This is a genomic window from Methylosinus sporium (genome assembly GCF_003113265.1).
Classification (GTDB): Bacteria; Pseudomonadota; Alphaproteobacteria; order Rhizobiales; family Beijerinckiaceae; genus Methylosinus; species Methylosinus sporium.
The window spans coordinates 1-55398 of record NZ_PUIV01000005.1 but is presented as its reverse complement, the minus strand read 5'-3'; the positions used below and the strand labels follow the sequence as shown (position 1 = coordinate 55398).

51 protein-coding genes, 1 tRNA gene and 2 pseudogenes (1 of these 54 only partly in view) are annotated in these 55398 nt (G+C 65.8%); 28 read left to right on the top strand and 26 right to left on the bottom strand.

From position 1 onward, the window contains the following. Positions 1-564, bottom strand: the 5' portion of a protein-coding gene (locus tag C5689_RS05290; RefSeq protein WP_108916231.1) for a histone deacetylase family protein. The gene continues 369 nt to the left of window position 1, outside the view; only the first 564 of its 933 coding nucleotides appear in the window; the start codon lies at positions 562-564; the stop codon falls past the left edge of the window. A gap of 241 nt (positions 565-805) precedes the next feature. On the opposite strand from C5689_RS05290, the gene C5689_RS05285 reads away from it, so the two are divergent. Continuing rightward, positions 806-1420: a L,D-transpeptidase gene (locus C5689_RS05285; protein WP_108916230.1), complete on the top strand. Its 615-nt coding sequence runs from the start codon at positions 806-808 to the stop codon at positions 1418-1420. Between the two features lie 44 nt (positions 1421-1464). Here C5689_RS05285 and ribB read toward each other — a convergent pair whose 3' ends face one another. After that, entirely contained in the window at positions 1465-2547 is a 1083-nt protein-coding gene (gene ribB / locus C5689_RS05280; protein WP_108916229.1) for a 3,4-dihydroxy-2-butanone-4-phosphate synthase, read from the bottom strand. 279 nt (positions 2548-2826) lie between these two features. On the opposite strand from ribB, the gene C5689_RS05270 reads away from it, so the two are divergent. Then, positions 2827-4083 (top strand): Hsp70 family protein, encoded by a 1257-nt coding sequence (locus tag C5689_RS05270; RefSeq protein WP_108916227.1) that lies wholly within the window; start codon positions 2827-2829, stop codon positions 4081-4083. 7 nt (positions 4084-4090) lie between these two features. Here C5689_RS05270 and C5689_RS05265 read toward each other — a convergent pair whose 3' ends face one another. Both C5689_RS05265 and C5689_RS05260 read right to left on the bottom strand, forming a co-directional pair. After that, on the bottom strand, positions 4091-5443 hold the full coding sequence (locus tag C5689_RS05265) for an ATP-binding protein (RefSeq protein ID WP_108916226.1): 1353 nt from the start codon (positions 5441-5443) through the stop codon (positions 4091-4093). Continuing rightward, positions 5440-6102 (bottom strand): response regulator transcription factor, encoded by a 663-nt coding sequence (locus C5689_RS05260; RefSeq protein ID WP_108916225.1) that lies wholly within the window; start codon positions 6100-6102, stop codon positions 5440-5442. The genes C5689_RS05265 and C5689_RS05260 overlap by 4 nt, the downstream gene beginning before the upstream one ends. Before the next feature lie 132 nt (positions 6103-6234). Here C5689_RS05260 and C5689_RS05255 point away from each other — a divergent pair, with 132 nt between their 5' ends. From C5689_RS05255 to C5689_RS05245, 3 genes are read left to right on the top strand one after another with little or no spacing between them, the layout of a single operon-like run. Beyond that, the gene (locus C5689_RS05255; RefSeq protein WP_108916224.1) at positions 6235-7359 is read left to right on the top strand and encodes an efflux RND transporter periplasmic adaptor subunit; all 1125 of its coding nucleotides are present in this window, start codon (positions 6235-6237) and stop codon (positions 7357-7359) included. Positions 7360-7371: 12 nt separating this feature from the next. After that, positions 7372-10512: an efflux RND transporter permease subunit gene (locus tag C5689_RS05250; protein ID WP_108916223.1), complete on the top strand. Its 3141-nt coding sequence runs from the start codon at positions 7372-7374 to the stop codon at positions 10510-10512. Then, positions 10509-11834 carry a TolC family protein gene (locus C5689_RS05245; protein WP_108916222.1) on the top strand — a complete coding sequence of 442 codons (1326 nt, stop codon included), beginning with the start codon at positions 10509-10511 and terminating at the stop codon, positions 11832-11834. The genes C5689_RS05250 and C5689_RS05245 overlap by 4 nt, the downstream gene beginning before the upstream one ends. 46 nt (positions 11835-11880) lie before the next feature. Here C5689_RS05245 and C5689_RS05240 read toward each other — a convergent pair whose 3' ends face one another. From C5689_RS05240 to C5689_RS05220, 5 genes are all read right to left on the bottom strand, one after another. Next, positions 11881-13494: a L,D-transpeptidase family protein gene (locus C5689_RS05240; RefSeq protein WP_108916221.1), complete on the bottom strand. Its 1614-nt coding sequence runs from the start codon at positions 13492-13494 to the stop codon at positions 11881-11883. Positions 13495-14074: 580 nt separating this feature from the next. Continuing rightward, positions 14075-14680 (bottom strand): TPM domain-containing protein, encoded by a 606-nt coding sequence (locus tag C5689_RS05235; protein WP_064034061.1) that lies wholly within the window; start codon positions 14678-14680, stop codon positions 14075-14077. Further along, positions 14680-15465 carry a TPM domain-containing protein gene (locus C5689_RS05230; RefSeq protein ID WP_167398685.1) on the bottom strand — a complete coding sequence of 262 codons (786 nt, stop codon included), beginning with the start codon at positions 15463-15465 and terminating at the stop codon, positions 14680-14682. The genes C5689_RS05235 and C5689_RS05230 overlap by 1 nt, the downstream gene beginning before the upstream one ends. 94 nt (positions 15466-15559) lie before the next feature. Then, positions 15560-16156: a LemA family protein gene (locus tag C5689_RS05225; RefSeq protein ID WP_108916219.1), complete on the bottom strand. Its 597-nt coding sequence runs from the start codon at positions 16154-16156 to the stop codon at positions 15560-15562. A 121-nt stretch (positions 16157-16277) separates the two neighbouring features. Next, positions 16278-17651: a lysozyme inhibitor LprI family protein gene (locus tag C5689_RS05220; RefSeq protein ID WP_108916218.1), complete on the bottom strand. Its 1374-nt coding sequence runs from the start codon at positions 17649-17651 to the stop codon at positions 16278-16280. Positions 17652-17816: 165 nt separating this feature from the next. Between C5689_RS05220 and C5689_RS05215 the strand changes: the two genes are divergently transcribed. The 5 genes from C5689_RS05215 to C5689_RS05195 all read left to right on the top strand — a co-directional run bounded on the left by C5689_RS05215 (position 17817) and on the right by C5689_RS05195 (position 22107). Further along, the gene (locus tag C5689_RS05215; protein ID WP_108916349.1) at positions 17817-19199 is read left to right on the top strand and encodes a M20/M25/M40 family metallo-hydrolase; all 1383 of its coding nucleotides are present in this window, start codon (positions 17817-17819) and stop codon (positions 19197-19199) included. A 92-nt stretch (positions 19200-19291) separates the two neighbouring features. Beyond that, positions 19292-20032 carry an N-acetylmuramoyl-L-alanine amidase gene (locus C5689_RS05210; protein ID WP_108916217.1) on the top strand — a complete coding sequence of 247 codons (741 nt, stop codon included), beginning with the start codon at positions 19292-19294 and terminating at the stop codon, positions 20030-20032. Further along, on the top strand, positions 20029-20958 hold the full coding sequence (locus C5689_RS05205) for an SDR family NAD(P)-dependent oxidoreductase (RefSeq protein ID WP_108916216.1): 930 nt from the start codon (positions 20029-20031) through the stop codon (positions 20956-20958). The genes C5689_RS05210 and C5689_RS05205 overlap by 4 nt, the downstream gene beginning before the upstream one ends. Positions 20959-21128: 170 nt before the next feature. After that, on the top strand, positions 21129-21356 hold the full coding sequence (locus C5689_RS05200; RefSeq protein ID WP_108916215.1) for a helix-turn-helix domain-containing protein: 228 nt from the start codon (positions 21129-21131) through the stop codon (positions 21354-21356). Continuing rightward, positions 21349-22107 (top strand): hypothetical protein, encoded by a 759-nt coding sequence (locus C5689_RS05195; RefSeq protein WP_206605353.1) that lies wholly within the window; start codon positions 21349-21351, stop codon positions 22105-22107. The genes C5689_RS05200 and C5689_RS05195 overlap by 8 nt, the downstream gene beginning before the upstream one ends. Here the strand turns inward: C5689_RS05195 and C5689_RS05190 are convergent. Continuing rightward, complete coding sequence (locus C5689_RS05190) at positions 22078-23019, bottom strand: Dam family site-specific DNA-(adenine-N6)-methyltransferase (RefSeq protein WP_206605352.1); 942 nt, start codon at positions 23017-23019, stop codon at positions 22078-22080. The genes C5689_RS05195 and C5689_RS05190 overlap by 30 nt on opposite strands. A gap of 107 nt (positions 23020-23126) precedes the next feature. Here C5689_RS05190 and ispG point away from each other — a divergent pair, with 107 nt between their 5' ends. Next, positions 23127-24419 (top strand): flavodoxin-dependent (E)-4-hydroxy-3-methylbut-2-enyl-diphosphate synthase, encoded by a 1293-nt coding sequence (gene ispG / locus C5689_RS05185; protein WP_108916213.1) that lies wholly within the window; start codon positions 23127-23129, stop codon positions 24417-24419. Here the strand turns inward: ispG and C5689_RS05180 are convergent, their stop codons facing one another. Then, entirely contained in the window at positions 24420-25250 is an 831-nt protein-coding gene (locus C5689_RS05180) for a uracil-DNA glycosylase (RefSeq protein WP_108916212.1), read from the bottom strand. Positions 25251-25568: 318 nt separating this feature from the next. Between C5689_RS05180 and C5689_RS05175 the strand changes: the two genes are divergently transcribed. Then, positions 25569-25874, top strand: a complete 306-nt coding sequence (locus tag C5689_RS05175; RefSeq protein ID WP_108916211.1) for a hypothetical protein — start codon at positions 25569-25571, stop codon at positions 25872-25874. On the opposite strand, the gene C5689_RS05170 is transcribed toward C5689_RS05175, so the two are convergent. The 3 genes and pseudogenes from C5689_RS05170 to C5689_RS05160 form a co-directional block, all read right to left on the bottom strand. Then, on the bottom strand, positions 25860-26087 hold the full coding sequence (locus tag C5689_RS05170; protein WP_108916210.1) for a YbdD/YjiX family protein: 228 nt from the start codon (positions 26085-26087) through the stop codon (positions 25860-25862). The two genes, C5689_RS05175 and C5689_RS05170, sit on opposite strands and share 15 nt — an antisense overlap. After that, positions 26053-28146: pseudogene (locus C5689_RS05165) on the bottom strand (carbon starvation CstA family protein). Before C5689_RS05165 ends, C5689_RS05170 begins: the two are co-directional and overlap by 35 nt. A 169-nt stretch (positions 28147-28315) precedes the next feature. Further along, positions 28316-29692 (bottom strand): PQQ-dependent sugar dehydrogenase, encoded by a 1377-nt coding sequence (locus C5689_RS05160; protein ID WP_108916209.1) that lies wholly within the window; start codon positions 29690-29692, stop codon positions 28316-28318. A 168-nt stretch (positions 29693-29860) separates the two neighbouring features. On the opposite strand from C5689_RS05160, the gene fae reads away from it, so the two are divergent. Further along, a complete protein-coding gene (gene fae / locus C5689_RS05155) occupies positions 29861-30400 on the top strand; it encodes a formaldehyde-activating enzyme (protein ID WP_108916208.1) in 540 nt (179 codons plus the stop codon). Between the two features lie 135 nt (positions 30401-30535). Then, positions 30536-30925 (top strand): HU family DNA-binding protein, encoded by a 390-nt coding sequence (locus C5689_RS05150; protein WP_018264162.1) that lies wholly within the window; start codon positions 30536-30538, stop codon positions 30923-30925. Positions 30926-31024: 99 nt separating this feature from the next. Here the strand turns inward: C5689_RS05150 and C5689_RS05145 are convergent, their stop codons facing one another. Next, a complete protein-coding gene (locus C5689_RS05145) occupies positions 31025-33340 on the bottom strand; it encodes a transporter substrate-binding protein (protein ID WP_108916207.1) in 2316 nt (771 codons plus the stop codon). 203 nt (positions 33341-33543) lie between these two features. Between C5689_RS05145 and C5689_RS05140 the strand changes: the two genes are divergently transcribed. Beyond that, the gene (locus C5689_RS05140) at positions 33544-34812 is read left to right on the top strand and encodes an alpha/beta hydrolase (protein ID WP_108916206.1); all 1269 of its coding nucleotides are present in this window, start codon (positions 33544-33546) and stop codon (positions 34810-34812) included. Between the two features lie 18 nt (positions 34813-34830). Here the strand turns inward: C5689_RS05140 and C5689_RS05135 are convergent, their stop codons facing one another. After that, positions 34831-35523: an SDR family oxidoreductase gene (locus C5689_RS05135; protein WP_108916205.1), complete on the bottom strand. Its 693-nt coding sequence runs from the start codon at positions 35521-35523 to the stop codon at positions 34831-34833. A 128-nt stretch (positions 35524-35651) separates the two neighbouring features. On the opposite strand from C5689_RS05135, the gene C5689_RS05130 reads away from it, so the two are divergent. Next, positions 35652-36827: a YjgN family protein gene (locus tag C5689_RS05130; protein ID WP_108916204.1), complete on the top strand. Its 1176-nt coding sequence runs from the start codon at positions 35652-35654 to the stop codon at positions 36825-36827. 1 nt (position 36828) lies between these two features. After that, positions 36829-37944: a M48 family metallopeptidase gene (locus C5689_RS05125; RefSeq protein ID WP_108916203.1), complete on the top strand. Its 1116-nt coding sequence runs from the start codon at positions 36829-36831 to the stop codon at positions 37942-37944. Here the strand turns inward: C5689_RS05125 and C5689_RS05120 are convergent. After that, complete coding sequence (locus C5689_RS05120; RefSeq protein WP_108916202.1) at positions 37922-38707, bottom strand: DUF72 domain-containing protein; 786 nt, start codon at positions 38705-38707, stop codon at positions 37922-37924. The two genes, C5689_RS05125 and C5689_RS05120, sit on opposite strands and share 23 nt — an antisense overlap. Positions 38708-38750: 43 nt before the next feature. Further along, positions 38751-39905, bottom strand: a complete 1155-nt coding sequence (locus C5689_RS05115) for a GNAT family N-acetyltransferase (protein ID WP_244594595.1) — start codon at positions 39903-39905, stop codon at positions 38751-38753. Between the two features lie 434 nt (positions 39906-40339). On the opposite strand from C5689_RS05115, the gene dxs reads away from it, so the two are divergent. Further along, positions 40340-42271, top strand: coding sequence for a 1-deoxy-D-xylulose-5-phosphate synthase (gene dxs / locus C5689_RS05110; protein ID WP_108916201.1), 1932 nt, complete (start codon positions 40340-40342; stop codon positions 42269-42271). A 203-nt stretch (positions 42272-42474) separates the two neighbouring features. On the opposite strand, the gene C5689_RS05105 is transcribed toward dxs, so the two are convergent. Beyond that, positions 42475-42948 (bottom strand): hypothetical protein, encoded by a 474-nt coding sequence (locus C5689_RS05105; RefSeq protein ID WP_108916200.1) that lies wholly within the window; start codon positions 42946-42948, stop codon positions 42475-42477. Between the two features lie 158 nt (positions 42949-43106). On the opposite strand from C5689_RS05105, the gene C5689_RS05100 reads away from it, so the two are divergent. Then, complete coding sequence (locus tag C5689_RS05100; RefSeq protein ID WP_108916199.1) at positions 43107-44282, top strand: lytic murein transglycosylase; 1176 nt, start codon at positions 43107-43109, stop codon at positions 44280-44282. Between the two features lie 4 nt (positions 44283-44286). Here the strand turns inward: C5689_RS05100 and C5689_RS05095 are convergent, their stop codons facing one another. The 4 genes from C5689_RS05095 to C5689_RS05085 form a co-directional block, all read right to left on the bottom strand. Continuing rightward, positions 44287-44919 carry an FMN-binding negative transcriptional regulator gene (locus tag C5689_RS05095; protein ID WP_108916198.1) on the bottom strand — a complete coding sequence of 211 codons (633 nt, stop codon included), beginning with the start codon at positions 44917-44919 and terminating at the stop codon, positions 44287-44289. 49 nt (positions 44920-44968) lie between these two features. Continuing rightward, the gene (locus C5689_RS05090) at positions 44969-45130 is read right to left on the bottom strand and encodes a hypothetical protein (protein WP_244594594.1); all 162 of its coding nucleotides are present in this window, start codon (positions 45128-45130) and stop codon (positions 44969-44971) included. Positions 45131-45164: 34 nt separating this feature from the next. Further along, the gene (locus C5689_RS18130; RefSeq protein ID WP_146188323.1) at positions 45165-45395 is read right to left on the bottom strand and encodes a hypothetical protein; all 231 of its coding nucleotides are present in this window, start codon (positions 45393-45395) and stop codon (positions 45165-45167) included. 82 nt (positions 45396-45477) lie between these two features. Then, positions 45478-46803, bottom strand: a complete 1326-nt coding sequence (locus C5689_RS05085; RefSeq protein ID WP_108916196.1) for a dihydroorotase — start codon at positions 46801-46803, stop codon at positions 45478-45480. Between the two features lie 183 nt (positions 46804-46986). Between C5689_RS05085 and ygfZ the strand changes: the two genes are divergently transcribed. Beyond that, on the top strand, positions 46987-47829 hold the full coding sequence (gene ygfZ, locus C5689_RS05080; RefSeq protein WP_108916195.1) for a CAF17-like 4Fe-4S cluster assembly/insertion protein YgfZ: 843 nt from the start codon (positions 46987-46989) through the stop codon (positions 47827-47829). 95 nt (positions 47830-47924) lie between these two features. Here the strand turns inward: ygfZ and C5689_RS05075 are convergent, their stop codons facing one another. Then, positions 47925-48536 carry a hypothetical protein gene (locus C5689_RS05075; RefSeq protein WP_108916194.1) on the bottom strand — a complete coding sequence of 204 codons (612 nt, stop codon included), beginning with the start codon at positions 48534-48536 and terminating at the stop codon, positions 47925-47927. Between the two features lie 166 nt (positions 48537-48702). Between C5689_RS05075 and sppA the strand changes: the two genes are divergently transcribed. From sppA to C5689_RS05050, 5 genes are all read left to right on the top strand, one after another. Further along, positions 48703-49677 (top strand): signal peptide peptidase SppA, encoded by a 975-nt coding sequence (gene sppA, locus C5689_RS05070; RefSeq protein ID WP_108916193.1) that lies wholly within the window; start codon positions 48703-48705, stop codon positions 49675-49677. Between the two features lie 31 nt (positions 49678-49708). Continuing rightward, complete coding sequence (ihfB, locus tag C5689_RS05065) at positions 49709-50008, top strand: integration host factor subunit beta (RefSeq protein WP_483237932.1); 300 nt, start codon at positions 49709-49711, stop codon at positions 50006-50008. Positions 50009-50048: 40 nt separating this feature from the next. Continuing rightward, positions 50049-50399 carry a lipopolysaccharide assembly protein LapA domain-containing protein gene (locus C5689_RS05060; RefSeq protein WP_108916191.1) on the top strand — a complete coding sequence of 117 codons (351 nt, stop codon included), beginning with the start codon at positions 50049-50051 and terminating at the stop codon, positions 50397-50399. 126 nt (positions 50400-50525) lie between these two features. Beyond that, a tRNA-Thr gene (locus tag C5689_RS05055) sits at positions 50526-50601 on the top strand. 292 nt (positions 50602-50893) lie between these two features. Next, on the top strand, positions 50894-51991 hold the full coding sequence (locus tag C5689_RS05050; protein WP_108916190.1) for an aminotransferase class III-fold pyridoxal phosphate-dependent enzyme: 1098 nt from the start codon (positions 50894-50896) through the stop codon (positions 51989-51991). Positions 51992-52228: 237 nt separating this feature from the next. Here C5689_RS05050 and C5689_RS05045 read toward each other — a convergent pair whose 3' ends face one another. Further along, the gene (locus C5689_RS05045; RefSeq protein WP_108916189.1) at positions 52229-53152 is read right to left on the bottom strand and encodes a LysR family transcriptional regulator; all 924 of its coding nucleotides are present in this window, start codon (positions 53150-53152) and stop codon (positions 52229-52231) included. Positions 53153-53318: 166 nt separating this feature from the next. On the opposite strand from C5689_RS05045, the gene C5689_RS05040 reads away from it, so the two are divergent. The 3 genes and pseudogenes from C5689_RS05040 to C5689_RS05030 form a co-directional block, all read left to right on the top strand. Next, entirely contained in the window at positions 53319-53933 is a 615-nt protein-coding gene (locus tag C5689_RS05040) for an FMN-dependent NADH-azoreductase (protein ID WP_244594593.1), read from the top strand. 49 nt (positions 53934-53982) lie between these two features. After that, positions 53983-54390 carry a DoxX family protein gene (locus tag C5689_RS05035; protein WP_108916187.1) on the top strand — a complete coding sequence of 136 codons (408 nt, stop codon included), beginning with the start codon at positions 53983-53985 and terminating at the stop codon, positions 54388-54390. A gap of 119 nt (positions 54391-54509) precedes the next feature. Beyond that, positions 54510-54823, top strand: a pseudogene (locus C5689_RS05030) (LLM class flavin-dependent oxidoreductase); the annotation flags it as partial. 115 nt (positions 54824-54938) lie between these two features. Here the strand turns inward: C5689_RS05030 and C5689_RS05025 are convergent. Beyond that, on the bottom strand, positions 54939-55283 hold the full coding sequence (locus C5689_RS05025) for a phosphatase PAP2 family protein (protein WP_244594592.1): 345 nt from the start codon (positions 55281-55283) through the stop codon (positions 54939-54941). Positions 55284-55398: the final 115 nt, after the last annotated feature.

Below are 55398 nucleotides of genomic sequence, written 5' to 3'. Positions count from 1 at the left end.
CGCCTGATGGGTGGAACAGAACAGGACCTGCCGATCCGCCCAGAACGCTTCCTGCGTGCCATTGCCGTGATGCACGTCGAAATCGACGATGGCGACGCGCTCCGCCGCGCGGACGGCGATCGCATGGCGCGCGGCGATGGCGACATTGTTGAAGATGCAGAAGCCCATGGACGTCGTCGGCCCGGCGTGATGGCCGGGCGGTCGCACGCAGACGAAGGCCGTGTCCGCCGCCCCTGTCATCACCTCGTCCACGGCCGCCACAGCGCCGCCGGCCGCATGAAACGCCGCCACGAGCGAATCGGGACACATCAGAGTGTCGGGGTCGAGCGCGACGAGGCCCTCGCGCGGCGCGGCCTTCTCGATCGCCCGCAAATGGCTTTCGGGATGAATGCGCAGCAGCGCCTCGCGCGAGGCCGCGGGCGCGGCGAGACGAATGAGATGCTGGAAACGCTCGTCCTCGAGCGCGCGTTCTATGGCGCGCAGCCGGTCCGGCTGCTCGGGATGACCAGCGCCCATATTATGGGCGAGGCCGCTCTCATGTGCGACGAACAGGGTCCTCGTCATGGCCAGCCGCTCTCGACTCTCGCTAAAGGAAGTTGCCCTGCAAAAAAAGCCGGCGCCCTTTTAGCACGTCGCCGCCCCGGGCGGGCGCCGGAAAAATTCTCGAGAAGCGCCTTGCCTCCTCCGCCGCCGTTGCGCCGCGGCAACAGCTCGGGAATTATTCGTCGCCGACGTTTTCGTTCGGTAAGATTATGGTAAGCAAATTCCTAAATAGCTGTTTTGGGCGTTGAGAAAGGGCGCGTTCATGGATTCGAGGCACGGTTTCGTCGCAGTGGGTCTCGCTCTGGCGCTCGCCGGCTGCAATGCCGTCGGAGCGCCCCGGCTGCCCGATCCGCAGCTCAGCGGGCGCGACGCACAATTCATGGCTCTGGTGCCGACGGCGGACGTCGGCGCGGCCTATGAGCGTTATCTGGTCGATTTCAAAACGAGCGAGCCGCCGGGCTCCATCGTCGTGGATACGAAGAACAAGTTCCTCTATCTCGTGGAGCCGAACGGCAAGGCGGTCCGCTATGGCGTCGCCACCGGCCAGGAGGCCTATGGCTGGACCGGCCGCGCCGTCGTCGGCGGAATGCAGGAATGGCCGCGCTGGATTCCCCCCAAGGACATGCTGGAGCGCTGGCCGCATCTGCAGCCGACGGCCGACGCCGGCGGCCTGCCCGGCGGCCCGGACAATCCGCTCGGCGCCCGCGCTCTCTACCTGTTCGAGAACGGCAAGGATACGCTCTACCGCATTCACGGCACCAATGAGCCGGAGAAGATCGGCCAGAGCGTTTCCTCCGGCTGCATCCGAATGCGCGACATAGACGCGATCGACCTCTACGGCCGCGTCAAGATCGGCGCCAATGTCGTGGTGATCTGAGCGACTCCCTCTGCCCGCGAGCGGGGCGAGGGAGTCTGGATTCGCTAATCCAGCGGCTCCACCGCCACGATCTCGATCCCGAAGCCCGAGAGGCCCACATAGGTGCGCGGCTTGGCCTTGGAGGTGCGCAGGCGGATCGAGGTGACGCCCAAGTCCTTCAAAATCTGCGCGCCGAGGCCGACGTCGAGCCATTGCGCCGTGCGCGCCTCCTCCGAATTGCTGCCGCCCGAGACGACTGGATTGACCGGAACGCCCGCCGCGCCGTCGCGCAGATACACCAGCACGCCGCGCCCCTCCGCCGCGAAACGCTCCATCGTGCGGCGGATAGCGTCCGCGCCGCCGAAGACGTCGGCGATGATGTCGGCGCGATGCAGCCGCGCCGGCACGCCCTTGCCGTCGCCGATCTGCCCGACGACGAAGGCGAAATGCTGCACCGGATCGAAGGCGCTGACATAGGCGTGGCAGGTCGCCTCGCCGGCGAAGGTCTTGACCGGAAAGGAGGCGACACGCTCCACCAGCTTCTCGCGCGCCTGGCGGTAGGCGATGAGATCGGCGGTGGAGACGAGCTTCAGCCCATGGGCGGCGGCGAAATCGACGATCTGCTTGCCGGCCATCACCGTGCCGTCGTCATTGGCCAGCTCGCAAATGACGCCCACCGGCGGCAGGCCGGCGAGACGGCAGAGATCGACGGCCGCCTCCGTATGGCCGGAGCGCATCAGCACGCCGCCGTCCTTGGCGATGAGCGGAAAGACATGGCCCGGCCGCACGAAATCATGCGGGCCGCGATTTCCATTGGCGAGCGCGCGCACCGTATTGCAGCGCTGCTCGGCCGAAATGCCGGTGGTCAATCCTTCGCGCGCGTCCACGCTGACGGTGAAGGCGGTGCCGAGCGGCGCGTCATTGGCGGCGACCATGGGCGCGAGATGCAGCCGTCGCGCCGCCTCGAGCGTCAGCGGCGCGCAGACGATGCCGCAGCAATGGCGGATGATGAAGGCCATTTTTTCGGGCGTGCAGAGCGAGGCGGCGACGATGAGGTCGCCTTCGTTCTCGCGGTCATCGTCATCGGTGACGACGACGATCTCGCCGCGCCCGATCGCCTCTATGGCCTCGGTGACGGAATGGGACAAGGGGGAGGCTCCGCTATGGCCGGCGCAAAGGCGGCCCGGCGCCCGTTTCTACTCCCCTGCGCGAAGGGATTCAAACCGTCCCGCGGGCGGCGCGAGGCGGCGGCCGGCATTTGCGAAATCCAGCAAAAAAATGCAGTTTGCCGCCGATTCGAACGGCCGCGCGGCGACGCGGCCCGCCGGACGCCCTGCCGCCTCTACGAAATGGCCGATGCGCGATGCGCGGCGCGGATTTTTCCGTCCGCGCCAAGGCCGGCCGACGAATGACATAAGGACAATCGCGTGCGCCTCGCTTGCGGAATCGATTTCGGCACCTCCAACTCCTCCGTCGGCTATATGGCCGGCGGCGAGCCGAGGCTCGTTCCGCTCGAGGGCGACAGCGTCTCGCTGCCGAGCGCGATCTTCTACCCCGCCTATGGCGGCAAGCTCGGCTTCGGCCGCGCCGCCATCTCGCTCTATATCGATCGCGAGAACGGCCGGCTGTTTCGCGCCATCAAGAGCATTTTGGGCGGCTCGCTGATCCACGAGACCACCGCCGCCGGCGGCAGGCGCGTCGCCTTCACCGCGATTTTGGGCAGCTTCCTGCGCCATTTGAAGGAGAAGACCGAGCTGAGCGCCGGCACCGCCATAGACAACGCCGTGCTCGGCCGCCCGGTCTTCTTTGTCGATGACGACGAGGCCGCCGATCGCATGGCGCAGGAGCAGCTCGCCGCCGCCGCCCGCGCGCAGGGATTCGCGGAGGTGCTCTTCCAATATGAGCCGATCGCCGCCGCGCTCGATTACGAGCGGCGCATCGAGCGGGAGGAGATCGCGCTGATCGCCGACATCGGCGGCGGCACCTCCGATTTCTCCATTGTGAAGGTCTCGCCGAAGAACAGGCGCAAGATCGACCGCAAGGACGACATTCTCGCCAATGCCGGCGTCCATGTCGGCGGAACCGATCTCGACTATCGGCTGAGCCTCAAGCAGGTCATGCCCTTGTTCGGCTATCAGACGCGGCAGAAGAAGCGCCCCGAGCTCGATCTGCCCAATGGCTATTTCCACGATCTCGCGCAATGGCATCGCATCGCCTTCCTCTACAACAACAAGAGCCTAGAGGAATTGAAGCAGCTGCGCGCCATCGCCGGCGAGCCGGAGAAGGTCGAGCGTTTCATCAAGGCCATAGACGATCGCGCCGGCCATCGCGTCGCCGGCGATGTGGAAGGGGCGAAAATCATCCTCTCCGAATCCGCGACGGCGATGATCGATCTCGCCTATGTGGACGAGGCGCTGATGATCGAAACGTCGCGCGCGCTGTTCGAGGAGACGATCGCCAATGAATGCCGCAAGCTCTCCGATTGCGTCGCGCGCTGCCTGAAGACGGCGGGCGTGAAAGCGGAAGAGGTCGATACGGTGTTCTTCACCGGCGGCAGCACCTTCATTCCGGCGATCGAGCGCGCCTGCCTCGTGCATACGCCGCAGGCCAAGATCGTGCGCGGCGATAAATTCGCCAGCGTCGGCGTCGGGCTGACGATCGATTCGGGATTGAAATTCGGCTGAGCGGCGCTCAGCCCGCCGCAGGAAATTCGGCGGCGCCGGATAAGTCCACCTCCACACGCAGCCCGCCGAGCGAAGAGCGCGAGAAGCGCATGTCCGCGCCATAGGCGTCGAGAACGTCCTGCACGATGGCGAGGCCGAGGCCGGCGCCGCCGGTCTCGTCGAGACGGCCGCCGCGACGGCGGATCAGCGCCTCGCTGCCCTCCGGCAGGCCCGGCCCGTCATCCTCGACGACGAAGCGGCCCGCCGAGGCCGAAACGCGAATGCGCGCGCGCGCATGGCGCGCCGCATTCTCCATGAGATTGCCGAGGATTTCCATCAGATCGACGCGATCGACGGCGACGCGCAGATCCGGCGCGATGCGCATGTCGAAACGCGCCTCCGTCCCCGCCGAGGCCAAAGTGCGCGCCAGCGCGTCCACCACTTCCGCGACCGGCGTCGGCGCGCCGCCCCGCGCGAGGCCGCGGCTCCTCGCCCGCGCCAGCTCGCGCGCGACATGGCGATGCATGGCGTCGCCGATGCGGTCGAGCGAGCGGGCGATCTCCGTCTCGCCCTTCTCGCGCAGCAGGCGGGCGTCGGCGGCGAGCGCGGTGAGCGGCGTCTTCAGCCCATGGGCGAGGTCGGCGGCGCGATTGCGCGCGCGCTCTATCTCCTTGTCGCGCTCGTCCAGCAGGCCGTTCACCTCGTCGATGAGCGGCTGCACCTCCGGCAGGGCCAGCGCATCGAGCCGGCGGCGGCGGCCCTTGGCGATCTCGCCCACCGCCGCGCCGAGCCCGGCCAGCGGCGCGAGGCCGAGCCCGACCTGAATCCAGGTGGCGAAAGTCAGCCCGACCGCGATGAGAAACAGCGCCGCCACGAGCTCCGTCGCGAAAGCGTCGCGGGCGCGGACGACGCCGGCCAGATCGAGCGCCACCAGCACGCGAATGCGGAGCGCCGACACGCCGCCGAGCGCGATGCAGCGCTGCCCGCCGAGCAGCGCATTGCCCCAGGGCCCGCGCAGGCGGTGATAATAAACCCGATCCGTGGCGGCGCAGCCGGCCGGAAACTCGAGCGCCTCTTCGCCGAGCGAGGCGGAACGCTCGACGTCGCGGCCGTCGTCGCTCGCCACCTGCCAATAGAAGCCGGAGCGAAAACGCGCGAATCGCGGGTCCGGCGTCGCCGTGATGACGCGCAGACGCCCGTCCGCATCGACGGCGAGATCGGAGACGAGCTGGCGGACGTAGGTTTCTATATCGTCGTCCATCGTGCGTTCGACGTGATGCTCGAACAAGAGCACCAGCACGAAGCCGGCCAGCGCCAGCGCGCCGGCGATGGCGGCCGCTCCGAAGAGGAACAGCCGCAGGCGCAGCGAGCGCGTTCTCATGCGTCGAGATCGGGCATCGAATAGCCGAAGCCGCGCTTGGTCTCGATCGCCTGTGCGCCGAGCTTCTTGCGCACGCGGCCGATCAGCACTTCCACGGCGTTGGAGCTCTGCTGGTCATGGCCATAGACATGCTCGGCGAGATCCGATTGCGGAACCACCTGCCCGCGCCGATGCAGAAGATAGGCGACAAGCCGATATTCGATCGCCGTGAGCTCGATCGGCGTTTCGTCCAGCCGGATCGTCATGCTGCGCTCGTCGAGCGAGAGCGCGCCATTGCGCGTCACCGAGGAGGCGTGGCCGGCCGAGCGGCGGATGATGGAGCGCAGCCGCGCCAGCAATTCCTCTGGCTGGAAAGGCTTGGGTAGATAATCATCGGCGCCCGCGTCTATGCCGGCGACGCGCTCGCTCCAGGAGCCGCGCGCGCTCAGGGCCAGGACGGGGGTGCGGCGGCCCTGCTCGCGCCAGCGCTCGAGCACGGCGAGCCCATCGAGGCCGGGCAGGCCGAGATCGAGAATGACGGCCGCGAAATTCTCGGTGTCGCCGAGAAACCAAGCCTCTTCGCCATTGGCGACGGCGTCGACGACATAGCCCGCCGCTTGCAGCGCCTTCGCCACATCGCGGGAAATGCGCTCGTCGTCTTCCACCAGCAAAATTCGCATGTGTCGAGGCTGCGATGCTATGATCCGCTCGAATATTGGTCGTCGCGTCAGCGTCGAGTTCGAGCTCGTCAGCTTTTCGTCAGCTTCGATAAGCGAAATTGCGCCCCGACGCAAAGACCGGTTCCAGGCGGAATGAAAAGACAAAAGTTTCAGCATCTTGTTCTCGCTGTCGGCCTCGCCGGCGCGCTTTTCGCGAGCGCGGCCGTCGCCGCGGACGAGATCGCCATTCCGCTGCGCGACCAGGATGTCCAGGCCGCGGGCATAGAGACCAAGCCGGTGGAAAAGAGCTCCGGCTCGGACGAGCTGGTCGCGCCGGGAGTCGTGGCGGTTCCGCCGCAACAATTGCGCATGGTGGCCGCTCCCGCCGCCGGCCTCGTCGAGACTATTCTGGTCTCGCCGGACGAGGAGGTGAAGGAGGGCGACCCCATCGCCACCTTGAAATCCTCCGAGCTGATCGAGGCGCAGCGCGCTTTCCTCCAGGCCGCCGCCGACGCCGCGCTGGCCACCGAGAAGCTGCGCCGCGACGAGCAGCTCTACAAGGAACGCATCATCGCCGAGCGCCGCCTGCTGGTGACGCGCGCCGAGGCGGCGCAGGCGCGCTCGCTGCTCGACGAGCGCGGCCAGCTGCTGGCGCTCGACGGCATGAGCGAGCAGGCGATCGAGACCTTGCGCAAGGAGCGCAAGCTCGGCGCGGCCCTCACCGTGCGCGCGCCCGTGTCCGGCGTCATCCTCGCCCGCCACGCCACTGTAGGCGACCGCGTGATGGCCGCCGCCCCGCTCGTCACAATAGCGCGGCTCAAGCCGATCTGGGTCAATCTGCAAATCCCGACCGGTCGCGCCGCCGCCCTGGACCGCACGGATAAGGTCGTGCTGCCGAGCCATGGCGTCGACGGCAAGCTCATCCGCATCGGCCGCACCGTCGATCCGGCGACGCAATCGGTCACTGCGGTCGCGGAATTCTCGCCCGGCAAATCCCCGATTCGACCGGGACAGGCGGTGCAGGCCATTTTGCGCATCAAAGGAACGGGCGGGACGCTCTGGCGCGTGCCGGCCGACGCCGTGGTCCATTATCGCGACAAAGACTGGGTGTTTCTGCGCTCTGCGGATGGTTTTCGCGCCGTGCCGGTCACCCTCGTCTCGGAGACGCCGCAATCCGCGTCGATTCAAGGGCCGCTCTCGGCCGCAGATCAAGTGGCGACGCGCGGAATGCTGACCCTGCTCGCCGAGCTGGCGGCCAAGGATCCGAGCGCTAAGTGAGCGAAAGGCGACATGCTCGATAAACTCATCAAAGCGGCGCTCGGCCAGAGGCTCCTCGTCTTTCTCGCGGCGATCGCTCTCGCGGTCTGGGGCGCGCACGCCTATTCCAAGCTGCCGATCGACGCTTTTCCCGATGTCGCGCCGGCGCAAGTGCTCGTCTCCATGCGCGCGCCGGGCCTGACGCCGGAAGAGCTGGAGAACCGCGTCACCGCGCCGATCGAGATCGCCGCGCGCGGCATTCCCAATCTCGTGCGTATGCGCTCGACAACGCGCTATTCGGTGGCGCTGCTCACTTTCGAATTCAGCGAAGGCACGGACATCTTCTGGGCGCGCACGCAAGTGAACGAGCGCCTCGCCTCGGTCGCCGACCAATTGCCGGCGGGCGCCTCGGGAGGCCTCGCGCCCATCGTCACGCCGCTCGCCGAAATGCTGATGTTCACCCTCGTCGGCGGCGGCCTCACGCCCACCGAGCAGCGCAGCCTCGTCGATTGGACCATTCGTCCCGCATTGCGCGGCCTGCCCGGCGTCGCCGACGTCAATGTGCTCGGCGGCTATGTGCGCACTTTCGAGGTCGCGCCCTCGCCGCCGGCCATGGCGGCGCGCGGCATCACGGTCAAGATGCTGAAGGACGCGCTCGAGGAGAACAACCGCAATGACGGCGCCGGCCGCGTGCGCGACGGCGAGGAGGCGCTGCTGGTGCGCGCCGAGGGACGGCTGCGCACGCTCGAGGACATACGATCCGTCGTCGTCGCCGCGCGGCCGACCGGAATCGTGCGCGTCGGCGATGTCGCCGAGGTGCGCAACGGCGCGCTCGCCCGCAATGGCGTCACCACGCGCAACGGCGAGGACGAGGCCGTCTGGGCGCTGGTGCTGGGCCTGCGCGGCGCCGACGCCAGCACCGTCGTCTCCGGCGTCAAGGCCAAGCTCGAGGAGCTGAAACCGCGCCTGCCGGAGGGCGTAAAGGTCGAGATTTTCTACGATCGCAGCGAGCTCATCTCCAAAGCCGTGTGGACCGTGCAGAAAGTGCTGATCGAGGCCATCGTCCTCGTCGTCATTCTGCTGTTCCTCTTCCTCGGCAATCTGCGCGCCGCGCTCGTCGTCTCGCTGATCCTGCCGCTCGCCGCCCTCTCCACTTTCGCCATCATGCGGCTCTACGGGCTCTCGGCCAATATCATGTCGCTCGGCGGCCTCGCCATCGCCATCGGCATATTGGTCGATTGCGCCGTCGTCGTCGTCGAGAATGTCGAGCATCGCCTCGCCGGAATGGAAAAGGCCGACCTGCAAGACCGCATTCGCATCACTTACGAATCGACGCGCGAGGTCGCCGGCCCGCTGGTTTCCGGCGCCGTCATCATCATCACCGTCTTCCTGCCGCTGCTCTCGCTCGAGGGGCTCGAGGGGCGGCTGTTCGCGCCGGTCGCGCTGACCATCGCCTTCGCCATGGGCTCGGCGCTCATTCTCTCGCTCACAGTGGTGCCGGCGCTGGCCGCCTCACTGCTGCGCGCCGGCGGCAGCGACGAGCCTTGGCTCGTGCGCAAAATCTCCGCCTTCTACGACCCGCTGCTCGAGCGCGCATTGCGGCGCCCGATGGTCGTCGGCGCCGCCGTGACTGTCGGCCTCGCTCTGGCGCTGCTGGCCTCCAATCACATCGGCCAGACCTTCATGCCAGTGATGGACGAAGGCACGCCGGTCATCACCGTGCGCAAGCATCCGACCATCAGCGTCGACATGACCGCCGAGACCGACATGCGCATCGAGCGCGCGCTGATGGCGCGCGTGCCGGAGATCAAGGGCGTGATGGCGCGAGCCGGCGCCGACGAGCTCGGCATCGATCCCGTCGGCCTCAATGAGACGGACATGTTCCTGACGCTCGCGCCGATGGACAAATGGCGCGAGCCGAACATGGCCTGGCTGCTCGGCGAGATGCGCCAGGTGCTCGACACTTTCCCCGGCATTTCCTACGCTTTCTCGCAGCCGATCGACATGCGCGTGCAGGAGATGATCATCGGCGCGCGCGGCGACGTCGTGGTGAAAGTGTTCGGCGACGACATCGACGAATTGAACCGCCTCGCGCGCGAGATTGCCGGGACCTTGCGCAAGATCGACGGCTCGCGCGACGTCTTCGCGCTGCAGAATGACGGAATGCGCTATCTCACCACGCGCATCGATCGTCTGGCCGCCGGCCGCTTCGGCCTCAACGCCAGCGAGATACAGGACGGCTTGCGCATATGGGTGGACGGCACGCAGGTCGGCCTCGTGCTCGAGGGCCCGGTGCGCACGCCGCTGGTCATTCGCGGCGATCCGGTCTCGCGCCGCTCGCCGGTGGATTTCGCCCGCGTGCCGGTCGTCTCCGCCGACGGCAAGGTGGTGGAGCTGTCGCAGCTCGCCGACATACGCGCCGAGAACGGCCCGATACAGGTGATCCGCGAAGAGGCGCGGCGCTACGCCACCGTGCTCTCCAATGTCACGGGACGCGATCTCGTCGGCTTCGTCGACGAGGCCAAGGCCGCCGTCGCCAAGGAAGTGCATACGCCGCCGGGCTATGAGCTGGTCTGGGGCGGGCAGTTCGAGAACCAGCAGCGCGCCTCGGCGCGGCTCGCCATCGTCGTGCCGCTGGCGCTGGGGCTCATCTTCCTTCTGCTCTATCTCACCTTCAATTCCCTGTCGCAGGCGGCGCTCGTCTTCTGCAACGTGCCTTTCGCGGCGATCGGCGGCGTCATCGGCCTGTGGCTCTCCGGCGAATTCCTCTCCGTGCCGGCTTCCGTCGGCTTCATCGCGCTCATCGGCATCGCCGTGCTCAATGGCGTAGTGTTGATCTCCTATATCAACAAGCTCGTCGCCGAGGGCCGCGCCATACCGGAGGCCGTGCGCGAAGGCGCGCGCCGCCGTATGCGCCCGGTTCTGCTCACCGCGACCATCGCCGCGCTCGGCCTCGCGCCCTTCCTCTTCGCCAAGGGCCCGGGCGCAGAAATCCAACGGCCGCTCGCCATCGTCGTCATCGGCGGCCTCGTCACCGCCACCGCGCTCACGCTGCTGCTCTTGCCCATTCTCTACGAACGCTTCGACTTCAAGCGCCTGCTGCGCCGACGCGCCGCGACGCGCCCCCCCGCCTCGGCGACGCCGGATTCTCGCTGGCGGATTCAGCGCCGATGACACGCTCTCTCGGCGGTCGTCCGCTCCTCCCGCTTCTGCTCGTCCTTCTCTCGGCCGCGAGCGCGGCCGCAGAGCCGAAGGCGCGCCTCTCGCCCCTGCCCGCCGGCGTCGAGGCGCCGCCGACGAAGCCGAAGCCGAAAGCAAAGCCGCCGGCAAAACCTTTCGGCCTGGTGCTGGCGCGCCATCTCGATCAGGCGCTCGGCATAGATGCGCAGAGCGCCGCGCTGGAAGCGCAACGCCGCGCCGTGGCCTCGCGCTATGCCCAGGCCAATTCCTTCACGCCCGGCTCGCCCTTCTTCGGCGGCTCTCGCCAGGAGCGGGTGAAGGGCAATGTGCAGGGCTATCGCGAATCCGAGCTCGAGATCGGAATGCCGATCTGGCTGCCGGGCGAACGCGAGGCCTATGAGCTCAATGTCACCGCCGGCGTCGCCGAGATCGTCGAGCGTCTGGCGCTGCGCCGGCTCGATGTCGCGGCGCTGGTGCGCGACGCCTGGTGGACGGCGCAACGCACGGCGAAAGACGCGGCCATCGCGCGCGATCGTCTGGCGACAGCGCGCGATATCGGCAATGACATGAAGCGGCGCGTCGAGCTCGGCGAAAACGCCGCGCAGGACGAATTGCTCGCGCGCAATGAGACGCTCGCCGCCGAGACGGAAGTGGCGCAGACCGACGCCGCCGCCAAGGCCGCGCGCGCCGCCTATGAGGTGCTGACCGACGGCGCCACGCCGGATGGAACGCTGGAGGCGCCATTGCCGGCGCGCCCGCCGGAGGATCATCCCGCGCTGCGCGCGCCGATCGCCGCGCTCGCCAAGGCGCAGGCGCAGATGCGGCTCATCGAGACGGGCTTCATCGACAATCCGGAGATCGCCATCTTCGGCCGCAATGAGCAAGGCACAGAGCCCGCCACCGAAGATCCGATCCGCTCCAATAATAATACAGTCGGCGTGCGCTTTCGCATTCCGCTGCCGACGCCCGGCCGCAACATTCCGCGCATCGCCGAGGCGCAGGCGGAATTCGATCGCGCCAACGCCGAATTCGGCCGCGCGCAAAGGTTCGTCGCCGCGGAGATCAACGCCGCCCGCGCAGCCGTCGCCGCGGCGCGACGCGCCGATGGCCTCGCCGCCAAGCGCCTTTCGGTCGCGACCGAACAATTCGATCTCGCGCGACGTTCCTTCCGGCTCGGCGAGATCAACGCTTTCGATCTCTATCGCGTGCGCCAATTGCAGCTCGACGCGCAGCGCGCGCGGGCGAGCGCGGCGATCGACCTCGGCGTCGCATTGTCGCGATTGAACCAAGCCTTCGGCTATGCGCCGACTCTGTGACGTCGAGGAAAGGCGAGCCTTCAGGGGCTCGCAACCCATATAATGCTTACCCCTCGAGCCCCAGCGCCTGCCGTACCTTGGCGGAATAGCCGTAGAGATCGCCGCGCAATTGCAGGCGGCCGTTCTCATCGACGAAAGCGGTGAAATATTCGATGTGGATCGGCAGCGGCCGCGCGAGATTTATGTAGCGCTCGCTGGAGCCGACGAGCTTGCGGACGCGCTCCTCCGGCCAGCCGCTGCCCGGCCCCAGCACCGCCTCGGCGAGGCGGAAGGGCTGATCGACGCGCACGCAGCCATGGCTCAAGGCGCGATGCGCCGAAGTGAACAGCCCATGATTGGGCGTGTCGTGCAGATAGACGGAGAAGTCGTTCGGGAACATGAATTTGATGCGCCCGAGCGCATTGGCTTCGCCCGGCTTCTGCCGCACGAAAGTCTGTCCCTTGCGGGTGATCACCTCATAGCCGCGCGCGGCGATAGCGCTAAGATCGCCGCCGAATTTGGGCAGCATCTCCTTCGTCAGAATCGAGGGCGGCACATTCCAATAGGGATTGACGATGATGAATTGCATCTTGTCCGAGAACACCGGCGTCGGCGTGCCCTCCTTGCCCACGATGACGCGGGCGCGATGCGCCACCTGCCCGTCGCGCACCACGGCGAGCTCGAAATCCGGAATATTCACCTCTATGCGGCTCTCGCCGAGCTCGCGCGGCAGCCAGCGCCAGCGCTCCATATTGGCGATGATCTCGGCCTCCACCTGCGCATTGGAGCGGCGCGGCGGCGCGCTCGGCGCCTGCGCGCGCGGATCGGCGTCACGCGCGAGCGAATGCGACGCCGCGGCGAAACGCCTGTCCAGCTCCGGCAGACCAGCGCTGCGCAGCTCGACCAGCTTGGCGCGCAGCGCGCGATAGCCCTCATGCGGCGGATTATAGTCTTGTAGACGATCGCCGGCGCGCGATCCCGCGGCGGCGATGGTCGCGAGCGCGGCGCCCGGCTCCAGCAGAGCGGGATGCGCGCTGATGAGCCGCGACAAGCGCCGCGGATCGACGCGCCCGCCGGACGCCTGAATCGCATAAGCGACGACCGCCTCCGACAAAGCGAATTCATCGGCGTCGCCGCCGAGCTTCGTCTCCGAAGGATAGGCGAGGCCACGCAGATCGAGACCATCGTCGCGCGCACGGCTCAGCCGCTCTATGGCCGCCGGCGCGGACGCGCGCCAGGAGTCGCCCTCGCGCCACAGCGGCGCATAGGCGCGCTGCGCATAAAAGGCGACGATCGCTTTGCGCCGCGCGCGCTGCTCCGAGCCGCGCGCCGCGCTCTCCCAGGCGTCGAGCGCGTCGGCGAAAGCGCGCTGCGCCTCGCCGATCAGCGCCTCGGCGACATCGAAACCGCCGGCCGCGGGCGGGAGAACGATCGAAACGGAATTGGCGATGGGAAGCAGCGCCGACGTCCGCGGCGGCGGGAAGAGCTCGGCCGGCGGCTCGCCGATTGGCGGCCGAGAAACCTCGAGCTGCCGAACCAGCGGCGGCGGCGCGACGGCCAGCGGCCCGCGAAAGGGCGCGCGCGGCGCGGCGTCTGCGCCATGCGCAACGACGAAGGACGAACCGAGCCCGACTGCGAACGCCAGAATGGACGCACGCGCGAAACTGCCGCGGAACACCATGCTCTCCTGCCTCACGCCACTGGCGGCGGACGCGCTTTTCGCGCGCCATCCGCTCTCGAACGATGCCGGCGCGCGCCGCTCGCGACTCGCGCCCTACGGATATTAACGTAAACGGGTTAATGCTTGGAATAAGCTTCCGCGCCCCGTGTCGCCATAGAGATTGCTTTTCCATTAACGACGCGACGGTGACGGAGTCGAGTTGCGGCTATCGCGGGCTCGTCTCGCAATTAGCTGGGCGCGACTTTTTGTAGCCGCCGCGCTTTCCGCCGAAAATACAATTCGGTTGCGCTATTCGCGCCATTCTGCCGCAGCTCCGCGCAATTGTCGGCGCCGCTGCGGCGGCGCAGTTTCATTCACGACGATGCGCACGACGATGCGGTTGCGTCATCGTCTTCGAAAAAAAATCGCACTGAGGGAGAATACGTCATGCACAGCAATGCGGAGGTCTTCAAAGCGCTGGCCGGCATCATCGGCGCGCTCGCCTTCTTCATCGTCGTCATTCACCAGCTCACCCGCCTGCTCGGCTGAGAGCCTTCTCCTCGCGCGACTTCCCGGAGCGCCCCCGGGCCTCCGGGACTTTTCAGATCACATAGATTCGGTCCGGCAGTTCCTCATGGCCGCCGGGCGGCACATGTTTCGACAAGAGCCGCGCGCATTCGCCGATCGCATCGACGAAGCCATCGGCGATGCGCCCCTCGCGCACGCGCGCGAGCAGAAGATCGAGCGCCGCGCGCCAATCCTCCTGCGGAATTTTCGCCGCTATCCCCTCGTCGGCGACGATGCGCGCATAGCGCTCGCCGAGCGAGACGAAGATCAGCACGCCGGTTCTGTCCCTGGTCGCCGAAACGCCGCGCGTGAAAAATTGCTCGATCGCCGCGCGATGGGCGCGCTCGCGCTTCACGAAGCGCGGCGTCAGCGCGAGCCGCAAGGGCGGCAGCGAGAACAGCAGCGCCGCGCCGATGAAGACGAGAATCTGAATGGCCAGAATGAGCCGCACGCCGAGCTCGGTGAAGAAGACGAGCGGCCAGGGCGCGATGAGCGCGATGAGCGCCGCCAGCAGCGGCGGCACATAGGCGTAATCGGAGGAGCGGCGCGCCAAGACGCAGACAATCTCCCCCGCCGTGCGCCGCTCGGCGGCGGCGATCGCCTCCGCTATGCGCTCTTTATCCGCATCTGAAATCGGCATCACCAATCCCCCGAGGCGCCGCCGCCGCCCGACGAGCCGCCGCCGCCTGAAAATCCGCCGCCATCGCCCCAAGAGGAGCCGCCGCCCCAGGAGGAGCCGCCGGACCAGCTGTCGTTCGACGGCGGAAAATAAACGATCGGCCCGCGCCCGCCGCGATAAATGCGCCGCCCGCCGCCGCGGGCGTTGGCCAGCATCGAGAAGAAGACGAACATGAAGAGCAGGAAGATGATGAAAGGCACGATCTCGTCGAAACCGGGCTCCTGATGCTCGGCGCGCACTTTCACGCGCTTTTCCCATTCGGCGGAATCGCCGCTCAGCACTTCGATGATGCCATCGACGCCGCGCTCGATTCCGGCGCCGAAATCGCCAGTCTTGAACTTGGGCGTCACCGCCGTGGCGATGATGACTTTGGAGAGCGCGTCGGTGAGCGTCCCCTCGAGGCCATAGCCGACCTCTATGCGCATCTTGCGCTCATTGGGCGCGATGAGGAACAGCACGCCATTATTGACCTTCGCCTCGCCGAGCTTCCAGAAGCGAAACAGGCCATTGGCGAAAGTCTCAATATCGGTGTCCTGCAGCGACGGCACTGTGGCGACGACGAGCTGAATGCCCGACTTCTCCTCCAGCTCTTTCGATTTCGTCTCGACCGCCTGCCGCGCCGCCGGCGGAATAATATGGGCGTCGTCGACGACGCGGCCGGTGAGCGCGGGAAAATCGAGCGCAGCGAAAGCGAGCGCCGGCAGGAGGAGAAAGACCAGCAGAGCGAGGCTTCGTGTCCCTCGCATCGTGGCGAAGACGCCGCGGCGACGCGAAGGCCACGAAGGAAGCGACGGCATGAGCGGCGATCTCCCGGCGTTGGAAGCGCGTTGAAAAAAGCTTTTAGAACTTCACCGTCGGCGCCTGCTCCGCGCCGGCGTTGGCGGTGAATTCGGCGAGCGGCTTGGTTCCGGCGAAGACGGTCTTGGCCCAGAGCAGCGTCGGGAAGGTGCGCAGCGAGGTGTTGAACTCCCGCGCCGCCTGAATGTAATCGCGCCGCGCCACATTGATGCGGTTCTCAGTGCCCTCGAGCTGCGACTGCAAGGCGAGGAAATTGGTGTTGGATTTCAAATCCGGATAGGCCTCGCTGACGGCGAGCAGTCGCCCCAGCGCGCCGGAGAGCTGCGCCTGCGCCTCCTGGAACTGCTTCAATTTTTCCGGATCGGTGAGCTGCGAGACATCGACCTTGGCCTGCGAGGCATGGGCGCGCGCCTCCGTCACCGCGGTGAGCACGTCCTTCTCATGCTTGGCGTAGCCCTGCACGGTGGCGACGAGATTGGGGATGAGATCGGCGCGGCGCTGATATTGCGCCTCCACCTCGGCCCATTTGGCCTTGGCTTCCTCCTCCTGCGTTGGAATCGTGTTGTAGCCGCAACCAGATAGCGAGAGAGCGAGGAAGAGAGCGGCCAGCAGAGACGGCCAGCGGAAGGAAAAATTCATCCGAAAGTCTCCTCATGACGTCATCCGCCCCACCGAACGGAGCGCGCCCATTACTTAGGCTGCACATGAGGGCTTGGGAAGTGCGGGCGACGCCGGAAGGGAGGGAGGCCGGTACGAAATTCTAACGCGGTTCCGTCGGCGCACCTGTCCAGCGACCAACGTTACGCCAACTCTCGTAGCGGGTGCGGGCAGGGAGCGGCCAAGAGGCGAGTGGCGGCTCGACCTGCGCCTTTTCTCGGTTGTGGCCGTTGTCACCAAGATCGTTAATAGCGAAGTAGAATCCGCCCCCGGCACGATCCCACACGGCGAGCGTGTCGCTCCCCTCGCAAGAGAAGTGGGCGCCTCCATGCCATACCGCGCCGCATCCCGAATACGCGACCGTTGTCGGGTCCATCGCCAAACCATAAAGTTCCGGTTGCGGCATGTCGAAGCTCCGCATTCCATAACCGCCGTTCGTCAGCCCCCACAGGGCGTCAGCCACGCTTTCCTTGTGGATCACCTTGAGACGCAATACCGCGGCAAAAAATTCCGCGTTACGCAGCGGCTCTATGACCTTCGGCTCCTTGCTCGCCGCGAGGCTGTTCATCGTCGAGCCGGGCGTGGGAAGAAACTGGATGACGCTCGTGGTCAAATCTCCCGTTTTCGAGCGCCACTGCCTGACCTCGCCGTTAGAGAATGGACGCGCGGGAGAGACGAAGGCGAAACCATCCGCATTGCGCGTCAACCAGGGGGCTGGATCATTGTCCGAGTAGTCCTCATTCGAGAACCAGCCGCAGATCTTTCCAAGCTCGAGACGTGAGACGGCGCCGGGCTGCCTGCTTTCCACAACATAAAATGTCGAACAAACATTGTAATCGGCAGCGCCCTCCTCCACCAGGACGGCGTCTGTCTGCCCGTCCTTATAACGGTCGTGAATTTTGAACGGCGAGTCGAGCCGTGGATCGGGAGGTTCTTTCAGCACTACCCGTCCGCGATGGGTGAGCGTGCGCAGGCCGTCTTTCGTTTTGCCCCAAGCAAGGGTTTCTGTTCCGAGTCTGAGACCAGCGGGCGGGACCTCTCCCGCCTCGGCGGCGGAGGCGGGCAGACGCCCTAGTCGTTTACTCGTCATCTCCTCGACACAGTACGTAAGACCTCCTGCGGCCTTCAGGCCGCAGGCATTACGTTCCGCGAGCCATCTTCGCTGCTCCCCCTGCATCTTGTCGTGCGCCGGCTTGTTTCCCTTTTCGCGCAGGGCTGTCAGCGCTGCGAAATAGTTGCGCGAGATCGCGTCGTCCTGCCATTTGATCTGCGGATCGGCGCAAATGGTCGTTTCGACGAGCGTCTCCGCCTTGGCGCAGTCCATGGCTCGGGCCGCCGTGGCCGACATCAGCAGCGCTGTTGCAACGAGCGAGAGGCGCGAAAAACTAGATCTCAAGAGAAAAACCCTTAAGCTGAGGGCTAGAGGCGATGAAACGAGCAAGGTCCCGGCGTGGGCGCCCGCGACAAGCGTGGGCATGACGCGCTCGTGGAGGAACTGTCAACCTGGATTCGGAGCCCCGAACGAGCAGCCGCCGCTCTTTTCATGACGCTCCATTCGCACTAGCTTCGAGACCAGCTTGCAGTTTTCATCGCGACTCGCGCCGTCCCGAAAATGCGCGCGACCCGCAGCGGAGCCCCTTTCATGTCGACGGAAACCGTTCTCCAATCCTTGGACGCCGATCTGCCCGCGGCCACGGATCGCCTCTTCGATTTTCTGCGCATCAAATCCATCTCCACCGATCCCGCTTTCGCTTCCGAATGCCGACGCGCCGCCGATTGGCTCGCCGGCCAGCTGCGCGAGCTCGGCTATGAGGCGAGCGTGCGCGACACGCCCGGGCATCCGATCGTCGTCGGCCACGCCAAGGCCAAGCGGCCGGACGCGCCGCATGTGCTGTTCTACGGCCATTATGACGTTCAGCCGCCGGACCCGCTCGATCTGTGGGTCAGCGATCCTTTCGATCCACGCCTCGTGCAAGGAGAGAAGGGCGAGGAGATCGTCGCCCGCGGCGCCTCGGACGACAAGGGCCAGCTGATGACCTTCCTCGAGGCCTGCCGCGCCTTTCAGCGCAATGGCGGCCTGCCCTGCCATATTACTTTCCTCTTCGAGGGCGAGGAGGAGACCGGCTCACCGTCCCTGCCGGATTTCTTCGCCGCCAATCGCGAGGAATTGTCCGAGCCGGCGCTGGCGCTCGTCTGCGACACCGGAATGTGGAACGCCAAGACGCCCGCCATCACCACAATGCTGCGCGGCCTGGCGCAAGAGGAGGTGATCCTCACCGCCGCCGATCGCGATCTGCATTCGGGCATATTCGGCGGGCCGGTCGTCAATCCGATCCATGTGCTGGCGAAGATCATCGGCGATCTCCATGACGCCGAAGGCCGCGTGACGCTGCCCGGTTTCTATGACGGCGTCGCCGAGCTGCCCGAGGAGATCGCCGCGCAATGGTGCGGGCTGGAGTTCGACGAGACGGCGTTTTTGAAGAGCGTCGGCGTCGCGCGCCCGGCCGGCGAGCGCGGGCGCAGCCTCATCGAGCAAGTATGGTCGCGCCCGACTTGCGACGTGAACGGAATCATCGGCGGCTATACCGGCCCTGGCGCCAAGACGGTGCTGCCGGCGCAAGCGAGCGCCAAAATCTCCTTCCGCCTCGTCGGGACGCAGGACCCGGAGAAAGTGTTGGAGTCGTTCCGCGCCTTCGTGCGCGATCGCCTGCCCGTCGATGTGCGCGCAAAATTCGTTCCCCATGGCGCCTCGCGCGCTCTGCAGCTGCCCTTCGGCTCGGAGGCGCTGTCGCGCGCGCGGCGCGCCTTGCAGGAGGAATGGGACAAGGAGGCGGCGCTGGTCGGCTGCGGCGGCTCCATCCCGATCGTCGGCGCCTTCAAGCGCGATCTCGGCATGGACACGCTGATGATCGGCTTCGCGCTCGAAGACGACCGCATTCATTCGCCCAATGAAAAATACGCCTATAGCTCGTTCAAGAAGGGCTCCCGCTCCTGGGCGCGCGTGCTCGCCGCTCTGGCGGCGTGAGCGGCGCGAAACGAAGCGGCCCGCGCATGGCGGCGCTGGTCGCGAGCGGCGGGTCGGGAGTATAGGAGGCCATAGGCCTCACCGGAATCGAAATGCTTTCACCCGACACGCCGCACGCCGCCGATTTCCGTCCCTCGCCCAATCATGGCGGGCGGCTGACGCCCGTCTCTTCGTTGATCCTGCATTATACGGGGATGCCGACGGCGGCCTCGGCGCTGGCGCTGCTCACCAGCGCCGAGGGGCAGGTCTCATCGCATTATTTCGTCGATGAGGACGGGACGATACTGCAGCTCGTGCCGGAGGCGCGCCGCGCCTGGCACGCCGGCCGCAGCTTCTGGGCCGGCGAGACGGACATGAATTCCGCCTCCATCGGCATAGAGATCGTCCATCCCGGCCATGACGATCCGCGCCCCTTCCCGGACCGCCAGATCGAGGCGGTGGCGGCGCTCTGCCGCGATATTTGCGCGCGCAACGCCATTCCCCCGCGGCGCGTGCTCGGCCATTCGGACATCGCCATCGGCCGCAAGATCGATCCCGGCGAGTTCTTCCCCTGGAAGGCGCTCGCGGAGCTCGGCGTCGGCCATTATGTGGAGCCCGCCGCCATCACAGGCGGCGCGACGCTGGAGACCGGCGCGCGCGGCGACGAGGTGAGGCGATTGCAGCAGGCGCTCGCCGATTACGGCTATAAGATCGACGTCACCGGCGATTACGACCAAGCCTGCGCCGGCGCAGTCGCCGCCTTTCAGCGGCATTTCCGCCCCGCCCTCGTCGACGGCCGCGCCGACGCCTCCACCATGGCGACCTTGCGCGCTTTGGCGGGAGCGGGCGGATGAGCGAGAAAAAATTCGTCGTCGTCACCGGCGTCTCCACCGGCATAGGCTATGCGCTGGTGGAAGCGCTGACGGCGCAGGGCTTTCATGTCTTCGGCAGCGTCCGCACGCCGGCCGACAGTGAGCGGCTGCAAGCGCGCTTCGGCGCGGCGAGCTTCACTTCGCTCCTCTTCGATGTGACCGACGCCGCCGCCGTCGCCGAGGCGGTGCGGGAGACCGAGCGGCGGCTCGGCGGCGCGGGCCTTGCCGGCCTCGTCAACAATGCCGGCGCGGCGTTTCCGGCGCCGCTGCTCTATCAGCCGATAGAGGAGGTCCGCCTTCAGATCGAGATCAATGTCATCGGCCAGATCGCCGTCACCCAGGCTTTCGCGCCTCTGCTCGGCGCGAGCCCGGCAAAGCGCAACGAGCCGCCTGGCCGCATCGTGAATATGAGCTCTGTGGCGGGCAGCCTCGCCTCGCCCTTTCTCGGCGCCTACGCCGCTTCCAAACATGCGCTCGAAGGCGCCTCCGACGCGCTGCGGCGCGAGCTGATGATTTTCGGCGTCGATGTGGTGGTCATAGAGCCGGGCGTGATCGCCACGCCAATATGGGACAAGGCCGAGAACGCCGATTTCGGCCGCTATGATTCCACCGTCTACGGCCCCTCCGCCCGCAGGCTGCAGAAATGGGCGGTGGAGAAGGGCCGGCTCGCCCCGCCGCCGGAGCGGGTCGCCGCCGCCGTGCTGCGCGCGCTGACCGAGAAGCGGCCCCCGGCGCGCATTCGCGTCGTGCCGAACTATCTATTGGATTGGCTGCTGCCGCGCCTGCTGCCGGCGCGGCTGGTGGACCGCATCCTCGCCAAGCGCATGGGGCTGCTGCCGCCGGCCGAGGCGTTCCACCCTCCCCTTCAGGGGGAGGGTCGGCCGGCGAAGCCGGACGGGGTGGGGTGAAGCTCGCGAGATTAGTGAGGCTCCCCTCCCTGAGTTGTCGGGCGAAGGCCACCTCCTGCGCAGGCTTCGGGAACCCATTTTCGGATGCGAGGCCGAGGCGACGCGCTACTGATAGTGTGTAGACTCAAAGTCGTCATCATTGACAATGGGCGCGAAAATCGATTCGCCCTATGCCCAGCAAACCTAAACCACTTCAAGAGATTGTCGCTGAGAACGTGCGCAGAGAGCGCACCTCGCTAGGGATTTCCCAAGAGGAATTTGCCGCTCGATGTGGTTATCACAGGACATATATTGGCGCCATCGAACGCGCGGAACGCAATATTACTCTTTCGACATTGGAGGCGCTGGCAGCAGCCCTGAAGCTCGACATCAAAGAGCTATTGGTACGTCATGACTAATTATGAAGGTGTCCAACGCACGCCAGAAAAGACATTGAAACCGGAACTTGTTGCGCTCTGCAAGAAAGTGACGGCAAAACGCGCGCGAACGGTAATTGATCACATATTGAAACATGGGATTATCACCAGCGAAGATTTGAGCGATACATACGGATATGATCATCCGCCGCGTGCAATCCGCGACGTTCGAGAAAACGGGATACCTTTGCTGACGACGCTGGTGAGAAGTTTCAAGACAGGAAGGCAGATCGGCGCGTACACTTTCGATGACATTTCGAGAATCAAGAACGGCCGCATAGGAGGCCGGAGGGCGTTCTCCAAGCAATTCAAGCGCGAGCTTATCGACCTATATGGCCCCCGCGACGCGATCACGACCGAGGTTCTCGACGAGCGCTATTTGCAAATCGACCATCGCGTTCCTTACGAGATCGGCGGTGACGGAAGCGACCTCGACCCCGACCAATTCATGTTGCTCGATGCTTCGTCGCAGCGATCAAAAAGCTGGTCATGCGAGCACTGCGAGAATTTTTTGTCGCTTCACGAGGAGGAAACCTGCAAAGCGTGCTTTTGGGCATCGCCGGAAGGATACGAGCATGTCGCGATGGAGCCAGTGCGACGTGTGGAAATTATATGGCGAAACGAAGAAATAGAACATTACGATCAGATAAAGTCCGCCGCCTCGAAAGAAGGCGTCTCAATTCCGCAATTGATCAAAAGCCGTCTACGAAAACAGGGAAGCTTGAAGGGGTAGCGGCTTGAATATGTCGACATGCGGAACATCGAGAGCCTTCGACACATAAAGGCTTTCGATGGTTTCGTCGTCTCTTCCACTGAGGGTCGCCTGGGATGATCGACCTGCATGTAGGGATAAATGCGCAGCGTTGATGCTCGGCGGCAAAGGATCGCCATAGCTACGCTCGCCGCTCTTTCCGTCATAAGAAAGGATATAGGAAACCCCACGCCGATTCAGGACATGAAGGGCCTCGACTAGAATTTCGCGCGACAATTGCGCGGCATAGCGCTTATCTGCGCCATAGGTTGTCCCCTGATAGGGCGGGTCCATGTATACGAGGTCACTCGCTGTCGCGGCGGCGAGGCAGGCTTGGAAGTCGCCTTTGAAAAGTCGAGTGCGGCCACGAAGCAGCTTGCTCACGGAGCAAACAGTCCGCCCCATTTTGTCGGGGTGCATACCCGTTCGGCGCTTGTCGACAGATTGAGAGAAATCTCCCTGCTTGTTGAAGCGCACAGCGTTCTTGACACAACGAGCAATGAGATAGAGCAGGCGAATCGGGTCACGGTCCTGATTGAATCGCGCCCGCACCTCGTTGAAGTGCGAGTCGTTTTTTCCGAACTGCTCGGTCCAAATGGCGCTGTATCGTTCGGCGACAAAAGACGGCCTATTTATAATAAGATCCCATAAATCAATTATTTCGCCGAAAACGTCGCCAATGACGAACTGTTTCGCCAGTCGGTGATGCGCGGCATAGAGCGTGACTGCGGCGGAGCCAGCAAACGGTTCGTACAAAGTATCGACCTGCTTCGGAAATACTTGACAAATTCTAGGCGCAAGGGCTCTCTTGCTTCCCTGATACGGGATTGGCTGCAGTGATAACGGTGTCATTACGGTCCCTTTGTCATCGATTCGAATGCTATGAAAAGTCATCGACAGTCGTCAAGAGAGCGCGCGCGCAGCCTCGATCGGTATGCTTGACGCGAGACGCGTTCCGGCCCACCAAGGGCCCAAATCCCATCGAGGGGACAAGACCGACGATGACCGACGAAATCGAGACCCGCCTTCCCGACCCCATCTCCGCCGAGCCGGCGCCGCGCCATAGGACGGCGGCGGTGACGATCGGCCGGGGGCCGCGCGCGGTGACGATCGGCGGCGGCGCCCCCATCGTCGTCCAGTCCATGACCAACACCGACACGGCCGATGTCGACTCCACCGTCGCGCAGATCGAATCGCTGGTCCGCGCCGGCTCGGAGCTGGTGCGCATCACCGTCGATCGCGACGAGGCCGCCGCCGCCGTGCCGCATATTCGCGATCGTCTCGCGCAGAAGAATATCGACGTCCCGCTGATCGGCGATTTTCACTACATCGGCCACAAGCTGCTCGCCGATCATCCGGCCTGCGGCGAGGCGCTCGAAAAATATCGCATCAATCCTGGCAATGTCGGCTTCAAGGAGAAGAAGGACCGCCAATTCGGCGCGATCGTCGAGCTGGCCATAAAGCATGGCAAGGCGGTGCGCATCGGCGCCAATTGGGGCTCGCTCGACCAGGAGATGCTGACGCATCTGATGGACATCAACGCCAATTCCGCGGCGCCGCTGGACACGCGCGCGGTGACGCGCGAGGCGCTGGCCCGCTCGGCGCTGATCTCGGCCGAGCGCGCCGAGGAGATCGGCCTCTCGCGCGACCGCATCGTCATCTCGGCCAAGGTCTCCGCCGTGCAGGACCTCATCGCCGTCTATCGCATGTTGGCGCTGCGCAGCGATTATGCGCTGCATCTCGGCCTCACCGAGGCCGGCATGGGCTCCAAGGGCGTCGTCGCCTCGGCGGCGGCGCTGGGCGTGCTGCTGCAGGACGGCATAGGCGACACGATCCGCGTGTCGCTGACGCCGGAGCCCGGCGGCGATCGCGCCAATGAAGTGCGCGTCGCGCAAGAGATTTTGCAGACGATGGGCTTTCGCACCTTCGTGCCGCTGGTCGCCGCCTGCCCCGGCTGCGGCCGCACCACCTCCACCGTCTTCCAGGAGCTGGCGCGCGACATTCAATCCCATATTCGCGAGCGTATGCCGGTGTGGCGGCAGGATTATCCGGGCGTCGAGACGCTGAATGTCGCGGTGATGGGCTGCATCGTCAACGGGCCGGGCGAGTCCAAGCACGCCGATATCGGCATTTCGCTTCCCGGCACGGGCGAGGCGCCGACCGCCCCGGTCTTCATCGACGGCAAGAAGGCGATGACCTTGCGCGGCGAGGGCATAGCCGAGGAATTCACCCGCATCGTCGAGGATTATGTCGCCCGTCGCTTCGGCGGCGCCGAGGGCGAAGCGGCGGAGTGATCAGCCGAGCGCCGCCGCCGCCGCGCGCAGATTGCGCCAGGCGCGGCGCTTCAATACGGGCGTTCGCAGCAGGCTGGCGAGCGGCGGGGCGAGCAGCGCGCGCGTCGTTCCGCCGCCGTGATCATAATCGAACCAGCCGTTGCGATATCGCGCGACATCCGGCGAGCCGAGCGCGGCGCGGGCGGCGAAATCGCCGAGAATGAGAAGCGCGCGCGGCGCGGCCAGCTGCACATGGCGGCGCAGGAAGGGATTGAGCGCCGCGACTTCCGCAGGGTTGAGCTCGCGCGCGCCGGGCGGGCGCCAGGGCGTCGCATAGGCGAGATAGGCGCCGGAGCGGTCGCGGCCAATCGCGCGCAGCATATTGTCGAGCAGCCGCGCCTCCGGCCCGACGAAAGCCTCGCCACCGCGCTCCTCCTCCTCGCCGGGCGCGAAGTCCAGAACCATCAGAGCCGCGCCGCGCGTCCCCGCCGAGAAGAGAAAATGCCCGGCGGTCGACTTCAGCGCGCAGCCGTCGAAACCCGCGAGCAGCTCCTGCAATTCGTCGATCGTTCGTGCTTCGCTCGCGGCCTCGCGCGCGGCGCGCGCGGCCTCCTCGGTGAAGACCGGAGCGGCTGGGCGCGGCGAGCGGGTCTCCCGCGCCGGCGGCTCGGCGCGACGCGCGGGCGCGGCGACGGGCGGAGGCGCGGCGGCGCGGCCCGACGGCGGCGCGGCGCTCTCGGCGAAACGGTCGTGCGGCGCCTCGTCGATCGCTATGTCGACGCCGATCGTCACATACCAATCGACGAGCGCGGCGAGGCCCGTCTGCGTGGAGAGATCGGCGTCAGCGGACATGGCGGCGAGATTAGATCAGCGTCGCGAAAAGGTGAAGGGCGAGACGGCGGAAGGCGACGGCTCGCGCGCAGCGCCGCCGATCGCTCGACGGGCGCGGACGATGTGGTTGCGTAGATTATCGATCTACACGCAGACGGGGCGCGTCGATAGCTTAACGAAGCGTAAAAGACGGCGATCGGGCGAAGGTGAGAAGAGGGCGTTCCGCCCTCCGGCCGAGCGGCGACGCCGTCCAGTTCCGCCGCGAAGACAGAGCGGCGATCCGGCGTCTCATTCGTCGACAGGCGTTCTCGATTTCAAAATCTTCATAAGAGAATTCACATGATCGACGTGGTCGAAAACCTCGCACAGTCGCTGTTCGTCAGTCTCGGCTCCCAATTGGAGCCTTGGGACGAAGCTCCCCTCGCCGAGCGCGACCGCTATCGCCTTGCCGCGGAAAATATATTGCGCGAGCTCGCGGCCCGCGCACCCTTCGAGCCGACGTCGCTCGTCCGGAAAATCCGCGAGACGCGGCCGACCTTCCTCGGCTTCCTCTACATGACCTATTCGCTGAACACCGCCGAGGCGGCCGCGCTGCTGGCCTTTCAGGCGCTGCGCGGTCAGTTCCGCCGCTCAGCAGCAGCGTAGCGCCCGCCGTCCGCCCTCGCCGAAACGGCTCGCCTGACGTTCGAGGAAAAACTCCTCGCGCGTCATCGCCGGCTCGTCGGGATGGTTCTCGCGCCGATGCGCGACATAGGCCTCGTAATCCCCCTGCCCGATCATCAGCCGCGCGCCATTGCGCAGCTTTTGCCCGAGCTTGGAAAGATCAAGCGCGGGCAATCCGCAGATCGTGCAGCTCATCGCTCGTCTCCCTGGTGGTGACGCTGGTCGCGCGCCGCGCCTCGCCGATCGCCCGCAGGCCGAAGAACAGCATGGACAGGACCAGCGCGATGAAGACGGCGCAGAGCGTTGTGTTCACATAATCGTTGAAGACGATGCGGCCCATCTCGGCGGCGGTCTTGGCCGGCGCGAGCAGCCTGCCCTCCGCCGCGGTGGCCGAATAGCGTGCGGCATGGGCGAGGAAGCCGATCTTGGGATCGGGATGGAAGATTTTCTCGGCGCCCGCCGTCAGCGTGCAGATATAGAGCCAGGCCGCAGGCGCCGCGACGATGACCGCGTAGCGCTCCCGCTTCATGCGGAACAGCACCACAGTGCAGAGGGTGAGCGCAATAGCCGCCAGCATTTGATTAGCGATGCCGAACATGGGCCAGAGCGTGTTGATGCCGCCCAGAGGATCGATGACGCCCTGATAGAGGAACCAGCCCTAGCCGGCGACGGCGAGCCCCGTGGCGCCGAAATTGGGGATCCAGGCGCGCGTATGCTTGAAGCGCGGCCAGAAGGTTCCGACGAGATCCTGAATCATGAAGCGCGCGACGCGCGTGCCGGCGTCCACAGTGGTGAGGATGAACAGCGCCTCGAAGAGAATGGCGAAATGATACCAGAAGGCTGTCATGGACGCGCCGCCGATCGCCCCCGACAATATTTTCGCCATGCCGACGGCGAGCGTCGGCGCGCCGCCCGCGCGCGAGAGCACCGTTTTCTCGCCGACCTCGGCCGCCGCCAGGCTCAACGCCTCCGGCGTGATGACGAAGCCCCAGGACGAGATGGTCTGCGCCGCCGTGTCGACCGTGGAGCCGATGACGGCGGGCGCGCTGTTCATGGCGAAATAGACGCCCGGATCGAGCACGCTGGCCGCGACCAGCGCCATTATGGCCACGAAAGACTCCATCAGCATCGCGCCATAGCCGATGAAGCGGATCTGCGTCTCGTCGCCGATCATCTTGGGCGTGGTGCCGGAAGAGACCAGCGCGTGAAAGCCGGAAATGGCGCCGCAGGCCAGGGTGATGAACAGGAAAGGAAAGACGCTGCCCGCGAAGACCGGGCCGGTTCCGTCGATGAAGCGGCTGACCGCCGGCATTTTCAGCTCCGGCATGACGTAGAAAATCCCCAGCGCGAGAGAGGCGATGGTGCCGATCTTCAGAAAGGTGGAGAGATAGTCGCGCGGCGCGAGCAGGAACCACACCGGCAGAACGGAGGCGACGAAGCCATAGCCGATCAGCATGAAGGCGAGCGCCTCGCCCTTGAAGGTGAAGAGCGCGGCGAGCGCCGGCGTCTCGGCGACCGTGCGGCCGAGCGCTATGGAGCCGATCAGCAGAACGAAGCCGATCGCCGACATTTCGAAAATGCGGCCGGGGCGAATATAGCGGCCGTAGACGCCCATCAGCACGGCGATGGGCAGAGTGGCGAAGACGGTGAAGAAGCCCCAGGGGCTGTCGGCCAGCGCCTTGACCACGATGAGCGCCAGAACGGCGAGCAATATGAGCATTATGGTGAGAATGCCCACCATTGCGACGATTCCGGCGGCCGGCCCGAGCTCCGTCTTGATGAGATCGCCGAGCGAGCGCCCATCGCGCCGCGTCGAGATGAACAGCACGACGAAATCTTGCACCGCGCCAGCGAAAACGACGCCGGTGAGCAGCCAGAGCGTGCCGGGCAAATAGCCCATTTGCGCCGCCAGCACCGGGCCGACCAGCGGCCCCGCCCCGGCTATGGCCGCGAAATGATGGCCGAACAGCACATATTTGTCGGTCGGCACATAATCGAGCCCGTCATTGCGGCGATGCGCCGGCGTCTTGCGCTGCGGATCGAGGCCGAGCGCGCGTTCCGCGATGAACAGCGAATAGAAGCGATAGGCGGTGAGATAGACGCAGATCGCCGCCGCCACCAGCCACATTGCGTTGACGGTCTCGCCCCGCGCCACCGCCAGAGTGAAGAGCGAGAAGACGCCGATGGCGACGATTCCGGTCCAAAGGGCGATCGAGCCGAGCTTGCGGCCCGGCGTGGCGAGTGGGAGGGACATAGCGCTAGCCTCGGCGTTTCCGGGAGCGCCGGGAGGACGTCATCGTATCCCGGCATTTTTCCCAAGAAATAGGCCAAAGGCGCCCGCCGCGTCCAGCCGCGCGGCCGCGGCGGCGTCATGCCCGCGCTCGCGCGGCCATACGCTCGCCTCGTCGCCCCTCACTCGCCTTTCACTTGCCCTTCACTTGCCCGGCGTCAGCCCCGAGCTCGGCGCCGCTATAGGAGACGCGCCAGATCGTCCCATTGCCGTCCTCGCTCACCAGCAGCGAGCCGTCGCGCGCCACGGCGACATCGACGGGGCGGCCCCAGACCCTCGTGTCGTCGACGACGAAGCCGGTGAGAAAATCCTGATACTCGCCGGTCGGGACGCCGTCCTTGAAAGAAAGGCGCACGATCTTGTAGCCGGTGCGCTCGGCGCGGTTCCACGAGCCGTGCAGAGCGACGAAAGCGTCGCCCTTATATTCCGCCGGGAACTGGCCGCCGTCGTAGAAGGCGATGCCCAGCGGCGCCGAATGCGGCTGGAACAGCACATCGGGAACAGTGATCTTGCTCGCGAGGTCGGGCCGCTCGCCGGCGTGGCGAGGGTCCTCATGCGCGCCGATGTAATGCCAGGGCCAGCCATAGAAACCGCCCTCCTTCACGCGCGTGGCGTAATCGGGCGGCAGATCGTCGCCGAGCATGTCGCGCTCGTTCACCACGCACCAGAGCGCGTCGGTCTCCGGCTGCAATTGCAGGCCGGAGCAATTGCGCAGCCCATTGGCGACATTGCGGCGGCTCTTTCCGTCCGGGTCTATGGCGATCACGGTGGCGCGCTCGAATTCCGCGCCTGCTCCCGCGCCGACGCCATGCGCCTTCTCGAGCTCTGCGATTTCCTGCGCGGAAGGGCGCGGATGGCCTTCGGCGACATTGGTCTTGGAGCCTATGGCGACATAGAGCGTCGCGCCGTCGCGCGAAAAGACGAGATCGCGCGTCCAATGGCCGCCGTCCCAGGGCAGCGCGGCGATCGTCTCGGCGGGGCCGGAGGCTTTCAAATCGCCGTTTCGATAGGGAAAACGCAGCACCGCCGTCGGCGTGCCGACATAGACGAAACGCGGCTCCGGCCCCGGCGGGTAAAAAGCTATCCCATAAGGGCGCTCGAGTTCAGAGGCGAAGATATGGGACGAGGCCGGCGCGATCCTCCCCTCCTGCGAACGGAAGACGCGGATGCGGCCGCCGATGCTCTCGCTGACGAAAATATCGCCATTGGGCGCGTGGCGAATGACGCGCGGCCCCTCGAGGCCGGAGGCGAAAACCTCCGCCGAGAAGCCGGCGAGCGTTCGCGGCGCGGCGCCGTCTGGACGCGCGACCACTTGCGAACGCGAGGCGACAGGCGCGCTGGCGAGCGGGGCCGGCAGATCCGCGGGTGATATCTTGCGCCAGCTTCCGGGCGCGTCCAGACGCCAATCGCCGAAGGCCGCGGCGCCGATCCGGCGCGAAGGCTCCGATTGCGCGAAGGCGAGACCGGCGCAAGCGCCGACGAGGAGAAGTGTCGGAGCGAATGTCTTCATTGGCGGCCTCTTTCGAAACAGGACCGCACTCTAGCTCGGCTGAATCATATTTAAAAGATAGAATTATCGTATCATTCGACGCCTGTCGCTCCCGTGGGGCCCGCCTCTTCCTGCAGCGGACGGCCGGTGCTATTCGACCGCCTCCGACGAATGAAAAGGAAAACGACGATGACCGATATCTGGCTGGCGACGGGCGAAGCGACGGTTCTGGCGGCGGACGGGCAATATACCGACGCCATGCCGGAAGTGCTGATCGGCAGCGTGAAGGGCCCGGTCGGGACGGCTTTCGCCTCCATGACGGGACAGGTCGCGGGCCATCCGCGCATGTTCGTCATTCGCGATCTCAATCAGCAGGTGCGCCCCGCCACCATGATGACGACCAAGATGACGGTGCGCTCCAATGATTACGTCGAACTGCTCGGCGGCGTCGTGCAGGCGGCGACCGGCGACGCCATCGTCGATGCGGTTTCCGAAGGAATCATTCCGAAAGATCAGGTGAATGATCTCGTCATGATCATCATGGTCTGGCTCGATCCGCGTTGCGCCACTGATCCGAACCTCGACAGGCGCGACCTCTATCGCACCAATTACGAGGCGACGAAGCTGGCGATTTCCCGCGCTTTGAAGGGCGAGCCGACGATCGACGAGCTCATCGCCAATCGCAAGACGGTGACGCATTATGCGCTGGAAGGCGTGTTCGACGAGTGATTTTGCGCAGCCGGCATTGCAAAAATCGAGCATCGCGCCGATTGCGAATCACTTCTCGAAGCGTTAGCAAACGAATCCTCACATGGCGCGTTCGATATGACGCGTCTTTTCATGAGAATTCGAGGGAGATTTGCGATGGCCAAGGCGAAGAGCGAGAAGCCTGCGGCGGTCAAGAAGGCCAAGAAACCCGAAGCCGCCGCGATTCGTCCGGTGAAGGAGAGCTTGACCAAGTCGGCCCTGATCAATCTGCTCGCCGAGCAGAACGAGCTTCCGCGCAAGACCGCCGCTGCGGTCTACGCCACGCTCGAGGAGGTGTTCCTCGGCTCCGTGCATCCGCGCGGCGTCGGCGAGTTCACCCTGCCTGGCCTGCTGAAAGTGTCGCTGCGCAAGGTTCCGGCGCGTAAGGCCGGCACTCTGGTGCGCAATCCCGCCACGGGCGAGATGGTCAAGGCCGCCGCCAAGCCGGCGAGCGTGCGTGTGAAAATCCGCGCCCTCTCCAAGCTGAAGACGGCCGCCACGCCCTGATTTCATCAGGGTGTCTTTCCGAGCGAGCCCGAAGGCTCGCGGTCCGGGGCCTCGCCCTTCAAACCGCGCGCTTTCGGGCTCGTTTCGTTTTTGCGGTCCTCAGGCGGCGCGCGTCGCTCTGGCGTGGTTCTTGGTGAGCCACGGGCTCCAGGGCTGCGGGGCGATCAAGCCTTCGCCGACGAAGACCGGCGTTATGCGCCCGCGGGCGACGCGGCCGATGAAGGCCGGCTTGTGCAAATGCTGCGTCTCGGCGTCCAGCGGCAGGGAGAAGCCGCTCGGCGCGCGCAGCTTTTGCAGCGGCAGCGCGCGGCGCACCGCCGCGACATCGACGGAGCCTGCCGCGACCACCGCCGCGCGCCACAGCTCGAAGCCGAGATAGCTCGCCTCCATGGCGTCATTGGTCATGGCGTCGGGCGCATTTTTGTAGCGGCGCCATTGCGCCACGAAGCCGCGATTCTCGGCGCAATCGATGGCGTGCAGATAGTTCCAGGCGACATAGAGCCCGTCGATCGCGCAATGGGCGAGCGCCGGCAGCTCGGCCTCGCCGATCGACAAGGACAGGGTCGGCGCGGCGAGGGCCCCGAGGGCGCGGAAGAAGCGCAGATTGGCGTCGCCGCTCACGGTCGAGACGATGGCCGCGCCGGGACGCGCGGCGAAGCGGCGAATTTCTCTGGCGACGGCGCTCCAATCCTCGAGGGCGGGCGGCGCATAGATTTCGACGACATCGTCGCCGCCGATCCCCTGCGCGGCGAGATAGGCGCGCAAAATGGCGTTGGTGACGCGCGGATAGACATCGTCATTGCCGATGAGCAAAAAGCGCCGCGCGCCGAGACCTTTCAGAAAATCGACGGCCGGAATCGCCGTCTGGCTCGGCGTGCCGCCCGTGTAGACGATATTGGGAGACCGCTCCTCGCCCTCATATTGGCTCGGATAGAAGAGCAGCCCATTGGCTTTCTCGATCACCGGAAGCGCCGCCTTGCGCGAGGCGGACGTCCAGCAGCCGAAAATGGCCGCGACGCCGCGCTCCTCCAACAGAATGCGCGCCTGCGCGGCGTAGAGGGCGGGATCGGAGCGCGGGTCCATGATCACCGCCTCCAGCGGGCGCCCGAGGAGGCCCCCCTGCTCGTTGCAGCGCGCGATGAGCATGGTCAGCAGCTCCTGCAAGGGACGCTCGCTGCTGGTCATCGTGCCGGAGAGCGAATGCAATATGCCGATGCGGATCGCGCCATTGTCGAGATCGAGGAAATAGCGCTCGACGGCGCCGACGAGGCTCTGCGAGCCGCCGAGCAGCATCTGCGCCGTGGCGAGCGCCGCGCGGCCGGCCGCTTCCGCCTGCGCGACCACATCGCCGACGTCCGGCAGCGCCTCGCCGACGCCGCGGGCGACGAGCGCGGCGCGCGCCCCCAGGCCGTCGAGCTCGGCCGCTTCCCGGTTCAGCGTGTCGGCGAGATCGCGATTGACGCAGGCGACCGCATCGACGCTGGCCGAGACGTCGGCGATGGCGCCGACGGTTCCCTCCACCGCGAAACGGATGGAGTCGATCTGCGCCTCGATGTCCGCGGCGGCGCGCGAGGTCTGATTGGCGAGCGTCTTCACCTCGCTCGCCACCACGGCGAAGCCGCGTCCGCTCTCGCCGGCCCGCGCCGCCTCTATCGTGGCGTTGAGCGCGAGCAGAGAGGTCTGGCCGGCGATGGACTGGATGAGCTTGCTCACCGCGTCGATGCGGCCAGCCGCCGCGGTGAGACCGCGCACGATCTCCTCCGCGCGGGCGAGATCGGCGGCGCTGCGATCGGCCGCCGCGCGCGCCGCCGCCACCTGGCCGGAGGAGCGGCCGACCAGCTCGACGATGGCGTCGCGCGCCGCCAGCGCCAGGCCGTCGACATTCTGCGCGGCCGTGGCGGCGGCGCCCGTCGCCTCGGAGAGCCGGCGGAGCATATCGTCGGTGCAGAAGGCGCAATCGTCGACCGCCGCCCGCGTCTTCGCGCCGGCGGCGTCGAGAATGCTCTCCGTCTCCGCCGCGGATTCGCGCAGCCGCGCCATGAAGACGGCGCGGCCGGCTTCGCGGATCGACTGCTCCGCCTCGCGGCTGCGCTCGGCGACGGCGAAAGCGTCGACGGCGGCCAGCATACGCCGAATCTCTTCGCCGATGCGCCAGAGCCGCCCCGACAGAGCGCCATTCTTGCGCGGAAGGCAGGCGTAACGATCGCCCGCGGCGATTTTTTCCAGCACCGCTATCTGCGCGGCGAAGCGTCGCTCGATCGCCACCGCCGCCGCGAGCGCGGCGAGCCCCGCCGCGACGAAGGCGAGACGCGGATCGCCGCTCGCCCAGCCGAGGACGAGCGGCGCGCAGCTCGCGGCGAAGGTCGCCGCGAGGAGAAACGCGCACGGAAATTTCCCGGCCAAATTGTCCGCCATGGATCACACACTTCGCTATTGGTTTGAAAAGTTGCGTATTTTCGCTACACAACGGTTACCAACCCCTTTCGACGGCGCGTCGTCTCCGCCTCGATTATCGGCAATCGGCGCCGGGATTTTCAGCGCAGCCACCTAGGAGCAAACGGTAAGCGCGTGACTCCCCTCGCCCCACGGTTTATTCGGAGGATCGGGAGCTTTGCCGAATGCGCCGATCGTCGAAACGATTTTCTCGTCCGTCTCTCATTCTCTGCCTCGCCTTGGCGGCGAGCGGCTGCGGCGGACGTCCACATGGCGTGCTGACCCCGCAGCCGCAGACGGCCGGAACCGATCGCGTCGAATTGCTGGTCGCCACGACGCGCAGCGATCGCGGCGCCGAGCCCGGCGATCTCTTCACCGGCGAGCGCGGAAAGGGCCTCGCCTTCGCCGATATCGCCGTCTCCATTCCGCCGGACGGCGCGCGCCAGATCGGCGAGGTGCAATGGCCCGAAACTCTGCCCGGCGATCCGAGCCGCGAATTCGTCACGCTGCGCGCCGACGCGGTCGACCAGCGGGAGGCCGCGCGCCGCTTCGACGCGCGCATCGCGAAGGCGCCGAAGCGTCAGGCGCTGGTCTTCGTCCACGGCTTCAACACGCTCTTCGCCGAAGCGGTGTTTCGCTTCGCGCAGATCGTCCATGATTCGGGGACGAGCGCGCTGCCGGTGCTGTTCACCTGGCCCTCGCGCGGCAAGCTGCTCGATTACGGCTACGACCATGAGAGCGCGAGCTATTCCCGCGACGCGCTGGAGCATGTGCTGCATATGCTCGCCAAAGACCCTTCGGTCGGCGAAATTTCGATCCTCGCGCATTCCATGGGCAATTGGGTGACGCTGGAAGCCTTGCGCCAAATGGCGATCCGCGACCGCGGCCTCCCCTCCAAGATCAAGAATGTGATGCTGGCCGCGCCCGATGTCGATTACGACGTCTTCTCGCGGCAGATCGCCGAGATCGACGAGCGTCGCGCCATCTTCACCCTCTTCGTCTCGCGCGAGGACGAGGCGCTCGCCGCCTCCCGCCGGGTGTGGGGCGACAAGGTCCGGCTCGGCGCGATCGATCCGCAGCGCGAGCCGTTCAAGGACACTCTGGAGCAGCGTCGTTTCAAGGTCGTCGATCTCACCACGGTGAAATCCTCCGATCCGCTCGGCCATGGCACTTTCGCGCAATCGCCGGAGATCGTGCGCTCGATCGGCGCGCGTCTCGCAGAAGGGCAGGCGCTGGCCGATAATCGCGCCGGAGTGGGCGAGCGCCTGGGCCAGGTGGCGACCGGCGCGGCCTCGACAATGGGGACGGCGGCGAGCGTCGCCGTCTCGACGCCTTTCGCCATCGTCGATCCGCGCACGCGCGAAAATCTCGGCGATCAGCTGCAGCGCCTCGGCGAGCATATGAGCGACACCGCGGCCGCCGGCGCCGATGTCGTCGCGCAGCCGTTGCGCTGAGCCTTCATCGAAGGCCGCTCACCAAGGAACGTCACGGCCGCGATAATCGAGGAAACGGCCGGAATCCGCCAGGGTCAGCGCGTCGATCGTCTCTATGAGGCCGACGGCGCTCTCCTCCACCGAGAGATCGGCGTTCTCGCCGCCCATATCGGTGCGCACCCAGCCGGGATTGAGCGCGACGACCGTGACCTTCTCGCGCTTCAGATCATGGGCGAGACCCTGGGCGATCTTGTTCAGCGCCGCTTTGGCGGCGCGATAGGCGATATTGGTCGAGCCCTCCGTCGCCATGGAGCCGAGGCCGCTCGACATCAGCGCGATGCGCGGATTGTCCGCGCGCAGCATCAGCGGCAGAAAGGCCTGGACCAGCCGCAAGGGCCCCAGCGTGTTGATGTCGAAGAGATCGAGCGCGCCGGGAAAATCCAAGTCCAATGTCGATTGCGTCTGCGGCCCATAGGCTCCGGCGTTGCAGACGAGCACATCGAGCGGCCCCGTCAGTTCGCGCGCTGCGGCGCGAATCCCCGCCTCGTCGCGCTGATCGAAGACAAAGATGGAAAAGCGCGCGCGATGGCGCGCCACATCATGCTGCAGCCGCTCCCGCGCCTCCTCGCTGCGCACGGAGGCGCCGACATCGTCGCCACGAGCGGCGAGCAAAGTCGCGAGCCCGTGGCCAATGCCCCTATTGGCGCCCGAAATAAACCAATGCTCCGCCATCGGCCGCTCCTTTCTCTCGAAACATGCAGATATAACGCGCATTCGCCGCGATCGAAGCTTGCCGCCGTCGGTTCCGACTTGTACTGTAGTATGGTTGCAGCACGAAACAATTGCGAAAGGCGGTTCGCATGAGCGACGTTCTCCTCGCGGCGGAAGTCTCCGCCGCCGACAAGCCCACGCCCATTCTCTTCACCGGCGACAATGGCGAATTTCGTCGGCTGGTCACGCGCGGCGCGCTGCTGGAGCTGGTGACGGCCGGCTTCTATCGCTTCTGGCTCGCCACCCATATGCGCCGCTATCTCTGGTCGAGCACGGTTATCGGCGGCGACGCGCTCGAATATGTCGGCACGGCGCGCGAGCTTTTGTTCGGCTTCTTCTTCGCGCTGGTCATTCTCGCGCCTGTCTATATCGCCTATCTCGTCGTCGGCCTCGAGGCCGAGCGAGCCAAAGCCTTCGCCTCTCTGCCGCTCGGCCTGTTCTTCGCCGCCTTCGGCCAATTCGCCATTTATCGCGCGCGGCGCTATCGGCTCAACCGCTCGAGCTGGCGCGGGCTGCGTTTCGGCATGAGCGGCTCCGGCCTCGGCTATATGCTGCGCGCCCTGGGCTGGGGCGCGCTGATCGCCGTGACGCTCGGCCTCGCTCTGCCCTGGGCCGAGGCGGCGCTCGAGCGCTACAAGATGCGCAACACTTATTATGGCGCGCTGGAGGGCGACTTCGTCGGCCGCGGCGGCGATTTCTTCAAGCGCGCCGGCTGGATTTGGTTCACCGCGCTCATTCTCCTGCTCTCGCCCTATGTCATCGGCGCCGTTTTCAGGGGACCGATATGGATATTGGCCGGCGTCATCTATGTTTTCGGCGCTCCGTCGCTGTTCGCGGCCTTCAAGGCGGAGCAATGGCGCTGGTGGCTGCGCGGCCTGCGCCTCGGCGGCGTGCGGCTCGAGACAAATCTGACGATGACAGCGCTGCTCGGCAATTATTTCGTCTTTTTGGGCGTCACCATCGGCGTGCTCATCGCCGCTGCGATCGTCTTCGGAATCGTCGTAGCGATGAATAGGAACGCTATGGTCGGGACCACTCCGCCGATCGGCGTGCTCATTCCAATCGGCCTCGCCTATGTCGCGACCTTTTTGTCCATCGGCGTGGCCTTGCGCATTTTCCTCATGCAGCGCGTCTGGAAGCTCGTCGCGAGCTCGGTCGTCGTCCACGGACTCGCGGAAGCGGAGGATGTCGCGACGCGGGCGAGCGTCGCGCCGAGCGCCATCGGCGAGGGTTTCGCCGATAGTCTCGACGTCGTCGGCTTCTGACATGAGCGCGGAGCCGCAGCCGGGCGCCCTAAACGACGACGCCGTGATATTTTTCGACGGCTGGAGCAGCCGCAAGCGACGTGTCGAGCTGCGCTTCGGCGCCATGCTGGAGATCGTCCAGAATGGCGCGACGCTCGCATCCTGGCCCTATGACGATATTCGCCGCATCGAGGCGCCGGGCTTCGCGCTGCGGCGCGAGACGGCGGCGGCGGGTGAACTGGCGCGGCTCGAATTGCACGATCCGCGCCTCCACAATGAGATCATCGCCCGCTGCGGCTTTCTCGGCGGCCGCGTCCGCCCCGGCGCAAATCGCGCGCTCCTCTATTGGTCGCTGGCCGCGACGGCGAGCGTCGTCGGCCTCGTCTGGTTCGGCATTCCCTTCGCCGCCGACCGCATCGCGCCGCTGGTTCCGCCCGCCTTCGAGCGGCGGCTCGGCGAGGCGGCCGAGGCGCAATTGCGCGCGATCTTCTCCGCCGAGCCTTGCCATGCCGAGAATGGCGCCGGCGCGCTGGCGCAATTGTCGGCGCGGCTGCAATCGCGCGCCGCGCTCGAGCAGCCGGCGCGCATAGAGATTCTGCGATCTTCGGTTCCCAATGCGCTCGCCCTGCCCGGCGGCAAAATCTATGTGTTCTCGGGCCTGCTGACCCGCGCGGAGACGCCGGACGAGGTCGCCGGCGTCGTGGCCCATGAGATCGGCCATCTGAGGCATCGCGACGCCATGCGCAAGCTCATCGCCACGGGCGGGACGTCCTATCTCATCGGCCTGCTGTTCGGCGATGTGACCGGCGCCGGCGCGCTGGTCTTCGCCAGCAAGGCGCTGATCGGCGCCGCCTATTCGCGCGAGGCGGAGGCGCAGGCCGACGCATTCGCCGCCGAGCTGATGGCGCGGCTCGGCCGTCCGGCGAAACCGCTCGGCGATCTGCTGACGCGCGTCGCCGGTAAGGAGAACGGCGCCTTCGGCCTGCTGCACGATCATCCGCTGACGGCCGATCGGCTCGCGGCGCTCGCCGCCGCCGACAAAAGCGAGCGCGGGCCGCCGCTGCTCGACGACGAGAATTGGGCGGCCCTGAAGACGATCTGCGAGAAGGTCGACGTCAAGCCCGAAGCCGCGCGATGAGCGCCTGCGCCGCGGCCGGCGCGCGCCGCTTGGCGCCGTCGATCATGAAGACGAAAACATCGTGCGCGCTCGTCTTCGCCGGCGCGGCGAGATGCGGGAGATCGGCGGGCGTTCCGCCCTTCTCCCATTCGCACGCGCGCCGCGCCCATAAATCCATGTCTTTCGCCGCATAGCCGATCACGCGATCGTCGCGCGTGTGCTTCAGCCGCGCATAGACGAAATCGGCGGTGGCGTCGGCGATCGCAGGATCGTCGGCGGAATCGACGAAGACGGCGGCGATATTTTCCGCGCGCAGCAGAGCGATGAATTTCTCGTCGAGAAAAGACGGGTGGCGAACCTCGAGCGCATGGCGCAGGCGAAGCGCGCCACGCTTTTTCGGCAAGAGCTTCAAAAAGGCTGCGATCTCCTCGGCGTGAAAGCGCCGATAGGGCGGCAGCTGCCAGAGGATGGGGCCGAGCTTGGCGGACAGCTCCGTCACGCCGCTCGCGAGAAAATGCTCGATCTTCTCGCCCGTCTCCGACAGGGCGCGGGCGTTGACGGCGGCGCGATGCGCCTTGACCGCGAAGACGAAATCATCGGGCGTCGCCTCGCGCCATTTGACGAAGCTCGCGCGCGATTGCGTGCGATAGAATGTGGCGTTGATCTCGATCGCCGTCACTTGGCGGCTGGCGAAAGCGAGCTCCTCGCCGGCGGGCAGATCTTGCGGATAGAAGAGCCCGCGCCAGGGCGCGAAGCTCCATCCCCCTATGCCGATGCGGATCATGTCCCGGCCTCCAGCCCGCGCGCGGACGAACGGAGGCGCCCGCTCACCGCTTGCGGCTCAGCACGCGGTGATAGAGCGTCTTCGCCGCCTCGCGCAGACGCCGCCGCCAGACTTCCTTGGCGTGCGCCTCGGCGAATTGCGCGCCGCCGTCCGACTTCGCCTGCACCATCAGATCGCAGACGACGAGACGATCGGGCCAGCAGCGCTCGATCATATAGTGGCCGGGAATGGCGCAGGAATCGGTGAGCGAAATTTCCTTGCGCTCCGTCTGCGTCTCGGTGATGGCGTAGACGAGCTGCACGCCGGGCGCCTGGGCGCGCAGGCTCTCGTCATAGGCGATCTTCCAGAAATAGGAATGGTCGCCGCTCTCGATGACGACGCCCATGGCGATCGGCTTGCCGGCGAGCTCGAGGCTGTGGATGCGGATCTTGCCCTCGCGCGCCAGCAGACGGGTCGCGCTGCGCACGAAAGTGGCGAGCGAGGGATGGCCGAGCAGCGCGCCGCGCTCTGCCTTCCAGCCGCTGGCCTCGAGGGTGAGAAAATCCTCGGTCGCGCGCGGAATGTCGGCCGGCGTCGAATAGACGACGCGCTTCAATTCGCCGGCCTCCTCCAGGCGACGCCGACGACGGCGCATCTCGCTCAGCGCCTTGCGCGAGCTCATGCGCGTCCAGATTTCCTCGGGATCGCCGCCGCAGAGCAGCGCCGCGCGCTCATGCCGATCGAGCACGCGCCAATCGCGGCCGCTGGCGCGCGCGGCGCGGGTGAAGGCGGCGAAGACCGGTCCGCTCATCGGCGTCATGGGAATGAGCACGGCGCTCGCGCCCGAATGATCGCCCGCGAACCAGTCGAGAAGAGAGGCGGCCGCCTCCTCCGCGCATTCGCGATCGAGCAGCGGCGTCGCCAGCGCGGCCTGCTTGTGCAGCCAGCCGCGCGCCGTCGCCGCGCCGAGCGAGAAGCCGGGCGCGGCGATGGGAAACAGCGCGACCAGCCGGCGCGCGCCCTGCGCTCCGCCCTTCCAGACGGCGACGAAGAGCGGGCGCGATTTCGCCGGAAAATGCCGCGCCGCCGGAAGCGCGAAACCGGGCTCCAGAAATCCGTTGGGCTCGATGGCGCGCGACACGAGATCCGCCCAGTCGCGAACGAATTCGCTCATTCGCTCGACATCGAGCGCCTCCGTCTCCAGCGACCCGTTCGTCATGAGGCCTTCGCGGCGAGCCGCGCTCTGTTGGGACGCTCTCGCAGGGCCCGGAAGGCTACGCAGAAACGGCGTCCTATTGATCCAAATTGGCGCGGCGGCCATGATTCGCCCCTCGTCGCTTGTCAGTTTCGCCCAGGTCCAACGCCATTGCGAGACGAATCGCATCGACCTGCGGCGAGCCTTTCAAGAGCGAGGCCAGCGATGCCGCCGCTCTTCCCCCGCGGCCGGCTGTGGGAAATTTGTCACAGAATAGATAAATATTTGGGGATCAAGGGGATCGGGAGAGAGACCGCGCTGCTGCGCGGTTGCGCGCGCGCGCGCTCCCGTGCCAGAGTGACACTGCCGAGGTCCGGCATTTGCCGGATGTGGCGGACCCGCTATATGAGTTCACCTGCGGTCGAGTCCTTCGGCCCGTCCAGACCAGAGTAGGCGCTTTGACGATTTCGAAGACCCCCCTTCTCGACCGGATTGAAACACCGCAGGATCTGCGCAAGCTGCAGCCCGGCCAGCTCCGCCAGCTCGCCGACGAATTGCGCCGCGAGACGATCGACGCGGTTTCCGTCACCGGCGGGCATTTGGGCGCCGGGCTCGGCGTCGTCGAGCTGACCGTGGCGCTGCATTACGTCTTCGACACGCCGAACGACAAGATCGTCTGGGACGTCGGCCATCAGACCTATCCGCACAAGATTCTGACCGGCCGCCGCGACCGCATCCGCACGCTGCGCCAGGGCAAGGGACTCTCAGGCTTCACCAAGCGCGCCGAGAGCGAATATGACGCCTTCGGCGCCGGCCATTCCTCCACCTCCATCTCGGCCGGGCTCGGCATGGCGGTGGCGCGCGACCTCTCGGGCGGCTCCAATCACGTCGTCGCGGTGATCGGCGACAGCGCCATTTCGGCGGGTATGGCCTATGAGGCGATGAACAACGCCGGCGCGCTCGATTCGCGCCTCATCGTCATTCTCAACGACAATGACATGTCGATCGCGCCGCCGACCGGCGCCATGTCGGCCTATCTCGCCCGGCTCGTCTCCGGCGGAGCCTTCCGCACTCTGCGCGAGACGGCCAAGCAACTCGCCCGCCATCTGCCGCATTTCCTCTATGAGAAAGCGCGCAAGGCGGAGGAATTCTCCCGCAGCTTCATCACCGGCGGCGGGACGATGTTCGAGGAGCTCGGCTTCTATTATGTCGGGCCGATCGACGGGCACAATCTCGAGCATCTGCTGCCCGTGCTGACCAATGTGCGCGACAAGGACGACGGCCCGGTGCTGGTCCATGTGGTGACGCAAAAGGGCAAAGGCTATGGCCCGGCCGAGGCCGCGGCGGATCGCTATCACGGCGTCAATCGTTTCGACGTGCTGACCGGCGCCCAGGACAAGCCCAAGGCCAACGCCCCCTCCTACACCAGCGTCTTCGCCAAGACGCTGGTGGCCGAGGCCGAGCGCGACGACAAGATCGTCGCCATCACGGCGGCCATGCCGGCCGGCACCGGCCTCGATCTGTTCGAGAAGACCTTCCCGGACCGCATGTTCGACGTGGCGATCGCCGAGCAGCACGCCGTGACCTTCGCCGCGGGCCTTGCCTGCGAAGGCTATAAGCCCTTTTGCGCGCTCTATTCCACCTTCCTGCAGCGCGGCTACGACCAGCTGGTGCATGACGTCGCGATCCAGCATCTGCCGGTGCGCTTCGCCATCGACCGCGCCGGCCTCGTCGGCGCCGACGGCCCCACGCACGCCGGCGCTTTCGACATCGCCTATCTCGCCTGCCTGCCCGGCATGGTGATCATGTCGCCTTCGGACGAAGCCGAGCTCGTGCATATGGTGGCGACCTCCACCGCCTTCGACGAAGGCCCGATCGCCTTCCGTTTTCCGCGTGGCGAGGGCGTCGGCGTCGAGCTGCCCCAGCGCGGCGAGGTTCTGGAGATCGGCCGCGGCCGCGTGATCCGCGAAGGCTCGAAAGTGGCGATCCTCTCGCTCGGCACGCGGCTCGCCGATGCGACGACGGCGGCCAAGGAACTCTCCGGCCGCGGCATTTCGACGACGGTCGCGGACGCTCGCTTCGCCAAGCCGCTCGACCGCGATCTGCTGCTGCGCCTCGCCGCCAATCACGAGGTCCTCATCACGATAGAGGAAGGCTCGATCGGCGGCTTCGGCTCGCAGGCCTTCCAGATTCTATCGGAGCATGGCGCGCTGGACGGCGCGCGCGGGGCGTTCAAATTCCGCTCGATGATCCTGCCCGACCTCTATCTCGACCATGACAAGCCGGACGTCATGCTCGCCCGCGCCGGCCTCGACGCCCGCGCCATCGTGGCCAAGGTTCTGGAAGCGCTCGGCGACGAGCGCGGCGCCGCCCGCGCGCTGATCGCCTGACGGCGAGATTTCCTTCTCCCACTCGTGGGCGAAGATGGCCCTTGCGAAGCAAGGGTCGGATGAGGGTCCTTCAGGACGCTCGAAATCTCGAGGACTTCCGCAAAGACGACGAGTCGCGTGTCCCTCCCGACGCGCCCTCATCCGACCCCGCTGCGCGGGGCCACCTTCTCCCGAAAACGGGAGAAGGAGAGTTCCGCACTTTTTTACTGCTTGTAGGTGACGCCGTCGGGGCCCTTCCAGCCGTCGCCGTCGGCGTAAAAGCGATATTCCTCGTCGAACAGCACCGTTTCGCCGGGGGCGACATATTGCTTGCCCTTGGGATCGCTGCCGCGCGGCGCGGTCACATAATGCTTGCTCGGCGAGCAGCCCTCGGGAAACTTGCCGGCGTCGTCGGGCTTGCATTCGAGATTGGCGCCCTCGGGAAATTGCACGGAAGCGTTGAAGAACAGCTCGAAGCCCTTCTCGCCGGTGGCGTGCATCTCCAGCCGCTCGGTCATCGTCTGCTTGAAGGAGAGCACTTTGGCGGGCTTGTCGAAGCGCTGCTTCAGCAAATTGTCGAAAATCTGTCGCGCATGGGCTTCGGTCGGATCGGGACAGCCGAACCAGCAGAAGGCGGCGGCGCGGTCGATGGTGAGGGGCGCGACGGCGAGCGTCAGCGCGAGCAGTCTCGGGAGCATGGGGTTCCTCTTTTGTCTGGTGTCGCGCCATTCGAGCGGGGGCGCCGCCCGTCTCCGCGCGGGCTTGGGCCTCAAAATAGCCGATCTTCGCGCCGAAATGAACCGAAACGGACGATCGCGGCAACGAAGCAGTAACCATAGGTTCCTAGCATCCGCTCATGAAGATCTCGCATAAGCTTCCGGCGGTCCTCGCCCTTCTCCTCTGCGCCGCGCCGGCGCGGGCCGATTTCGCCTCCTGCCTCGCCGGCCTGCGCCATGCCGCGGCCGGCGCGGGCGTCTCGCAGCGCGTCATCGACGGCGCCACCAATGGGCTCGAGCCCAATGACGCGCCGAGCTTCATGGACAAGCAGCCCGAGTTCAAGACGCCGATCTGGGACTATATCGCCGGCCTCGTCGATGAGGAGCGCGTCGAGGAAGGCCGCGCCATGATGCGGCGGCACGCCTCCGCCCTCCTTGCCGCCGAACAGCGTTACGGCGTCGATCCCGCCACTGTCGTCGCGGTCTGGGGCGTCGAATCGGATTTCGGCAAGAATTTCGGCAAGCGCAGCGTAGTGCAATCGCTGGCGACGCTCGTCTGCGAGGCGCCGCGCCGCAACGATTACTTCAAAGGCGAATTCATCGCCGCGCTGAGGATATTACAGAGCGGCGACATTGCGCCGGAGGAGTTCATGGGCTCCTGGGCCGGCGCTTTCGGCCATACGCAATTCATGCCCTCCACCTTCCTCTCCACCGCGGTCGATCTCGACGGCGACGGACGGCGCAATATCGCCAGCTCGGCGGCCGATTCGCTCGGCAGCACGGCGAATTTCCTGCGCAAGGCCGGCTGGCGGCCGGGTCTGCGCTGGGGCTTCGAGGTGAGCGTGCCTTCCGGCTATAGCGGCCCCTCGGGCCGCACGAGCCGGCAGCCCATGTCGGTTTGGGCGTCGCGCGGGATCACGCGGCTCGACGGCGGCGGATTGGGCGAAGGCCAGGCGGCGCTGCTGCTGCCCGCCGGCCGCAACGGCCCGGCCTTTCTGGTGACGCATAACTTCGACGCCATTTATTCCTATAACGCCGCCGAATCTTACGCGCTGGCGATCGCCGTGCTGTCGGATCGGCTGCGCGGGCGTCCCGGAATTCAAGCGCCCTGGCCGACCGACGATCCCGGCCTCTCCCGCTCCGAACGCCGCGAGATGCAGGCGCTGCTCAATCGCCAGGGCTATGCCGTGGGCGACCCCGACGGCGTGATCGGAACCAAGACCAAAGAGGCCTTGGCCGACTTTCAGGGCCGCGCCGGGCTGAAGGCCGACGGCAGAGCCGGCAAAAAGACGCTGGACGCGCTGCGGGTGCGCTGAAGCCTCACGCCTTCGTGTCGAGCGCCGCCATCGCCTTCGCCATTCGCTCGGCGCTCTCGCCGCCCTCCGCCTCGAGCCCGGCGATCACTCCGGCGCGATCGGCGGCGTTGCGATTCTGGCTGAGTTTGCGCTTCGCCTCTATGCGCGTGATCGACAGCTCTATGCCGATGACTGCTTTCGACATAGCGTCGATAAAATCATCCGGCGCATCCTCGAGCGCCCAAGGCGCGGGCCGCGGGGATTCGTGGCGCGCTGTCAGATCGCGCAGCAAAGCGCGAATCCAATTCGCATCCTCGATCGCGCGCAGGCGGCCATAGACATGGACCGCCTCGTAATTCCATGTGGGCACGACCTTTCCGGTCTCGCGCTTCGTCGCATACCAGGAGGGCGTCACATAATGGTCGAGGCCGGTGAAGATCGCCAGCGCCTCGCTCGCGGAATCGAAATCCCGCCACAGTGGATTGGCGCGCGCGACATGGGCGCGCAGCACATTGGCCTCGGCGTCGAAGAGAAAGGGAAGGTGATCGGCGACGATCGCGCCGTTCACGATATGCGTGAGCGCTCCGAGCGGATGCGCGTCGATCAGCCCAGCGACCGTCTCGAAATCCTGCTCGTGGAAAAGATCGGGGAGATACATCGCGTCACGCCTGCGCCCATGCTGTCGGCTCGATGATCAGCGTCGGCGATCAGCGCATGAATTTGATCGCGGCGAAGATGAAGCCGCCGACCGCGAGCTGCGTCACGACCAGCCAGCGGAGAATGTCCACCTTCAAATCCGCAACGGCTTCCGTCAGGTCGCTTTTCGTCGTGAGCTGCGAGCCGTCGATTTCGGGCAAAATTTCCGCCAACCCCATTTCGTAGCCCTCAGAATATTTCCTGGCATTATGTCCGGCAAACATATTTCTGATTTTCGAGCGTGATGCTGCCTATACCCCGTCCGTCTTCCATCATCGTGAGCGCCGCGCCAGCCAACGCAGTTCTGTCCATTTCCTCAAGAGCCAGTTGGCATAAACGATTTACCCCGGCTTCTTTGTTCGGCGCTTCGACATCGAAAGCCCCAAAGTTCGCGTTTTGGTCGTTGAGTTTATGTAATGAGCCGACATATCGAGGCATTGCGACACCCCTCTCTTGACGTTAGCGTAGCCGAAAAATGGTTATGGCGAGAGCTACCTTCAAGATTTCCCGGCCGCTGACCTCACAACGCCTGCTGAAACCGTATCGGCGCGCCGCGCGAGGGCGAGACCAGCTCGCCCTCCCACATCACCCGAACGCCGCGAATGATCGCGCCCACAGGCCAGCCCGTGACCTCCATCCCGTCATAGGGCGTCCAGCCGCAGCGCGAGGCGATCCAGCTGTTGCGGATGGTTTCGCGGCGTTTCAGATCGACCACGGTCAGATCGGCGTCATAGCCCACGGCGACGCGGCCTTTGCCGGCGAGGCCGAACAGTCGCGCCGGCCCGGCGCTGGTGAGGTCCGCGAAGCGCTGCAGCGTCAGCCGGCCGGCGTTCACATGATCCAGCATCGTCGGAACCAGAGTCTGCACACCGGTCATGCCCGAAGGGCTCTCGGGATAGGGCTTGGCCTTCTCCTCGAGCGTATGCGGCGCATGGTCGGAGCCGAGCACATCGACGATTCCCTGCGTCACGCCCCGCCAAATCCCCTCACGATGGCGCTCGTCGCGCACCGGCGGATTCATCTGCACCAGCGTGCCGAGCCGCAAATAATCTTGCGCATCGAGCGTGAGATGATGCGGCGTCGCCTCGACGCTGGCGATATCCTTGTGGCCGGCGAGAAATTCGATCTCCTCGGCCGTCGATATATGCAGCACATGCACCAGCGCGCCCTTCTCGCGGGCGATGCGCAGCAGCCGCTCGGTGGAGCGCAGCGCGGTGATCTCGTCGCGCCAGACCGGATGCGAGGTCGGATCGCCGGTAACGCGCAGCGGCTTGCGCTCCTCGAGACGATATTCGTCTTCGCTGTGGAAGGCGGCGCGGCGGCGCGTCTTGGAGAGAATCTCGCCGACACCGGCGTCATCGGCGACCAGCAGCGAACCGGTGGACGAGCCCATGAAAACTTTTATCCCCGCCGCTCCGGGCAGGCGCTCGAGCTCGGGAATGTCCTTCGCATTTTCATGCGTGCCGCCGACCCAGAAGGCGAAATCGCAATGAGCGCGGCCCGAGGCGCGCGCGATCTTGTCCGCGAGCTCGGCGGCGCCGGTGGTCAGCGGCTTGGTGTTGGGCATTTCGAAAACCGCCACGACGCCGCCGAGCACAGCAGCGCGGGTTCCGGTCTCCAAATCTTCCTTATGGATGGGGCCGGGCTCGCGAAAATGCACCTGCGTGTCGATGACGCCCGGCAATATATGAAGGCCCGCGCAATCGATCCGTTCGCCGGCCGAGGCTCGAGAGAGATCGCCGATCTCGGCGATCTTGCCGTCGCGCAGCCCGACGTCGCGCGGAGCGACGCCATCCTGATTGACGAGCGTCCCGCCGGCGAGAATCATGTCGAAGGTCTTGGGCATGGCTGGCGCCTCGCTTGCAGGTGTCGCCGGGATTGTGGAAATTTCGACGCGAACGGGGCGTCGCCCTCTCGAGACGATCTAGCGCAGATTGGCGCGGGCCGGAACCCGCTCCGCGCTGGGAGCAGAGCCTGGCGGCGAAAACAGCCTGTCGGTTCGCCGACCTCATTTGGAGCACATCGGACAATGACCAGCGCCACACTTCTCTCGGATCGGGGCGTCGTCGAGGTCGCGGGCCCCGACGCCGCCAAATATCTGCACGGCATTCTGACGCAGAATGTGAAGACCATCGAGGCCGGCGAGCTGCGCTTTGCGGCGCTGCTCACACCGCAAGGCAAGATCATCGTCGACTTCTTCATCTTCGCCCGCGCCGGCGAGGAAGGGCTCGTGCTGTTGCTCGATTGCGCGTCCAATATGGTGGAGACGCTGCTCGACCGTCTGAAATTCTACAAGCTGCGCGCCGCCGTGACGATCACCGACCGCAGCGCCGATTACGCCAGCGTCGCCTTCCCGGAGGCGACCGCCAAGCCGGCGATCGACGCCATAGCGCTCAGCCCCGACCCCCGCGCGGAAAGCCTCGGCTGGCGCGGCCTCGTGACGCGCGAGATCGCCGGAACGCTCGCCACCGCGCCGCGCGACGCCTATGACGCCAAGCGCATCGCCGCCGCCGCGCCCGAGGGCGGCCTCGATTTCGTCTATGGCGACGCCTTCCCGCATGAGGCGAATATGGATCGCCTCGCCGGCGTCGATTTCAAGAAAGGCTGCTTCCTCGGCCAGGAGGTGGTCTCGCGCATGAAGCATCGCGGCCCGGTGCGAAAGCGCGTCGCGACTTTCCACGCCGAGGGCGCGGCCCCGGCGCCGGGCACGACGATCAAGGCCGGCGAGGTGGAAATCGGCGTCACCGGCTCGGCCGTGGGCGGCGAGGGACTGGCGCTGATCCGTCTCGACCGGCTGGCCGACGCCAAGGCCGGCGGCTCCACGCCGCTCGCCAATGGCGTGCCGCTGGAATTCACCGTGGTGGAAGGCTGAGCCGCAATTCCACCCTCCCCATCAAGGGGAGGGTGGGCCGGCGATAAGCCGGACGGGGTGAGGTTCGCGCGAAGACTTAGGGCAGCCCGCCGCCGTCAGGCCGCCTGCCTCTTCTTCAGCGCCACATAGCCGAAACGTCCGCCGACGCCCGCCACCAGCAGGCCGAAAAAGACGTAGGCATAGAGTTCCGTATTGTCGATCAGCCCCACGGTGAAATGGTGGCGGCCGACGAACTCCTTCGCGCCATCGTCGCTCGACAGCCGCGCGTAGAGCGCATATTTGCCCGCCGTCTGAATATTGACGTCGAAATTGACCATGCCATTGCGAAACTTCTGCAAAGGCAGGCGCAGCACAGTGTCGCTCTCGGCGGGCTCGCCCGCGCCGTCGACATCGCGGATGACGCGAATGTCCCAATTCATCTCGCGCAGTTCTGCGTCCGGGGCGTCCAGCGCGATCACCGTAGCGCCCGTGTCGGGAAGCACGTCGCAGACGCGGTCGATGTTCTTCTTGGGCTGCATGGCGACGAATTTCATCGCCTTGTCGGCTCCGGGCGCCCCGGCCTTGTCGGCGCCGAGCGCGATCGGGCATTCGGGATCATAATAATGCCAGCCGGCCGCCTTCGCCGCAGGGGCGGAGAGAGCGGCGCCGGCGAGGACGAGCGCGGCGACGAGACGCGAACAAAGACGAGGCGAGACCAATTTCCCCATTCTCCCCGAGGCTTCCGATCTGCGGCAAAACTGCAATTTTTTATGCGATTTTGCAATTTCTATCCAAGCCGCCGCCAAAGAAGCCTCGCCCGGCCGATTCCCTCGTGGCCCGAAACAAGCTAGTGTCGCGCTCGTCGCGTTCCTTCTGTCGAGCCAGAGCCCCGGCATGTCGCTTCCAAACGAATATTTGATCGATCGTCGTCGCCTGCGCCGCAAGCTCGGCTTTTGGCGCGTTTTGGCCGTTCTCGCCGTGGGCGCCGCCGGCCTCGCCGCCTTCGCGCGCTTCGGCGATGGCGGACCCGGCCCTGCGGCCAAGCTCTCCCCCCATATCGCCCGCCTCTCGATCAGCGGCATCATCACCGGCGACAAGGCGACGCTCGATCTCGTCAAATCGATTGGCGAATCACATGCGAGCGCCGTGCTGCTGAATATCGACAGCCCCGGCGGCACCACGACCGGCTCCGAGAAGCTCCATGACGAGCTGCGCCGTCTCGCCGAGAAAAAGCCCATGGTCGCCGTCGTCGGAACCATAGCGGCCTCCGGCGCCTATATCGCCGCCATCGCCTCCGACGAGATTTTCGCCTCCGGCAATTCGCTCGTCGGCTCGATCGGCGTGCTGTTTCAATTCCCCAATGTCTCGCGTCTGCTCGACACTATGGGCGTGAAGGTGGAGGAGGTGAAATCCTCGCCCTTGAAGGCCGCGCCCAATGGCCTCGAGCCGACCAGCGAGGCCGCGCGCGAGGCGATCGCCGCTCTGGTCGCCGATTCCTACGACTGGTTCAAAAAGCTGGTGAAAGACCGCCGCAAGCTCGACGACGAGGAACTCGCCAAAGTGGTCGACGGCCGCGTCTTCACAGGCCGCCAGGGCCTGCCGCTGAAGCTCGTCGACAAGCTCGGCGGCGAGCGCGAAGCCATCGAATGGCTGGAGACCAATAAGGGCGTCGCCAAAAAGCTGCCGGTGCGCGACTGGAAAGAAAAGAGCACGCTGGAGAAATTCGGCCTCGTCGATTCGATGGCGTCCGCAGCGCGGGGGCTCGGGCTTTCGGCGCTCGCCGCCGCGCTGGAGCGGATAGGCGCGGTCGCACAGCAGGGGCTGCTTGACGGTATGGTCGCGATTTGGCACGCTCCAACGCCCGATTGAGGCTCCGATCGATGCGGTCACGTCGGTAGAACTGGAACGTCGCATGATCAAATCAGAACTCATTCAACGTATCGCCGCCCGCAACGGGCATCTCTATCAACGCGACGTCGAGACGATCGTCAGCACGATTCTCGACGAGATCACTTTGGCGCTCGCGCGCGGGGACCGGGTCGAGCTGCGCGGCTTCGGCGCCTTTTCCGTGAAGCGGCGGGAGGCGCGCACCGGCCGCAATCCGCGCACCGGCGAGCAAGTGTCGGTGGACGAGAAATCCGTGCCCTTCTTCAAAACGGGCAAGGAGATGCGCGAGCGGCTGAACGAGGCCCACGGCTGACCCTGGAACGCGTCGCGGGCGGGCGAAGTAGGAAGGTGACATGAGATCGGTTCTGCGCATCCTCGTCTTTGTTCCGCTCGGGCTGGCGTTTCTGTATTTCGCGGTGGCCAATCGGTCGCCCGTGAAGATATTTCTGGACCCGTTCCCGGGCGCCGGCGAGAGCGGCCCCTCTTTCGAGGCGCCGCTCTATCTCGTGGTTCTGGCGGCGATCGCGCTGGGCGTGATCGCGGGCGGCCTGTCGTCCTTCGTCGCGCATGGCCGCTACCGCCGCGCCGCCAAGGCCGCGCGCGCCGACGCCAAAAAAGCCCGCTCCGAGGCGGACCAATTGCGCGGCCAGGCGCTTGCGAGCCTTTCCCCGGCTCCCGGCCGCTCCTCGCGCAACGACCTTTGAAGGAACGCCGCCGTGGCGCTTGAAAAACCCATTCGGCGCCGCTAAGAGGAACGCCTCGACGCTGAACCCCGCCGGCATCTTCGCTCGGGGCAAAGCCGAGCGGGCTCGCGCTCAGAACCTGACAATGCCGCAATAGCTCAGCTGGTAGAGCACATCATTCGTAATGATGGGGTCGGGGGTTCGAATCCCTCTTGCGGCACCAATTAAACCACCAAAAAGGTGCGCGGCGAACTCCGACCGCGACAGCCGGGGCGAGGCGTCGCCGCCGCCATATCGGTTCGCCGGAGCCAATCGGGCTCGCACGGGTCGAAGTGTTGGAACTGCTCACATTCCCACTCCCCCTCATCATCGTCCGAGGCGGAGCGAATCCGATCTTTCGCGAGCACGCGTCGCTTCCAGCGTTCGATTCGACGCCCGGCGTCGGCGATCGGCAACCTGCCCCTATGGCCCGATCCTTGCCTATCGAGGCGAGCACAGCCCCTCGAACAGCTAACATGTCCGACCCATCGTCTGATTCGGTCAATGAGCCCAATGAGGCCGCGCCTGTCGCCGACGGCGGCGCGGTCGCCGGTCCGATCGACTTTTCAGGTTCTTCGCTCGGGCTCGAGAAACATTTCGCGGCGTCGGCGCAGGACATGGTCGCGCTATCGTGCGAGCGAGGCGACGAGCCGACGGCCGCCGATCCGAGCGAGCCGCTCGCCGCGAAGATCGCGTCCATTTCTTTTGGCGACCGTGTGTTTTTTTTGCCTTCCGAGGAAGAGGCTTGGCGCTACGCGATCGAGACGATTCGGCGTTATCATCGGCTTGTCGGACGTCCGAAGCGTCGCCGACTCGTCGTCTGCGCAGGAGCGTCCGGCGGAGCCAGGGGCTTGCCTCCGGGCTTGGAAGGCGATGGCGAAGTCGTCTTGCTCCAAACCGACGATCCGATCGCATTGACCACGGAGATCGACAATAGAACCGCTGCAATTCTGATCGCTCCCGTGAGGACGAAATCCGGGTTCGAGGTTGTCCCGGGAAGGCTGCTCGCCCGACTGCGCGAGACGGCGGACGAATATGGACTTGCGCTCGTTTACGACGAAAGCGCTTGTGGCTTCGGTCGTTCAGGAATGTTCTGGGCGCATGAATGGACGGGCGTGACCCCGGATGTGATGGTCGCCCTGCATCGGCGAGGAGACGCCTCGTCGCTGGCGACGGTGATCGTCACGCAAAAAATGGCGCGCGGGGCGCCGGAGCGGCCTCTCCTCGTCGAGGGGGCCGCACTGCGCAGCGGGCGCGCCGCGGTCGATGCACTGATGTCTCGCGGCTTTTTGGAACGCGCCCAAAACCGAAGCTGGCGTCTCGAAGATCGGCTGCTCGAATTGTTCTATAAGCGCCGCGGCGCGTTTACGGCATTGAGCGGCATCGGCCTGATGCAGGGATTGGAATGCCCCGAAGAAGCCGAGCCGATGCGCGCTCGACTGGCCGAATGCGGGCTCCTCACCCGCGCCATGGGATCGTTCCTCGGCTTATTTCCCGGGCTTGCAGTCGCTGAGAGCGAAATCGACGCAGCAGTATCGATTATCGATTCGGTTTGTGCCCGGGAAACGCGATGAGAGATTCATTCCCGCCCGCACAGGCCCGGCGTGATCTGACGCGCCGCAATCCGCATAATCGGCGGGGCTGGCTGCGCTCAATGGGTTGGGGAGCGACGGCGGGGGTTTGATTTGGATATAGAGGCTTGGTTGCGGGGATTCGCTACACCCGATTCTTGCGATTGGTCGAGCGCGTGGTCCCAAAGCTCGCTGCGTGAGACCGCTAGACTAGTGGGCAGCTGATGGCGTGCTCCGAAATCATGCGATCGCGTCCGCGTCGCCCATCTGCTTCGGACACATCGCGAGACGTTCGATCATCCAGCGGCCTGCCGGTCCCGGCGGGTCGGACGCCCGATAGACGACGGACATCGGCAAGGCGAGCCCCCCGGACGGTATGTCCTCGATCGCGAGTTCGACCAGCCGTCCGGCGTCGAGATCGGATTGGACGGTATGACGAGGCATTCCGCCCCAGCCCAGGCCGTTCAAAAGAAAGGCGTGCTTCGCGAAGAGATCGGCAAGGCGCCAGGTGGTCGGCGCCATGACTCCGAACTCACGCCCGGCCGTCAATGCGGAACGATCGGTCAGGACCAACTGGACGTGCCGGGCCAGTTCCTCCTTCGGAATGACGCCCTTCCAAGTGGCCAACGGGTGGTTCGCTGCCGCGACCATCAACAAGCGCACGTGGGTCAGGCGCTCGGCGACGAGCCCGCCAGACAGCATGGGCAAGGGTCCCGCGATGCCGAAGCTCGCGCGTCCGTCGATCACCGGCTCCACCGACGCCCCGAGCGCCTCGACATAGAGCCGCAGCGGCGTGCGGGGAAACTGCTCACGGAATCGCGTCGCCGCCCCGGCCAGAGCCTCGATCGGAAAGAAGACGTCGACCGCGATCGAGAGCTCGGCTTCGATCCCGGCGGCCATGCCTTTGGCGCGCGCCTTCAGGCCGTCGACGCCGGAGAGGACTAGGCGCGCATCGGCGACAAGGACAGCGCCTTCGCTCGTCGGCCGGGGATAGCGCCCGCTGCGATCGAACAAAGAGACACCCAGATGCGTCTCCAAGCTGCCGATTGCTTCGCTGATGGCCGATTGTGTGCGCGACAGCCGCCGCCCCGCGGCGGAAAAGCTGCCCTCGTCCACAGCGGCCAGGAAAGCCCGCAATTGATCCAGAGAGACCCCATCCAGCATAGCGCATGTCCGACCCATCGGATTATCCGATAGTAAGTATAAATATATGCCGACTTCTCCTGTTCGCGCAACCATGCGACTAACACACTCGATGTTTCGCGCTCTGAAAAACCTCTTCGCTCGCAAAGCTATGACGCCTCGCGCAGGCCGCTCGAAGGAGTTCCCAATGACGACGATCCTGCACATCGATTCCAGCATACTCGGCGGATATTCGGTCAGCCGCGCGCTCACGGCGGAGGTCGTGGCGAAAGAGCTGACCCTTCATCCGGGCGCGCGGGTGATCCGCCGCGACCTCGTCGCCGAGCCCGCGCTCCATCTCTCGGATGCGCATATTGCGGTCTTCCAGGGCGGCGAGGTGACGAGCGCGGCCCTCGGCCAGGATCTCGCGCTCGGCGGCGCCTATATCGACGATCTCTTCGCCGCAGACATCATCGTGATCGGCGCACCCATGTATAATTTCTCGGTCCCCTCGCAGCTCAAGGGCTGGATCGACCGTGTATGCGTGGCGGGCCGCACCTTCCAATACGGCGCCGATGGTCCGCAAGGGCTGTTGCCCGAGGGTAAGAAGGTCCTCATCGCCTCGACGCGGGGCGGCGTCTACACCGGCGACAGCCCGGCGGCCGCACTCGAGCATCACGAGAGCTATCTGCGCGGCGTTCTCGGCTTCATCGGCCTGACAGATGTCACCATCATCCGCGCCGAAGGCCTCAATCTCGGCGAAGAGCCGAAGGCGGCCGCCATCGCCGGGGCGAAAGCGCAAATCGCTTCGCTCGCCGCCTGACCGGCGGCGCCCCTCCCCCTTATCGCCGAACCTCTGGAGCTCTATCGACATGAATCACAGTAATGCCTCCAATCCGACAAACGCCTTTGCCTTCGTCGGCCGCCTGCTGATCGCCGCGCTCTTCATCATGGGCGGTCTCGGTAAACTCGCGGCTCCCGAGGCCACGCAAGGCTATATCGCCTCGGTCGGATTGCCCGCCCCGCTTCTCGGTCTGGCAGTCGCGGTCATCGTCGAAGCCGGCGGCGGTCTCCTTCTGCTCGTCGGATACAGAGCGCGACTCGTCAGTCTGGTCCTCGCGGCCTTCACGCTCATTTTGGCCGCGATATTCCACAGGAACTTCGCCGATCAAAACCAGATGATCCACTTTTTGAAGAACATCGCCATCGTCGGCGGCCTTCTTCAGATCGCCGCCTTCGGCGCGGGCTCATTCAGCCTCGACGGCCGTCGGAAGGCCTGATCCTTCACGCGGCGTTCAACGGCCTCCCTCCTTCGCGACGCTTTTCGACAGCTCTCGTCGAAAGGCGTGGCGAGGAGTCGACGCGCTGTCCTGTGCAACTGATTTTCAAAGGAAGCGACATGGAAATCGGCGTCGACAGTTTCGCGGCAATCATCCCCGATCCTGCGACGGGGAAAATCATATCGCCGCCGAGCGGATGGAGCGTCTGCTCGACGAAGTGGAGATCGCCGACCGCGTCGGGCTCGATGTGTTCGGCGTCGGCGAACATCATCGCGAGGAATTTCTCGACGCGGCGCCCGCTGTGATCTTGGCCGCCGCTGCCGCGCGGACGCGGCGAATCTGCCTGACCAGCGCCGTCACCGTGCTCAGCGCCGCCGATCCGGTCCGAGTCTTTCAGGAATTCGCGACGCTCGACCTCATCGCGAAAGGACGCTGACCTGCCCCGAAGTTTCATCCAGCGGCGAGTTGAGTCCCGGCGGTTGATAGACTGCGCGATCCGACGGGAGTTCACGTCGAATCGCGGAATAAAGCGGCCTATGCGACGCAGCTTATTTCGCCGCTTGCGCCTCAAACCCGAGCACGCGACGAACCTCAGCCTTCGCCTCCACGAGTTCTTTCTGATACTGCGGGTTTACTTCCATGATCGCGTGAATCGTATAGGCGACCAGCTTGCTCGCCTGAATGTCGCTCGGATAATGCACGCCACAGACGAGACGGTTCCGACCGTAATCCTCGGCGCGCGCGAGAATCGCGTCGCGCTTTTCAGGAACGATATCGATCAGCGTCAACGCAAGCAGGAAGCCCGATGTCGTGTGTCCGCTCGGATAGGCATCGTCCTTGGTCTTCGTCTTACAAATCGGGTGCAGCGTCTTGTCCAGATTGTAGGGTCGCACCCGATGGAAGCCTTCCTGGTGCCGTCGCGGATCGTGTTGAAATTGGCTGACGCAGCTCCGAGGCAATCGAGAATATCCGATCAAGCGGCAAGATCAATGGGCTGATCGGAGGGCC

What these genes read in the sequence shown, in the direction of transcription:
- C5689_RS05180 (WP_108916212.1), bottom strand. Translation starts at nt 25,250, where the DNA reads ATGTCCGCTGACGCCGATCTCTCCACGCAGACGGGCCTCGCCGCGCTC.
- C5689_RS05135 (WP_108916205.1), bottom strand. Translation starts at nt 35,523, where the DNA reads ATGGCGGAGCATTGGTTTATTTCGGGCGCCAATAGGGGCATTGGCCAC.
- ispG (WP_108916213.1), top strand. Translation starts at nt 23,127, where the DNA reads ATGACCGACGAAATCGAGACCCGCCTTCCCGACCCCATCTCCGCCGAG.
- C5689_RS05205 (WP_108916216.1), top strand. Translation starts at nt 20,029, where the DNA reads ATGAGCGAGAAAAAATTCGTCGTCGTCACCGGCGTCTCCACCGGCATA.
- C5689_RS05145 (WP_108916207.1), bottom strand. Translation starts at nt 33,340, where the DNA reads ATGGCGGACAATTTGGCCGGGAAATTTCCGTGCGCGTTTCTCCTCGCG.
- C5689_RS05125 (WP_108916203.1), top strand. Translation starts at nt 36,829, where the DNA reads ATGAGCGCGGAGCCGCAGCCGGGCGCCCTAAACGACGACGCCGTGATA.
- C5689_RS05040 (WP_244594593.1), top strand. Translation starts at nt 53,319, where the DNA reads ATGACGACGATCCTGCACATCGATTCCAGCATACTCGGCGGATATTCG.
- C5689_RS05190 (WP_206605352.1), bottom strand. Translation starts at nt 23,019, where the DNA reads ATGACTTTTCATAGCATTCGAATCGATGACAAAGGGACCGTAATGACA.
- C5689_RS05045 (WP_108916189.1), bottom strand. Translation starts at nt 53,152, where the DNA reads ATGCTGGATGGGGTCTCTCTGGATCAATTGCGGGCTTTCCTGGCCGCT.
- C5689_RS05170 (WP_108916210.1), bottom strand. Translation starts at nt 26,087, where the DNA reads ATGAGCTGCACGATCTGCGGATTGCCCGCGCTTGATCTTTCCAAGCTC.
- C5689_RS05085 (WP_108916196.1), bottom strand. Translation starts at nt 46,803, where the DNA reads ATGCCCAAGACCTTCGACATGATTCTCGCCGGCGGGACGCTCGTCAAT.
- C5689_RS05175 (WP_108916211.1), top strand. Translation starts at nt 25,569, where the DNA reads ATGATCGACGTGGTCGAAAACCTCGCACAGTCGCTGTTCGTCAGTCTC.
- C5689_RS05160 (WP_108916209.1), bottom strand. Translation starts at nt 29,692, where the DNA reads ATGAAGACATTCGCTCCGACACTTCTCCTCGTCGGCGCTTGCGCCGGT.
- C5689_RS05100 (WP_108916199.1), top strand. Translation starts at nt 43,107, where the DNA reads ATGAAGATCTCGCATAAGCTTCCGGCGGTCCTCGCCCTTCTCCTCTGC.
- sppA (WP_108916193.1), top strand. Translation starts at nt 48,703, where the DNA reads ATGTCGCTTCCAAACGAATATTTGATCGATCGTCGTCGCCTGCGCCGC.
- C5689_RS05105 (WP_108916200.1), bottom strand. Translation starts at nt 42,948, where the DNA reads ATGCTCCCGAGACTGCTCGCGCTGACGCTCGCCGTCGCGCCCCTCACC.
- C5689_RS05285 (WP_108916230.1), top strand. Translation starts at nt 806, where the DNA reads ATGGATTCGAGGCACGGTTTCGTCGCAGTGGGTCTCGCTCTGGCGCTC.
- ygfZ (WP_108916195.1), top strand. Translation starts at nt 46,987, where the DNA reads ATGACCAGCGCCACACTTCTCTCGGATCGGGGCGTCGTCGAGGTCGCG.
- fae (WP_108916208.1), top strand. Translation starts at nt 29,861, where the DNA reads ATGACCGATATCTGGCTGGCGACGGGCGAAGCGACGGTTCTGGCGGCG.
- C5689_RS05260 (WP_108916225.1), bottom strand. Translation starts at nt 6,102, where the DNA reads ATGCGAATTTTGCTGGTGGAAGACGACGAGCGCATTTCCCGCGATGTG.
- C5689_RS05235 (WP_064034061.1), bottom strand. Translation starts at nt 14,680, where the DNA reads ATGCCGATTTCAGATGCGGATAAAGAGCGCATAGCGGAGGCGATCGCC.
- C5689_RS05050 (WP_108916190.1), top strand. Translation starts at nt 50,894, where the DNA reads ATGTCCGACCCATCGTCTGATTCGGTCAATGAGCCCAATGAGGCCGCG.
- C5689_RS05195 (WP_206605353.1), top strand. Translation starts at nt 21,349, where the DNA reads ATGACTAATTATGAAGGTGTCCAACGCACGCCAGAAAAGACATTGAAA.
- C5689_RS05215 (WP_108916349.1), top strand. Translation starts at nt 17,817, where the DNA reads ATGTCGACGGAAACCGTTCTCCAATCCTTGGACGCCGATCTGCCCGCG.
- C5689_RS05220 (WP_108916218.1), bottom strand. Translation starts at nt 17,651, where the DNA reads ATGCCCACGCTTGTCGCGGGCGCCCACGCCGGGACCTTGCTCGTTTCA.
- C5689_RS05230 (WP_167398685.1), bottom strand. Translation starts at nt 15,465, where the DNA reads ATGCGAGGGACACGAAGCCTCGCTCTGCTGGTCTTTCTCCTCCTGCCG.
- C5689_RS05265 (WP_108916226.1), bottom strand. Translation starts at nt 5,443, where the DNA reads ATGAGAACGCGCTCGCTGCGCCTGCGGCTGTTCCTCTTCGGAGCGGCC.
- C5689_RS18130 (WP_146188323.1), bottom strand. Translation starts at nt 45,395, where the DNA reads ATGCCTCGATATGTCGGCTCATTACATAAACTCAACGACCAAAACGCG.
- C5689_RS05140 (WP_108916206.1), top strand. Translation starts at nt 33,544, where the DNA reads ATGCGCCGATCGTCGAAACGATTTTCTCGTCCGTCTCTCATTCTCTGC.
- C5689_RS05255 (WP_108916224.1), top strand. Translation starts at nt 6,235, where the DNA reads ATGAAAAGACAAAAGTTTCAGCATCTTGTTCTCGCTGTCGGCCTCGCC.
- C5689_RS05035 (WP_108916187.1), top strand. Translation starts at nt 53,983, where the DNA reads ATGAATCACAGTAATGCCTCCAATCCGACAAACGCCTTTGCCTTCGTC.
- C5689_RS05200 (WP_108916215.1), top strand. Translation starts at nt 21,129, where the DNA reads ATGCCCAGCAAACCTAAACCACTTCAAGAGATTGTCGCTGAGAACGTG.
- C5689_RS05120 (WP_108916202.1), bottom strand. Translation starts at nt 38,707, where the DNA reads ATGATCCGCATCGGCATAGGGGGATGGAGCTTCGCGCCCTGGCGCGGG.
- C5689_RS05150 (WP_018264162.1), top strand. Translation starts at nt 30,536, where the DNA reads ATGGCCAAGGCGAAGAGCGAGAAGCCTGCGGCGGTCAAGAAGGCCAAG.
- C5689_RS05130 (WP_108916204.1), top strand. Translation starts at nt 35,652, where the DNA reads ATGAGCGACGTTCTCCTCGCGGCGGAAGTCTCCGCCGCCGACAAGCCC.
- C5689_RS05210 (WP_108916217.1), top strand. Translation starts at nt 19,292, where the DNA reads ATGCTTTCACCCGACACGCCGCACGCCGCCGATTTCCGTCCCTCGCCC.
- C5689_RS05115 (WP_244594595.1), bottom strand. Translation starts at nt 39,905, where the DNA reads ATGACGAACGGGTCGCTGGAGACGGAGGCGCTCGATGTCGAGCGAATG.
- C5689_RS05245 (WP_108916222.1), top strand. Translation starts at nt 10,509, where the DNA reads ATGACACGCTCTCTCGGCGGTCGTCCGCTCCTCCCGCTTCTGCTCGTC.
- C5689_RS05075 (WP_108916194.1), bottom strand. Translation starts at nt 48,536, where the DNA reads ATGGGGAAATTGGTCTCGCCTCGTCTTTGTTCGCGTCTCGTCGCCGCG.
- C5689_RS05095 (WP_108916198.1), bottom strand. Translation starts at nt 44,919, where the DNA reads ATGTATCTCCCCGATCTTTTCCACGAGCAGGATTTCGAGACGGTCGCT.
- C5689_RS05060 (WP_108916191.1), top strand. Translation starts at nt 50,049, where the DNA reads ATGAGATCGGTTCTGCGCATCCTCGTCTTTGTTCCGCTCGGGCTGGCG.
- C5689_RS05225 (WP_108916219.1), bottom strand. Translation starts at nt 16,156, where the DNA reads ATGAATTTTTCCTTCCGCTGGCCGTCTCTGCTGGCCGCTCTCTTCCTC.
- C5689_RS05240 (WP_108916221.1), bottom strand. Translation starts at nt 13,494, where the DNA reads ATGGTGTTCCGCGGCAGTTTCGCGCGTGCGTCCATTCTGGCGTTCGCA.
- C5689_RS05250 (WP_108916223.1), top strand. Translation starts at nt 7,372, where the DNA reads ATGCTCGATAAACTCATCAAAGCGGCGCTCGGCCAGAGGCTCCTCGTC.